This window comes from Lysobacter sp. DMC97, assembly GCF_056313745.1.
The window spans coordinates 1-56,058 of the sequence record NZ_JBQUZR010000004.1 but is presented as its reverse complement, the minus strand read 5'-3'; the positions used below and the strand labels follow the sequence as shown (position 1 = coordinate 56,058).

Here is a 56,058-nt window from a genome sequence, read left to right as displayed (position 1 = left end):
CTGGCCCAGCGCGCCCTTCTGGATCAGCGCGCCCAGCCAGGCCGGGGCGTTGAAGTACTTGTGCCACGGGTCGTCCGGCAGGGTGTCGGCCATGGTCTTGATGACGTGGGCCATGGTGTCCAGGCCGACCACGTCGGAGGTGCGGTAGGTCGCCGACTTCGGACGGCCCACCAGCGGGCCGGTGACGCTGTCGACTTCGTCGAAGCCCAGGCCGAACGCGGCGGTGTGGTGGATCGTCGCCAGGATCGAGAACACGCCGATGCGGTTGCCGATGAAGTTCGGGGTGTCCTTGGCGTAGACCACGCCCTTGCCGAGGGTGGTCACCAGGAAGGTCTCGAGGCCTTCGAGGATGGCGCGGTCGGTGGTCGCGGCCGGGATCAGCTCGGCCAGGTGCATGTAGCGCGGCGGGTTGAAGAAGTGGACGCCGCAGAAGCGATGGCGCAGTTCCTCCGGCAGCACTTCCGACAGCTTGTTGATGCCCAGGCCCGAGGTGTTGCTGGCCAGCACGGTGTGCGCCGGCACGAACGGGGCGATCTTCTTGTACAGGTCCTGCTTCCAGTCCATCCGTTCGGCGATCGCCTCGATGATCAGGTCGCAGCCGCGCAGGTGCTCCAGCCCCGAGTCGTAGTTGGCCGGGGTGATGGCCTCGCCCAGCGACTTCGACGCCAGCGGGGAGGGCGAGAGCTTGCCGAGGTTGGCGAGCGCCTTCAGCACCACGCCGTTGGGGTCGCCTTCCTTCGCGGCCAGGTCGAACAGCACGGTGTCGACGCCGGCGTTGGTGAGATGCGCGGCGATCTGCGCGCCCATGACGCCGGCCCCGAGGACGGCGACGCGACGGATCAGCGGTTTCTGGGACATGTTCTGCATCCTGTTGATTGCGTGGAGTTTTCCGGGTCTGGCTCGGAAATGTCGGGTGGATCGGATCAGTTGACCTGGCCGGCGCGGAAGCCGGCGCTGGCGAAGCGGATGAGTTCCTGCGCCGCACGCTGGCGGTGCTCGACCTCGCTGATGCCGGCCGGGCGCTTGATCATCCCGAAGTCGGCCATGGCATAGGTCAGGGCACCGGCCAGGAAGTCGAGCCGCCAGTACAGCTCCTCCTTGCTCAGGCCGGGCAGGCAGCGGGAGATGGCCCGGGCGAATTCGCGCAGGACGTGGCCGTACTGTTCGGAGAGGAACCGGCGCAGGCCGTCGTTCTTCTCGGCGTAAGCGCGGGCGATGACGCGGATGAAGGCGCCGCCGCCATGGCGGTCCTGGGCCATCGCCAGCGGCGGCTCGACGAAGGCGGCGAGGATGCCTTCCAGGTCGGCGGGGTCGGCGTCGGTCGCGGCCTTGAGCCGGCCGAGGCGCTGGGCACTCATTTCGTCCATGCGGCGGCGGAACACCTCGTTGACGAGGTTCTCCTTGCTGCCGAAGTGGTAGTTGACCGCCGCGATGTTGACGTCCGCCTGGCTGGTGACCTGGCGGAGCGAGGTCCCGCCGAAGCCATATTGGGCGAACAGGTTTTCCGCGGCGTCCAGAATCCTTTCCTTGGTCGAGAACTGGGCTTTGCTCATGGGGCCTCCGGGTTCCGGCAAGGGGCGGGCTGAATCAAACGCTTGTTTGAGCGCGGGCGCAGGATACGCGCTTTCGCCCGGGCCCGCAAAACGTGATCGTCGCCAAGGATGCAGAGAGACCCCGCGCCGGGTTAGAATCCTCTCCAGCCGAATCGGCTAAACCCGCGTCCCCACGCGGGTTTTTCCTGCCCACACATGCTATCGTTCGGCCGCTCGACTGCGGCCGTCTACCCCCGGAGACCCACTGTCATGGCGCTTGAGCGCACCATTTCGATCATCAAGCCCGATGCCGTCGCCAAGAACGTCATCGGCGAAATCTATTCGCGTTTCGAGAAGGCCGGCCTCACGGTCGTCGCCGCGAAGATGAAGCATCTCTCGCGCAAGGAAGCCGAAGGCTTCTACGCCGTGCATCGCGAACGTCCCTTCTTCGGCGCGCTGGTCGAGTTCATGACCTCGGGCCCGGTGATGATCCAGGTGCTGGAAGGCGAGAACGCCGTCGCGAAGAATCGCGAACTGATGGGCGCGACCAACCCGAAGGACGCGGCGCCGGGCACGATCCGCGCCGACTTCGCGCAGTCGATCGACGCCAACGCCGTGCACGGTTCCGACTCGCTGGAGAACGCGGCGATCGAAACCGCGTACTTCTTCAGCGCCACCGAGCTGTGCCCGCGGTAATCCGGCCGAAGAAACGCACGACGTGAACGAGGCCGCGCAAAAACAGAACCTGCTCGACCTCGATCGCGAGGGCCTGGAGCGCTTCTTCGCCGAGACTCTCGGCGAGAAGCGCTTCCGCGCCCACCAGGTGATGAAGTGGATCCACCATCGCCACGTCACCACCTTCGAAGACATGACCGACCTCGGCAAGGCGCTGCGCGCCAAGCTCGAAGCGCACGCCGAAGTGCGCGTGCCGACGGTCCAGTTCGACAAACCGTCCGAAGACGGCACCCACAAGTGGCTGCTGGGCATGGACGGGAAAAACGCCATCGAGACGGTCTACATCCCCGACAAGGGCCGCGGCACGCTGTGCGTGTCCTCGCAGGTCGGGTGCGCGCTGAACTGCACGTTCTGCTCGACCGCCACGCAGGGCTTCAATCGCAACCTGTCCACCGCCGAGATCGTCGGCCAGGTGTGGACCGCGGCGCGCCACCTCGGCAACGTGCCGCACAAGCAGCGCAGGCTCACCAATGTCGTGATGATGGGCATGGGTGAGCCGCTCGCGAACTTCGACAACGTCGTCCGCGCGATGAGCGTGATGCGCGACGACCTTGGCTACGGTCTGGCCAACAAGCGCGTGACGCTGTCGACCGCCGGCATGGTGCCGATGATCGATCGCCTCGCGCAGGAAAGCGACGTCTCGCTCGCGGTGTCGCTGCACGCGCCGAACGACGCGCTGCGCGACCGGCTCGTGCCGCTCAACAAGAAATACCCGATCGCCGAACTCATGGACGCCTGCGTGCGCTACGCGCTGCGCAAGAAGGGCGAGTCGGTGACGTTCGAGTACACGTTGATGAAGGACGTGAACGACCAGCCCGCGCAAGCGCGCGAACTGGTCCGCCTGCTGCGCGCGTTCGATCGCGCGGTGCAGATGAAGGACGCGGCCAAGATCAACCTGATCCCGTTCAACCCGTTTCCCGGCACCCGTTACGAGCGCCCGGACGACGCGGCCATCCGCGCGTTCCAGAAGCTGCTCAACGAGGCCGGCATGATCGCGCCGGTCCGTCGCACCCGCGGCGACGACATCGACGCGGCCTGCGGCCAGCTGAAGGGGCAGGTCGTCGACCGCACCCGCCGGCAGGCCGAATTCCGCAAGACGCTCGCGACGCCCGGGGGGCGCGACGCGGACGACATCACGACGGGGACGGCGGATGCGGCATGAGCCGCCGTCCCTTCCGACCATCGGACCCGGCGCTCCGGCGAGCGCCGCTGCAATGAACGGATGCTTTGCTTTGGGGAGCGCTTCGCGATGACATCCAACGACACCGTCATGCCCGAGACCATCCGCGGCATCGGCGAGAAACTGCGTCAGGCCCGCGTCCGCGCCGGCCTGACCCCGGTCGAGGCCGGACAGAAGCTCAAGACGCCGACCCACGTGGTCGAAGCGCTGGAGCGCGAGGACTGGGCGCGGATCGGCGCACCGGTCTTCGTCCGCGGCCACCTGCGCAGCTACGCGCGACTGCTGGGGCTGCCGGACGAAGCGGTGTCCGCCAGCGTCGCCGTGCCGACGCCGCAGGCCGCGGACCTGGTGCCGCGCACCTACACGCCGTGGGCGCAGCGCGTGTTCGAACAGACCTGGCGCCGGCTCGTCTACGTCGCCGTGACCGCCACGATCGCCGTGCCGATCTGGCTGGCCACGCGCTCGCATCTCGACGGCAAGGTCGACACCGTCTCGCTCGACAGCGCCCCGCTGCCGGTGGCGCCGGCGGGCAAGCCCGCGCCGGCCGGCGGTGCGCCGGCACCGGCCGCCGTGCCGCAGGCGCCGCTGGTGGCGTCGATGACCCCGCCGATGCCGGCCCAGCCCGCCGCCGCCTCGGACCTGACCGTGACCTTCGCTGGCGAAAGCTGGGTGCGCCTGAGCGCGGCCGACGGCAGCGTGATCGAGCAGGCGCTGGTCGCGTCCGGCCAGACCCGCAACTACCGCATCGGCGAACTCGGCAAGGCCGTGCTCGGCAACGCGCAGGCCGTCAGCGTGCGCCTGCACGGCCAGCCCGTGGACCTCACGCCCTACATCCGCGCGAACGTGGTGCGCTTTACGGTATCCTCTGACGGTTCTCTCCAGCCGGTCGATCGCTGAGGGGTCCCGGCAGGTCACGGCGCAGCGCCACGGGCGCACGTCCGACATTCCTCCGGCGACCCGCCCGCGGTCGCCGTGCAGGGGCGGATCCCGGACCCCCGGCCGCCGCCTGCCTCCTTCCCGCCGCCGGCGGTGATCGATTCAGGCGCCGCCTGCTACAACGTCGCGGCGTTCATGCGCCGCGGTCGGCGTCCGGATGCCCACCACGACAGCCGCACTTCCGAGACATCAACCGACCCATGGCGATCGACGACCTTCTCGACGAACACGAACAGAGCGAACGCGTCCGCATCTGGCTGCGCAACAATGCCGCCGGTCTCGTCGGCGGCGTCGCTCTCGGCCTCGCGGCCATCTACGGCTGGTTCTGGTGGCAGGACCAGCAGACCGCCCAGCAGCGCAAGGCCGGCGACCAGTACCAGGCGCTGGTGACCGATCTGAAGGCGGGCAAGCTCAAGGAAGCGCAGACCGCTTCCGCGGGCCTGAAGGACACGCCCTACGCCGTGCTCGCCGCGCTGGACGTGGCGAAGGCGCAGGTCGACGGCGCCAAGCGCGACGACGCCATTGCCACCCTTCGTGCCGTGAAGACCGACGACCCCGCGCTCAAGGCCGTGGTCGCGCAGCGTCTGGCGCGCCTGCTGGTCGATGCCGGCAAGGGCCAGGAAGCGCTGACCGTGCTCGAAGGCATCGACGCGCCGCTCGCCCTCGAGGTCCGTGGCGACGCGCTGTTCGCGCTCGGTCGCAAGGAACAGGCGCAGAAGGCCTACGAACAGGCCCTCACCGGGCTCGACGAGGGGTCGCAGCTGCGCCCGGTCATCGAGCTGAAGCTGTCGCAGGCCGGCGGCACCCCGAAGAAATCCGACTCCGCTTCCTGATCAGACCCGCACGATGACTTCCAATCGGTTGCACCCCGCTTCTTCCGCGCCGCGCGGCGCACTCCTCCGCGTCGCCCTGCTGGCAGCCGTGATGATCGCCTTGCCCGGCTGCAAGACCGTGAAGGGCTGGTTCGAGGTCGGCAAGACCGCCGAGGCCAAGGCGGCGGCGAAGCCGGCCGAGCTGACCGAATTCGTGCCGTCCGCCACCGTCGCGCGGATGTGGTCCGCCGACGCCGGCGGTGGCGAGCCCAAGCTGGGCGTGGTGCAGGGCCCGGCGATCGCCGACGGCCATGTCTATGCCGCGGCGGCCGACGACGCCGTCCGCGCGTTCGACCTCCAGACCGGCGCCCGCATCTGGGAATACCGCAGCAAGAAGCAGTCGCTCACCGGCGGCCCGGGCGCCGGCGACGGTCTCGTGGTGGTCGGCACGCTCGACGGCGGTGTCATCGCGCTGGACGCGGCGACCGGCGCCGAGAAGTGGACCGCCAAGGTCACCAACGAAGTGATCGCCGCGCCGACCATCGGTCAGGGCGCCGTGCTGGTGCGTTCCAACGATGGTCGCGTCACCGCGTTCGACGCCAACACCGGCGAGCGCCGCTGGTTCTGGAACCACGACCTGCCGTCGCTCAGCGTGCGCGGCAACGACGCGCCGGTGCTGGGCCCCGGTTTCGTGTTCGTCGGCAACGACGACGGCACGCTGTCGGCGCTGTCGCTGCTCGACGGCCGGCCGCTGTGGAGCGTGCCGGTGGGCCAGCCCGACGGCCGCACCGAGCTCGACCGCATGGCCGACGTCGACGGCACGCCCGCACTGGACGGCGCCACGCTGTTCGCCACCAGCTACAAGAAGCAGACCGTCGCGGTCGACGGTCCCAGCGGCCGCGCGCTGTGGTCGCAGGAACACGGCGGCCCGGGTCGCATCGGCGTCGCGGCCGACCGCATCGTGGTCTCCGACCCGGCCGGCACGGTCTGGGCGCTCGACAAGTCCGGCGGCACGGCGCTGTGGCAGCAGGCGGGCCTGGCCCGTCGCGGCCTGAGCGGCGCCGCGGTCCAGGGCGAATTCGCCGTGGTCGGCGATGCCGAGGGCTATGTGCACTGGCTGCGCCTGGACAACGGCGACTTCGCCGCCCGTACCCGCGTCGCCCGCGATCCCGTGCGCGCCGCGCCGGTCGTGGCGAACGGCGTGCTGGTGGTCGAGACCGTGGACGGCAAGCTCAGCGCCTGGCGCCTGAACTGAGCCCCCGCTGGTCAACCTTCGCGGCCCCGGGTAGGCTGACTGCCCGGGGTCGCGCGTTTCCGACTCTTTCGTGATCTCCCCGCCATGTTGCCTCTCGTCGCCCTCGTCGGCCGGCCCAACGTCGGCAAATCGACGCTGTTCAACGCCCTGACCCGTACCCGCGACGCGCTCGTCCACGACGAGCCGGGGGTGACCCGCGACCGCAACTACGGCGTCTGCCGCCTCGACGAGGCGCGGTCGTTCGTGATCGTGGACACAGGCGGCATCGCCGGCGAAGAGGAAGGCCTGGCCGGCGCCACCGCGCGCCAGTCGCGGGCCGCGGCGGAAGAGGCCGACCTCGTGCTGTTCATCGTCGATGGCCGCGAAGGCCCGTCGGCGCTGGACGACGAGATCCTGCGCTGGCTGCGCAAGGCCGACCGGCCGACGCTGCTGGTGGTCAACAAGACCGATGGCATCGACAGCCGCGCCGCGATCGCCGAGTTCGCGCGCTACGGCATCGCCGAGTCGATCGCGATTTCCTCCGCGCACCGCACCGGCCTCGACAAGCTGCTCGCCGACGTGTTGTCGCGGCTTCCCGCCGAAGGCGGCACCGAGGTGCTCGACAACGATCCCGAGCGCGTCCGCATCGCCTTCGTCGGCCGCCCCAACGTCGGCAAGTCGACGCTGGTGAACCGCATCCTCGGCGAGGAGCGGATGATCGCCTCCGACGTGCCCGGCACCACGCGCGATTCGATCGCGGTGGACCTGGAGCGCGACGGCCGCAAGTACCGCCTGATCGACACCGCCGGCATCCGCCGCAAGTCGAAGGTGGAGGAAGCGGTCGAGAAGTTCTCGATCGTGAAGACGCTGCAGGCGATCGAGCAGTGCCAGGTCGCAGTGATCATGCTCGACGCCAGCGAAGGCGTGACCGAGCAGGACGCCAGCGTGCTCGGTGCGGTGCTCGACGCCGGCCGCGCGCTGGTGGTGGCGGTCAACAAGTGGGACGGCCTGTCGCAGTACCAGCGCGAGCAGACCGACGGCCTGCTGTCGCGCAAGCTGTCGTTCGTCAACTGGGCCGAAGCCGTGCACATCAGCGCGAAGCACGGCTCGGGCCTGCGCGAACTGTTCGCCGCGGTCCATCGCGCGCATCGTTCGGCCACGCACAAGTTCAGTACCTCAGAAGTGACCCAGGCGATGGAGATCGCCTACGAGACCAATCCGCCGCCGTCGATCCGCGGCCATGTCTCGAAGCTGCGCTTCGCGCATCCGGGCGGCGAGAACCCGCCGACATTCGTGGTGCATGGCACGCGGTTGCGCACGCTGCCGGAAAGCTACCGGCGCTATCTCGAGAACTTCTTCCGCCGCCGTTTCAAGCTGATCGGCACCCCGGTGCGTTTCGTCTTCAAGGAAGGCGACAACCCGTACAAGGACAAGAAGAACGTCCTGACCGAGGGCCAGCTGAAGAAGCGCCAGCGGATGATCCGGCATCACAAGCGGAACAAGTGAACGGAGGCGGGCATGGCCGCCGATAAAGAAACCAGTGAACGCTACGCCGCGAAACTGCTGTTCCAGTTCCGCGTGACGGTCGATGGCGACGACGGGATCATGCGCACCTGCGAGGAGCGGATCGTGGTCCTGCGCGCGACGCATGCGCGCGAGGCGCTCGCCCGGGCCAAACGCTACGGACGCAAGGAGCAGCACCGCTATCGCAACAGCGACGTCAATCCGGTGCGTTTCGAGTTCGTCGACGTCCTCGATCTGCTGCTGCTCGGCCCGGAGTGCGAAGAGAACGAGGTCTGGTACGACATCGTGACCCGCAAGCAGCCGATGGAGCGCGCGGCGGCGATCCTTCCAGACGAAGCCGCGCTCAACGCGATCCGCAACGAATCGGTGCGTCCATGATCGATGTGCCGACCATCGCGCCCGGCGACCTCACCCTCGGCTTGTTCGCCGGCGGTCGCGCATCGCGTCTTGGCGGCATCGACAAGGCGTGGCTGACGCGCGCCGGTGTGCCGCAGGTGCTGCGCTGGGCGCGGCGCTGGCCGGGCGAACACGCGGCGGTGCTGGTGTCGGCGAATCGCGATCCCGATCGCTACCAAACGGAAGGCCTGACCGCCGTCGCCGACCGCACGCCCGGCCTCGGTCCGATCGGCGGACTCGACGCGCTGGCCGCCGCCTGCACGACGCCGTGGCTGCTCACGCTGCCGGTCGATCTCGTCGGCGCCAACGACTGCCTGATCCGCACGCTCGCGTCGAAGCGCGGCGCCGACGGGGCGTTCGCAGTCGACGACGACGGGCCGCAGCCGCTGGTCGCGCTGTGGCGCGTCGAGGCATTGCGCAGCGCCTGCGCGGCCGCCATCGCCGCGGACGTCCTCGCCGTGCACGCGCTGCGGGAACGTCTCGACCTGCCGGCGGTACCGTTCGCCGGCTTCCGCTTCGGCAACCTCAACACGCCCGACGACCTCCGTGCCGCGGGCTTCGATCCGCACCCGACACGCGCCACGCCATGACCTTCCCGACCCGCATCGCCTTCGACGAGGCCCGCGCGATCCTCGCGAGCGTGGCCGCGGACCGACGCCTGCCCGCCGAGCGCATGACGCTGGCGCGCGCGCACGGCCGCGTGCTCGCGCAGGACCTCGCCGCGGTCGTCGACCAGCCCGGCTTCGACAACTCGGCGATGGACGGCTTCGCGCTGCGCCATGCCGATCTTGCCGCGGACGGCGAGACGACGCTGCGCCTCGTCGGCGAGCAGTTCGCCGGACCGGCCGGCGATCGCGTCGTCGGCCCCGGCGAATGCCTGCGCATCACCACCGGCGCGCCGCTCCCGGCGGGTGCGGATACGGTGGTGATGAAGGAGAACGCGCTGGTCGAAAACGATCACGTGACCGTGCGAATCGCACCGAAGGCGGGTCAGCACGTGCGCCGCGCCGGCGAGGACGTGCGCGTCGGCGATGCGCTGCTGTCGGCGGGGCAGGTGCTCACGCCGTCGCGCGTCGCGCTGGCCGCGGGGCAGGGCATGGATCGCCTCGACGTCGCGAAGCGGCCGACCGTGGCGGTGTTCACCACCGGCGACGAACTGGTCGAACCCGGCCTGCCGCTGCGCCCGGGCGAGCTGTACGACAGCAATCGCGAGCTGCTGATGGGCCTGTTGCGCGCCGACGGCTTCGAGCCGGTGGCGTGGCCGCGGCTGCCGGACGATCCGGCGGCCATCGAGAACGCGCTGCGCCATGCCGGCCACGCCTTCGACGTTGTCATCACCTGCGGCGGCGTGTCCGCCGGCGAGAAGGACCACCTCCCCGAACTCTTCCGGCGCGAAGGCGTGATCCACTTCTGGAAGGTGCGGATGAAGCCGGGCATGCCGGTGCTGTTCGCCGGCTCGCATTCGGCGCTGGACAATCCCGGCACGGGCGGCCTCGGCGACGCGCTGTTCCTGGGCCTGCCGGGCAATCCGGTGTCGGTGCTGGCGACCTATCTGACGCTGGGCCGTGCGCTGCTCGACGGCCTGCAGGGTCGCGTCGATGCCCGCCCGCGGCTGCGCGCGCGCCTGCGCACGCCGTGGCGCAAGACCCACGAGCGTCTCGAATTCCTGCGCGGCCGGCTGGCCTGCGACGACGACGGCGCGCTGTGGGTCGAGCCCAACCCCGCCGACGGCTCGCACCGCATGCGCGCCGCCGCCGATTCCGACGTGCTGATCGTGCTGGGCGAGGGCGAATGCGCGCTCGATGCGGGTGCGGTCGTCGACGTGCTGTCCTACTGAGCCGACACGCGACGGCTGCATCAGGACGACTCCCCATTGTCATCCCGAGCGCAGCGAGGGACCTGCTTTCCGCATGGCATGCGTCGATGATGAAGCAGGTCCCTCGCTGCGCTCGGGATGACAAAGAAGCGGTGACGCCGTCGCTGCGATGACCGTGGGAGAATGCCCGCCATGACCGCGATTCCCGAACTGGCTCCGCAGGACGCCCGCGACCGCCAGCGCCGCGGCAGCCTCCTCGTCGACGTGCGCGAACCGCACGAGCACGCCACCGGCATGGCCGAGGGCGCGCTTGCGCTGCCGATGGGCGCGCTGCTCGCGGACCCGGCCGCGCACCTGCCGGATCGCGACGCGGAAATCCTGCTGATCTGCCAGAGCGGCCGGCGGTCGATGATCGCCGCGACCGCGCTGGCGGCGCAGGGCTACGCGGACGTCGCCTCGGTCGCCGGCGGCACCGCGCGCTGGATCGCCGAAGGCCTGCCGACGGTGCTGCCCGACGCCGGCATCGACGCCGACTTCGCCGAGCGCTATTCGCGCCACCTGCGGCTGCCGCAGGTCGGCATCGACGGTCAGAAGCGGCTCGAAGCAGCACGCGTGCTGCTGGTCGGCGCGGGCGGGCTCGGATCGCCGGTGGCGTTCTATCTCGCCGCCGCCGGCGTGGGCCGGCTGCGCATCGCCGACGACGACGTGGTCGATCGCAGCAACCTCCAGCGCCAGATCCTGCACACCGAGGCCGCGATCGGCACGCCGAAGGTCGATTCCGCCGCGACCACGCTGTCGGCGCTGAATCCGCGCACGCAGGTCGAGGCCGTGCGCGAACGCGTGACGTCGGACAACGTCGAGCGCCTGCTCGACGGCGTCGACGTGGTGATCGACGGCGCCGACAATTTCGCAGCGCGCTACCTGCTCAACGACGCCTGCGTGAAGCTGGGCAAGCCGCTCGTCTACGGTGCCGTGCATCGCTTCGAGGGGCAGGCCAGCGTGTTCGATGCCGGCCGCCATCGCGGCGAGGCGCCGTGCTACCGCTGCCTGTTCCCCGAGCCGCCGTCGGCCGAGGACGCGCCCAACTGCGCCGAGGCCGGCGTGCTCGGCGTGCTGCCCGGCGTGATCGGGCTGGTGCAGGCGACCGAGGCGCTGAAGCTTCTGCTCGGCATCGGCACGCCGCTGACCGGCCGGCTGCTTCAGTTCGACGCACTGGCGATGCGCTTCCGCGAACTGCGGCTGTCGCCCGATCCCGCTTGCCCGGTGTGTGCGCCCGGACGCGATTTCCCGGGCTACATCGACTACGCCGCGTTCTGCGCGGGGCAGGGCTGAGGCGCATGCGTGCTGCGTCGCGCTGGCGTGTGGTGCTTGCCTGCTGCGCGCTGGCGCTGTCCGCGCGCGCCGGCGCGACCGTGCTGCCCTGCGAGTTCCCCGACGATGCGGGTGCGCCGGGCGGGCTTCGCCAGCGCATCGCCGAAACCGCCTGCCGCGAGCACGCGGACTGGTATGCGCCCTTCATCAACGCCGAGGGCCGCGTCGGCTGGCAGGACGGCCACATCCCGATGGAGGCCGAAGGCGGCAGCGAGAAGCTCGCCAGCGGCACCGCGCCGTGGCGACGCGTGGCCGAGTACTGGCGATCGACCTCGGCGCTGGACAACCTGCGCGGTGCGAAAGGCGCGAAGGAATGCGCGGCACCGACGGGCGAATGGCTGGACGACGCGGCCTGCCGCGCCTTCATCCTCGATCACCCGTGGTCCGCGGCGTTCGTGTCGCACGTGATGAAGCGCGCCGGCGTCGACGATTTCGCGTTCTCGGCGGAACACATCACCTATCTGCGTGCGGCGCATGCCGCGAAGGCCGAACGGCCGCGCTATCGCCTCGTCGCGCCCGATCGCGAGCGCCCCGAAGTCGGCGACCTGCTGTGCTACTCGCGCGAGGCGCGGGTGGCGACGCACGCCGATCTCGTCGCCTTCCTCGATGCCGGCGGCATCGGCCTGAAGACGCACTGCGACATCGTCGTGGGCGTGGATCTCAACGGCGACCGCAAGCTCTACACGATCGGCGGCAACGTGCTGCAGACGGTGATGCTGCGCAAGCTGCCGCTCAACGCCGCGGGCCGTTTCGTGCCGCCGCGCGCCGCGCCCGACGATGCCACGTGTCGCATCAACCACGAGCGCGCGTGCAGCCTCAACGCGAAGGCGTGGATCGCGCTGCTCAAGCTGCGCGACTGAGCGGGACCGCGTCGGGCGTCATGGCCGGCGCAGGAACGCCGCCAGCGCCGGCCCGAATTCCGGATGTATCGAGATGTCGTTGTGGTCCGCGGTCGGGATGCGTACGACGGTCGGCCGCGCCGGCAGCGACGCGATCAACGCCTGGGTGTTCGCTTCCGGCACCACGTCGTCGCGGCCGCCGTGCACGATCAGCAGCGGCCCGCGGAACCCGTGCAGTGCCGACGCCGAGTCGTAGGTGTCCTGCAGCAGCCAGCGGATCGGGAAGGCCGGGTAGTGCGCCTGCGCGGTCGCGCGCATGCTGTCGAACGGCGTGACCAGCACCAGTCGCGCCAGCGGGCGTCGCGCCGCGAGCTGGCTGGCGATGCCGGTGCCGAGGCTGCGCGCGACGACGTCGATCGGCTGCCCCGGATGCCGCGCCTGCACGTCGTCGAAGAACGCTACCGCATCCGCCACCAGCGCCTCCTGCGACGGCATGCCGTCGCTGGCGCCGTAGCCGCGATACGCGAGGAAATACAGGCTGCGGCCCGGAAACCACCGCGCGAAGTCCTCGCGATTCTGTTCGACGTGTTCAGCGTTGCCGCCGAAGTAGAGGACCGGCGATTCCGCTCCGCCATTCACCACCCAGCCGCGCAGCACCGCGTCGGGACGCCGCAGCGCGTAGTCTGTACTCGCCGCATCGATCGCGGTCGCCCAGCCGTAGTACATCAGCTCGCGCTGCTTCGCGTAGAGGAACGCGCAGGCGCCGACGTAGCCGAGCAGGGCGAGGATCGCGACGATGATCAGGAAGACGCGCATGGCCGGTTACTCGTGCCGTTTCGTCGCCGCCTCGAACGCCGCCAGTTGCTCCGGCGTGGCCTCGCGCTGGTGCTGCGCCTTCCATTCGGCGAACGGCATGCCGTAGACGGTTTCGCGGGCGGCATCCTTGGTCATCGCGATCCCGCGCTCGGCGGCGGCTTCGCGGTACCAGTCGGCGAGGCAGTTGCGGCAGAAGCCGGCGAGGATCATCAGGTCGATGTTCTGCACGTCGGGGCGTGCGTGCATCAGGTGGTCGCGCAGGCGGCGGAAGGCGGCGGCTTCGAGTTCGGTGACGGTCTGCGGGTCCATGGCGGGTTCATCGGAAACGGGCGCCGCAATGGTCGCAGGCTTCGGCGAACGGCGCGAATCCGTCGTCGCCGGCCAGCGGTGCGCGGCAGGCCGGGCAGACGACCTGGCGGCGCGTGATCCACGCGAACAGCAGGTGCAGCGGCAGCGCCGGGACCAGCAGCCAGGCGACGTGCACCCGCGGCATGAGCAGGAACGCCCAGCCCGCCAGCAGCGCCAGGAAGGTCGCCATTTCGAGCGAGGTCAGGACGAAGAACCGGCGCCGGGCGGCGGCGAAGCCGGCGGCGACGTCACGGGCCCGGGGTTGATTCACGGTCTGCCTCCTGCGGTCTTTGCGGTCGGAGCCCGCCACTTCGGCGATAATGGCGGCCCGTTCCTGCAACAACGTGTCCATGACCGCACGCATCCTCGACGGCAAACGCATCGCCGATTCGCTGCTCGACGACCTCCGCGCCCAGGTCGACGCCCGGGTGGCGGCCGGCAAGGCCCGGCCGGGGCTGGCGGTGGTGCTGGTCGGCAGCGATCCCGCCTCGCAGTCGTACGTGCGCAACAAGCGCCGCGCCGCAGAGAAGGTCGGCATCCGCGCGTTCGACTTCGACCTGCCGTCCGGGACCTCCGAGGCCGAGCTGCTGGCGCTGATCGACCGTCTCAACGCCGATCCCGCCGTCCACGGCATCCTCGTGCAGTTGCCGTTGCCGGGCATTCCCGACGCGACCCGGCTGATCCACCGCATCGACCCGCGCAAGGACGTGGACGGCTTCCATCCCGAGAACGTCGGCCACCTGGCGCTGCGCCAGTTCGGCCTGCGGCCCTGCACCCCGCGCGGGATCACGACCCTGCTGGCCTACACCGACCGCCCGGTGCGCGGGCAGAGCGCCACCATCGTCGGCGTGAGCAACCACGTCGGCCGGCCGATGGCGCTGGAACTGCTGATCGCGGGCTGTACGGTCACCAGCTGCCACAAGTTCACCCCGGCGGACGTGCTGCGCCGGCACGTGGGCGAGGCCGACATCCTCGTGGTCGCGGTCGGCAAGCCGGCCTTGATCCCGGGCGAGTGGGTGAAGCCCGGCGCGGTGGTGATCGACGTCGGCATCAACCGCCTGGACGACGGCCGGCTGGTCGGCGACGTCCAGTTCGCCGCGGCCTCGGAGCGCGCCAGCTGGATCACCCCGGTCCCGGGCGGCGTGGGCCCGATGACCGTCGCGACCCTGATGCAGAACACGCTGGAAGCGGCCGAAGCCGCCGACGGTACGGCCGATTCCGCGGCCTGAGCGTGCGGGCAGGGGCGCCGGCGGGTTAGAATGTCGCGCTTCATCCCCTCCGGACCGGCCATGCTCCGCATCCAGGCTGAAGCGCTCACGTACGACGACGTTTCCCTCGTCCCCGCGCATTCCAACGTTCTCCCGAAGGACGTTTCCCTCGCCACCCGGCTCACCCGCGACCTGCGGCTGAATCTGCCGATCGTGTCGGCCGCCATGGATACGGTCACCGAAGCCCGCCTCGCGATCGCGATGGCCCAGCTCGGCGGCATCGGCATCATCCACAAGAACCTCACCTGGCAGCAGCAGGCGGGCGAGGTCGCGAAGGTCAAGAAATTCGAGGCCGGCGTGATCAAGGAGCCCTTCACCGTGGGCCCCGACGCCACCATCGGCGACGTGCTGAAGCTCACCCGGGCGCGCAACATCTCCGGCGTGCCGGTGGTCGACGGCGGCCAGCTGGTCGGCATCATCACCGGCCGCGACATGCGCTTCGAGAAGAAGCTGGACGATCCGGTCAGCCACATCATGACCAAGCAGGACAAGCTGGTCACGGTGCGCGAGGGCGCCAGCGACGAGGAAGTGCTGGAACTGCTGCACAAGCACCGCATCGAGAAGGTGCTGGTGGTCAACGACGGCTTCCACCTGCGCGGCCTGATCACCGTGAAGGACATCCAGAAGAAGCGCGACAACCCCAACGCCGCCTACGACCTCAGCGAGCGCCTGCTGGTCGGCGCCGCGGTCGGCGTCGGCGGCGACACCGAGCAGCGCATCGAGGCGCTGGTGGATGCTGGCGTCGACGTGATCATCGTCGACACCGCGCACGGCCATTCGCAGGGCGTGATCGACCGCGTGGCCTGGGCGAAGAAGCAGTACCCGAACCTGCAGGTCATCGGTGGCAACATCGTCACCGGCGACGCGGCGCTGGCGCTGGAAGGCGCGGGCGCGGACGCGGTGAAGGTCGGCGTGGGCCCGGGGTCGATCTGCACCACGCGGATCGTGGCCGGCGTCGGCGTGCCGCAGGTCACCGCGGTGTCGATGGTCGCCGAGGCATTGCAGGACCGCATCCCGCTGATCGCCGATGGCGGCATCCGCTACTCGGGCGACATCGGCAAGGCGATCGTCGCCGGCGCGTCGTCGATCATGATCGGCGGCCTGTTCGCCGGCACCGAGGAAGCCCCGGGCGACACCGAACTCTTCCAGGGCCGCAGCTACAAGAGCTACCGCGGCATGGGCTCGCTGGGCGCGATGGAGAAGGGGTCGAAGGACCGCTATTTCCAGGACGCCAGCGACGCCGACAAGCTGGTGCCGGAAGGCATCGAAGGCCGCGTGCCGTATCGCGGCCCGCTGGGCAACGTGGTGCATCAGCTCGCCGGCGGCCTGCGCGCGACGATGGGCTACGTCGGCTGCGCCACCATCGACGAGATGCGCAAGAAGCCGTATTTCGTGAAGGTCACCGGCGCCGGCCAGCGCGAAAGCCACGTGCACGACGTGCAGATCACCAAGGAACCGCCGAACTATCGGATGGGGTGAGGCGACGCGCTTGCGAGCCACTGGCTCGCGCGTCGCCGAACGCCCGTCCATGGAGGGACGGGCCGGGCGATCTCCCGTCCGACGCAGTGCCGCCATGGACGGCATCGCGACAAACGTATTTCCGCTGTCATCCCGAGCGCAGCGAGGGACCTGCTTTTCCCCTTTCCGAGCAAACAGAAGCAGGTCCCTCGCTGCGCTCGGGATGACAGTGACGTTCCGATCCCCGGCTTCCCGAGTCACGGCACCATGACCAACCTCCACAGCGACAAGATCCTCATCCTCGACTTCGGCGCGCAGTACACGCAGCTGATCGCGCGGCGCATCCGCGAGATCGGGGTCTACTGCGAGATCTGGGCGTGGGACCACGATCCGGCCGACATCGCGAAATTCAACCCGAAGGGCATCATCCTGTCGGGCGGGCCGGAGTCGACGACCGAAGCCGGCTCGCCGCGCGCCCCGCAGCAGGTCTACGACAGCGGGCTGCCGCTGCTCGGTATCTGCTACGGCATGCAGACGATGGCGATGCAGCTCGGCGGACTGGTCGAGGGCGGGCACCATCGCGAATTCGGTTACGCCGAAGTCGAAGTGCTCGGCAACGACAAGCTCCTCGGTGCGCTGACCGACCATCCGGGCCGCAACGGTCTGGACGTGTGGATGAGCCACGGCGATCGCGTGACGAAGATCCCCGACGGCTTCACCGTCACCGGCCGCACCGACAGCGTGCCGATCATCGCGATGGCCGACGAGGCGCGCCGCTGGTACGGCGTGCAGTTCCATCCGGAAGTCACGCACACCAAGCAGGGCGAGACGCTGCTGCGCCGCTTCGTGCTCGACATCTGCGGCTGCCAGGCGCTGTGGACGGCAGCGAACATCATCGACGACCAGATCGCGCGCGTGCGCGCACAGGTCGGCAGCGACGAGGTGATCCTCGGGCTGTCCGGCGGCGTCGATTCGTCGGTGGTCGCGGCGCTACTGCATCGCGCGATCGGCGAGCAGCTGACCTGCGTGTTCGTCGACACCGGCCTGCTGCGCTGGAAGGAAGGCGACGAGGTGATGGCGATGTTCGCCGAGCATATGGGTGTGAAGGTTGTGCGCGTGAATGCCGCCGACCGTTATTTCAGTGCGCTCGCCGGCGTCACCGACCCGGAAGCCAAGCGCAAGATCATCGGCAACCTCTTCGTCGAGATCTTCGAGGAAGAATCGAACAAGCTCGCGAACGCGCGCTGGCTGGCGCAGGGCACGATCTATCCGGACGTGATCGAATCCGCCGGCAGCAAGACCGGCAAGGCGCACGTCATCAAGAGCCACCACAACGTCGGCGGCTTGCCCGAGCACATGAAGCTCGGCCTCGTCGAGCCGCTGCGCGAACTGTTCAAGGACGAAGTGCGCCGCCTCGGCGTCGAACTCGGCCTGCCGCGCGAGATGGTCTATCGCCATCCGTTCCCGGGCCCGGGCCTGGGCGTGCGCATCCTCGGCGAAGTGAAGCCGGAATACGCCGAACTGCTGGCGCAGGCCGACGCGATTTTCATCGACGAATTGCGCAAGTGGGGCTGGTACGACAAGACCTCGCAGGCGTTCGCGGTGTTCCTGCCGGTGAAATCGGTCGGTGTGGTCGGCGACGCCCGCGCCTACGAATGGGTGATCGCGCTGCGTGCGGTCGAGACCATCGACTTCATGACCGCGCACTGGGCGCACCTGCCGTACGACTTCCTCGACGAAGTCTCGCGCCGGATCATCAACGAACTGCGCGGCATCTCCCGCGTTGTCTACGACATCAGCGGCAAGCCGCCGGCGACGATCGAGTGGGAGTAACCACCTGGCACGCCAGTATTCAAGGTTTCACTTGCTAACTTCAATCACGCAATGAATCTGGAGTGAGTGCGATGGAGAATTTTACTTACACCCGTGGTAGCTGGAGCGATGGCTGCGATATTCCAGAATGGAAGCTTGAAGAAGAGTTCAATGATTATTTAGAAAGGGTTGGGTTTTCTTCTAGAAAATGCACATTTGGCTCTAATCTTGATAATCCAATTGACATTCATGAGTCAAATGATGGGCGCTCTTTTTATGCCTCAATTTCGCCCCTGGGAACTGCTTGCTATGGTGTTTTTCTTCCGGATCTTCCAAGTCTGATGATGTTTTTGAGGGATTTTGGAATGGTGTACTCTTTGATTGATTTGAATGACAAGATGGAAGAGGTTCGAAGGATTTCAGAGAAATTTTTTCGGGTATATCACGGTCATGACCCTTTGAATGCTTGCAGGGAATGTGATCCCCATCGATTTGAGGAAGCATTGAGGGCTCGGCGAGGGCTTTCGCACCAAGTCGATAGCATGGAGAGCACTCCGTCCGAATAGCCGGTGACGAGCAGTTGCCTTCAGTGCAGAGGCAAGGTCGCAGTTGCCTAGGGTATGATCCCCCGGGGCAGGGAGATCGACCACGGGACACCGCATGAGGAACCTGATCGTCAGCGTGGGCGTGCTGGCCGCGGCCGCGGGGGGCATGTTCGCGATCCAGCGCAAGATGAGCCAACTGGACGAGGACATCGTCTACGCGCACTACCAGCAAGAGGTCAACGCGCTGCGCCGGCTCGACGCCAAGGCGCTGTGCGGGATGTTGGCGAAGGATTTCCGGCACGTGGAGATCGATCGTTCGGCCAAGGGCGAGGCGCGCATCGAACTCGATCGCGACGCCACGTGCGCGGCCACGCGCGAGTCGATGCGGGCGCTCTACAAGATCGCCAAGCCGATGAAGATTGCGCCCGACGTGAAGTACACGATCGAATCGGTGACGCTGTCGCCGGATCGCCGGCAGGCCACGGTGAAACTGCGTTCGTCGCTGACGCTCGGCCGCCGCGTGTCGGTCGAATCCGCCGGCACCGAAACGCTGGTCCGCACGCTCGGCGAAGTCCGTTCCATCGCGTCGGAAAGCCGCACGACGATGAAGGTGCGCTAGGCGGGGCCGCGTTTCACTGCGGACGCTGCGGGCGCCCGACCCGGCGGTACAGCGTGCTGCGGTTGACGCCGAGCAGGCGCGCGGCGCGGGCGACGTTGCCGCCGCAGGCGGCGAGGGCATCGCGCATCGCGGTTTCCTCCAGCACGTCGAGCTGGGCGATGCCGCCGGGACGGACCGGCGCCGGTGCGGACGCGACATGCGTCTGCAGTTCGGCGGGCAGGGCGTCCATGCCGACGCATTCGCCCGGATCGCTCAGTGCGACCAGCGTGCGCAGGCAGGCGTCGAGCTGGCGCAAGTTGCCGGGCCAGCGGTGCGCGGCCAAGGCCGCCCGGGCATCGGCGCAGAGCGTGCGTCCGGCCGCGACCCGCCGCCACAGCGCATCGACGATCGCCCCGCGTTCGGTGGAGTCGCGCAGCGGCAGCAGCCGCACGCGGTGGTGGGCGATGCGATAGAACAGGTCGGCGCGGAAGCGGCCGGCCTCGACCGCGGCGTCGAGATCGCAATGCGTCGCGCAGACGAGGTCGAAGTCGAGTTTCACCGGCTTGCCGCCGCCCAGCGGCGAGAGTTCGCGCTCCTGCAGCACGCGCAGCAGGCGTGGCTGCAGCGCCAGCGGCATGTCGCCGATCTCGTCGAGGAAGAGCACGCCGCCCTGTGCTTGGCGCAGCAGGCCCGGGCTGCCCTGGCGGCGCGCGCCGGTGAAGGCGCCTTCCTCGTAGCCGAAGAGTTCGGCCTCGATCAGGCCCTCGGGCAGCGCCGCGCAGTTCACCGCGATGAACGGCTTGCCGGCGCGCGCGCAGCGGGCGTGCAGGGCACGCGCGAAGACTTCCTTGCCGCTGCCGGTCTCGCCCTGCACCAGCACCGGCAGGCCGGCATCGAGGACCCGGCGCGCGCGCTCCAGCGCGGCGGCACAGGCGGCGTCGAAGAACGGGCCATCGTCCACCGGCGGGCGCGGCGGCGTGGTGCGCGGACGCGCCTCGCCCGCGCGCGCGGGCGGCAGCGCGATCTGCACGCGCGGCGGCGCGCCGTCCACGCGGCCGTACAGCGCGCGGCCGCAGCGGTCGCGCAGCGCGCCTTCGCTGCGCAGGCGCGAGAGCGGATCGTCGAACAGCAGGTCGTAGGCGACGCGGCCGAGGTCGTCACGGGTGATCCCCGCGAGCGCCAGCCCGGCCTGGTTCGCCGCGACTAGCGTGCCGTTGCGGAAGGCCAGCAGGCCTTCGCGCGCGGAGCCGAGCAGGGCGGGATCGCGCTGCAGACGCAGCAGTTCGCAGCCGTCGAGACCGCCCTCGAAGAAACGATGTTCGATGTTCGCCACCGCCATGCGCACGAGACCCAGCGCGTGCAGGTGCTGGGCGCGGGCATCGCCGCTGATGTCGAGCACGCCGACGAGCTGGCCGTAGGGATCGTGGATGGGCGTGGCGGTGCAGGTGAGGATGCCGTGCGGGGCGCGGTAGTGCTCGCCGCCGCGCACTTCGACCGCGCGGCGTTCGACGATCGCGGTACCGATCGCGTTCGTCCCGGCCTGCGATTCGTTCCAGCACGCGCCGGGACGCAGCGCCACGCGGCTGGCCTTGTCGAGGAACTGCGGATGGCCGGTGGCATCGAGGATCCAGCCGGTGTCGTCGGTCAGCACGACGATGCTGCCGCTGCCGTCGGCATCGGCCGCGAGCTGTTCCAGCTCCGCGCGCGCCAGCCGGCGCAGGCGTTCGTTGCGCTCGCGCATCTCGTGCAGGCGGCTTTCCGGCACCGGCTCGATCGACGGCGTGTCGCGTTCCGGCAGGCCGAGGCGGCGGCAGCGCTGCCACGACCGCAGGATCGTCTGCGGCAATTCGCCCGCGCCGACGGCGTTGCCGCGCTCGAAGAACGACCGGCGGGCGTGGGCGAGTTCGTCGATCGGGCGGGTGCGGGTCATGGCGGCTCCTGTGTCGCATTCTGCGACAGTCGCGGCGGCGGCTGTTCCGATAAACAACACACGAAACCGCGCCGCGCAAGGGCTGCTTGTTGTGCGTTGCAACATGCGACGACGCAACTGCCCGCGGCATCAGGCATTCGTCGCTGCTGCGTCGCACCATGCGGCACTTGGCACCGGCCTTGCGGTAACGGGGGACACCACCACCTTTCGGAGTTGCTCCATGAACGCGATGGCCAAGCCCCACCTGCACGACCATTCCCGCATCTTCAAGGCCCAGTACGGCAACTACATCGGTGGCCAATGGGTCGCGCCGAAGGGCGGCGAGTATTTCGACGACATCACCCCGATCACCGGCAAGGCCTTCACCCGCATCCCGCGTTCGAGCAAGGACGACATCGAACTTGCGCTCGACGCCGCCCATGCCGCGAAGGACGCCTGGGGCAAGACCTCCGCCGCCGACCGCGCCAACGTGCTCAACAAGGTCGCCGACCGCATCGAGCAGAACCTCGAACTGCTGGCGCACGCCGAGACCTGGGACAACGGCAAGCCGATCCGCGAGACGCTCAACGCCGACATCCCGCTGATGGCCGACCACTTCCGCTACTTCGCCTCGGCGGTGCGCGTGCAGGAAGGCACCGTCGGCGAGATCGACCACGACACCATCGCTTACCACTTCCACGAGCCGCTGGGCGTGGTCGGCCAGATCATCCCGTGGAACTTCCCGCTGCTGATGGCCGCGTGGAAGCTGGCGCCGGCGCTGGCCGCGGGCAACTGCGTGGTGCTCAAGCCCGCCGAGCAGACCCCGGCGAGCATCCTCGTGCTGATGGAGATCATCGGCGACCTGCTGCCGCCGGGCGTGCTGAACGTCGTGAACGGCTTCGGCCTCGAAGCGGGCAAGCCGCTGGCCAGCAGCCCGCGCATCGCGAAGATCGCGTTCACCGGCGAGACCACCACCGGCCGCCTGATCATGCAGTACGCCAGCCAGAACCTGATCCCGGTGACGCTGGAACTCGGCGGCAAGTCGCCGAACATCTTCTTCGCCGACGTGATGGCCGAAGACGACGATTTCCTCGACAAGGCCGTGGAAGGCTTCGTGCTGTTCGCCTTCAACCAGGGCGAGGTCTGCACCTGTCCGTCGCGCGCGCTGATCCAGGAATCGATCTACGAGAAGTTCATGGAGAAGGTGATCGCCCGCGTCGCCGCGATCAAGCAGGGCGACCCGCTCGACCCGAACACCATGATCGGCGCGCAGGCTTCCGGCGAGCAGCTCGAGAAGATCCTCAGCTACATCGACATCGGCAAGCAGGAAGGCGCCGAAGTGCTGATCGGCGGCGAGCGCAACGAACTCGGCGGTGACCTGGCCGGCGGCTATTACGTCAAGCCGACGGTGTTCAAGGGCCACAACAAGATGCGCATCTTCCAGGAAGAGATCTTCGGGCCGGTGGTGTCGGTCACGACGTTCAAGACGGAAGCCGAAGCGCTGGAGATCGCCAACGACACGCTGTACGGCCTCGGCGCCGGCGTGTGGAGCCGCGACGCCAGCCGCCTGTACCGCTTCGGCCGCGCGATCCAGGCCGGCCGCGTGTGGACCAACTGCTACCACGCCTATCCGGCGCACGCCGCGTTCGGTGGCTACAAGCAGTCGGGCATCGGTCGCGAGACCCACAAGATGATGCTGGACCACTACCAGCAGACCAAGAACCTGCTGGTCAGCTACTCGCCGAAGGCGCTCGGCTTCTTCTGATCGCCGGCCCGTCCGGCCCGATCCTCCCGAAGGCCCGCTCCAGCGGGCCGCTCTAGAAGGCCTGTCCTCCCCCACGTCGAGAGGCCTTCCCGTCCGACGCATCGCTCCCGGGCTCCGGCCCGGGCGGGATGCGCTCGGCCCGGGTTCCGCATTCCACTACCACGCACCCAGGACCGACCATGCACCGACCCCGTCTTCCCGTCGCGCGCCTCGCCGCGCCCTTCCTGCTGCTGTCCGGCCTTGCCAGCGCCGCGCACGCCGAATCCGACGTCAACGTCAGCGGCTCGATCGGCGCCGCCACCGACTACGTGTTCCGTGGCGTCAGCCAGACCAACGAGGATCCCTTCGTCTTCGGCACGCTCGACGTGACCGCCGGCGACTTCTACGGCGGCATCGGCGCCGAGAACGTCGACTTCGGCAACGACATCGACCTCGAATACGACGCCTGGGTCGGCTGGAAGCCCAAGGCTGGCGATTTCACCTTCGATCTCGGCGTGGTGCGCTACGGCTACCGCAACCAGCCGGCCGGTGTCGACATCGACACGATCGAATACAAGGCAGCGGTCAGCCATCCGGTGGGCAAGGGCAGCCTCGGCGCCGCCGTGCTGCACACGCCGGATTACTTCGGCAGCGATGGCTCCGGCACGTACTACGAAGTCAACGGCAGCGTCCCGCTCAATGACCAGTGGTCGATCAGTGGCGCCGTGGGTCGCCAGGACACGTCGAAGACGATCGACTATTCGACCTGGAACGTCGGCGTGGGCTACGCTCCGTTCAAGCACGTGAGTTTCGACGTGCGCTACCATGACACCGACCAGCACGATCTCGGCGACCTGTTCGACAGCCGCGTCGTCGGCACCGTGAAGGTCGCGTTCTGACCACAGGGCGCCCGGCCCGAGGGCCGGGCGCCGGAGAATCATCGCCATGCCGACGCTGCCCCTGCAGGTGATCGCCACGCTGCCCGCGCTCGCGCTGATCGACAAGCTGCGCACGCGCCACGGGCCGGTGCTGTTCCACCAGTCCGGCGGCTGCTGCGACGGCTCGTCGCCGATGTGCTTCCCGCAGGACGACTTCATCGTCGGCGACAACGACGTGCAACTGGGTGAGATCGGCGGCGCGCCGTTCTACATCAGCCGGCCGCAGTTCGAGTACTGGAAGCACACGCAGCTGATCATCGACGTGGTCGAAGGCCGCGGCGGCATGTTCTCGCTGGAAAACGGCGAGGGCGTGCGTTTCCTGGTGCGTTCGTGCCTGTTTGGCGACGACGAATACGCGGCGCTGGAAGCCGCGGGTCGCGTCTAGGCGACCGCCTCGGTCAGGCCGCGACGTCCTGCTGCCGTCGCTGCCAGAACGGTGACGTCGGCCAGCGCGTTTCCATCGCATGGAATGCGCGCAGTTGTCCGCGGTAGAGCCGGTGGATGTCGCGAAGATGATGCGCGTAGGCATCGAGTGCCGCGGCATCGCCGCGTTCGCAGGCCAGCAGTGCCTGCGCGGCGCGCAGGCCGGTGTAGAGCGCGCTGGAAATGCCCTTCGACGACAGCGGATCGAAGGCGAGGGCGGCATCGCCGACCGCCAGCCAGCGCTCGCCGGCGGCGCGATCGAGTTCGACGCTCGATGCCTCGGCGCCGTGCGCGCGTCCGTGCGGCGTCCAGCCGTGCGAGGTACACAGCGCATGCAGTTGCGGCGCATTGGCGAGATGGCGCCACAGACCATCATCGTCGAGCAGACGGCGGCGTTCGTCCGCATCCGCGTCGCAGAGAAAGGCGATCAACCGTTCGCCCGACGGCAGCAGCACGCTGTACCACCAGCCGTCCGCGACCGATTCGACCCAGGTGCGGCCGTCGCGATCACTCTCGGCGCCGCCGTGCAGCCGCTGGTGCACCGCGAACAATCGATCGTGCGCGATGCGTTCCGCGCCGAGCGCACGCGCGAACGTCGCCGCGCGGCCACTCGCATCGATCAGCCAGCGTGCTGTGAACGTTTCCTCGGCGCCGTGCGCATCGCGTGCGACGAGCCGATGTGGCGCCTGTGCATCGCCCGCCGCATCGAGCCGCAGCGTCGCGGTGCGCACGTCGGCACCGGTCGCAGTGGCGGCCTCGCGCAGCCTCGCGTCGAAGCGGACGCGATCGAGCTGCCAGCCGTGGCCGTGCACGCCGAACAGCGTGTCCTCGGCGTGCGGCGTGTCACTGCCCCAGAACGCCAGCGTGCCGGGGCTGGGGCGATGGCTGTCGGCGGCCATGCGGTCGAGCACGCCGAGATCGCGCAGCAGCGAACGCGCGGATGGCGGCAGGCCTTCGCCCACGCGGAACGGGCGCGTGGCGTCGTGCTCGCACAGGCGCACGCGCAGCCCCGCGCGGGCGAGCGCGAGGCCGGCGGCGGCGCCCGCGGGGCCGCCGCCGGCGATGGCGACATCGACCGTCGTCATCGCCACGCCGCGCTCAGTCGCGCGGCTTGCCGTGGCGCACCGGCAGCGGCGCGGCGTCGGCGTCCTCGCGGCTGGCGAAGTTCGCGCCGTGCGGCAGGCGGCGCGCCTTGAGGTGCGCGGTGTCGCCGTCGGCCGTGGCCTGCAGGCGCGGCGCTCCCGGGGTCGCATGCGCGACGGTGGCGGCATCGGCCGGCGCCACGCCCGGGCCGTAGGACGCGACCATCATCGTCGCCGGGAACGCGGGATCGCCCTGCACACCGGCGCGCACTTCCACCAGGCCCATCGAACCGAACATCCGCACCATCTGCAGCATCTGCTCGACCGTGGTGCCGTGCAGCGGCTTGTTCCAGCTGGTGCGGTCGGAGAACGCGGCGATCCGGCGCGACATCGGCTGCGACGGGTCGACCACGATCGCGTAGTCGTCCGCGGTCAGCACGTGGTTGGGCACGCGCGCGGGCCAGAACGTCGGCGCGAACGGGTCGTAGTCGGGGTCGTAGCCGGCGCGGCAGTACGCGGTGTCCGCCTGCCACGGCAGGCCCATCCAGCGGTTGATGTCGCCGGGACCCTGCGCGTGCAGCGGGCCGTCCTGCGACAGTGCGGTCGCCTGGTCGAGCGTGCTGCCGTAATCCGGCTCCGGCGTGCCCGGCGGGCGGCGGCGGATGCGGAACGGCGCCGCGTACAGCGACAGGTGCCGCATCGGCCAGGTCATCTCGCAGCCGGGGTGGAAGGCGTCGGCGAGACAGAAGTCGAGCGCGGCGCGATCGAGCATCGCCGGCTGCTTCGCCAGCGGCACGGCGTCGATGTTCGCCGGCGGCACGGATGCGGGATTCCAGTCGGCGACGAACTCGCCGTTCGCCCAGCGCTGCAGCACCGTCCATTGCGTCGTGGTGATCGCGGCGTTCTGGCGCGGGCTTTCACCGGCCGGGACTTCCATCGCGTCGCCGTACAGCCACGGCCACGGCAACTGGTTGCCGTCGGGCGGGTTTGGCGGGCGGAAGCTGTTGAACACCTGCCGGCGGAATTCGGCGTTCGGGTCGTACTCGCCCGGCGGCGGCAGCGCGGAGAGCCGCGCGATCAGCGCCGGCGATTCGAAGTCGTACTGCCCGCCGTGGCCGAACAACGTGGCGAAGCCCTGGTTCACCCACTGCAGGCCGCTGAGGCGCTGCAGGATCGGGTAGACGTCGTCGGTGAACGACACCGTCGCCGGCGCCGGCAGCCACGCCGCCTGCACGTACAGATCGTGCAGCAGGTCGTACAGCGTGCGCTCGGCCTTCACCTGCGGCGCGTAATTCGGCGGCGCGGTGACGACCCACGCCGCTTCGACCGGGATCGCGCGGCCCTCGATGTTGACCGTCGCCTCCACCGTGCCGTCGCAGGTGTCGTCGTACCAGCCGTCGGCGTTGATGAAGGAATTGCCGTCGCTGGGAATGAAGATCGGCGCGCCGGTGGGCGAGGCCGAGATGCCGTGGCCGGGCAGCACCAGCAGGCGGCCGCTGGCGTCGGTCCGCAGCTCGCCCAGCGTCACCGGGACGTCGGTGAACATCCCGGCGCAAGTCACCGGCGCGGTGTCGCGGCCGGCGATGCGCTGCGGGCCGGCATCGATGACGAGGCCATCGCGATCCTTCCCCTTCACCTTCGCGTTGCGCCGCGGCAGCACGGTGGTCGCGGCCTCGGGGATGTCCATCGCGATCTGCCACTGGTACCAGGCCGCCTTGCGGTTGGCGAGGTGCACGGTCCAGGCGATGTCGGCCCAGTCGGAGGTCAGTTCGCGCACCACCTCGCCGGCGGCGTTGTAGCCGTAGATCCGGAACTGCGCGGCCTCGCGCTTCAGTGCGCCGGTGGCGTCGCGGTAGAAGCCGAGCGGCTGCGGCGGCGGGTCGATGACCTGCGGGCCGATGTAGTACGCGTCGAGGCTGTTGCCGACGCGGGCGATGCCGATCGCCGGGTGGATCGCCGCGCGCACGACGCGGGTGTCCTTCGCGGCCGGGTAGGGCACGCCGGGCGCGTATTCGGCCGGGCGCGGCGCCGCGGGTTCGGCCAGCGGCACGCCGTTGACGTTGCGGCGATTGTCGGCGGACGCGCGATACACGACCTTGCGCGCATCGGAAATGCTGCCGACCGGCGCGTGCTCGGGCAGCGCGTGCCACGGGTTCCAGGCGAGGTTCTCGCCGTAGGTCGACTGGCCGCGGGTGTCGAGGTCCTGCAGCGGCAGTTCGAGGATGCCCAGCGCCACCGGCGGGCTGGCCTCGGCGCTCCAGCGCACGGTCGCGGCGTCCAGCGGCATCGTCGCGTCGTCGGTGCGGAACTGGGCGAGGAAGCGGAACCGCGCCGGGCCCTTGCGCAGCCGCGCGTGGAGGTCGGCGCGCAGGTAGAACGGATCGTCGAAGTCCGGCGCGGTGTCGGCCGGCGGGGCTTCCAGTGGCTCCAGCCAGTACTTCACGTAGCGCGATTCGCCGAAGCGGTAGGGCAGCACGCTCCAGTAGGGCGTGGTCAGCACCGAATCGACGACCTTCTCCATCGCGTCCAGCACCTGCTGCGTCACCGGGTGCGCGGCGAGGTAGGCATCGCCCTTGCCGTGTAGCGAGGCACACGTGAACTCGCACATGTCCTTCGCGGTGTCGACGAAGAACACGTCGTGGTTCTGCAGGATGAAGTCCTGCGTGGTCGCCTCGCGGTCAGGCGCCAGCAGCTTCTCGCCGTCCACGCCGAACAGCTTGATGCCGATGCCGCAGGTGCCCTTGAGATCGGGCGCGCCGGGCTGGACGTCGGAGGAGAAGCGCACCCAGGCCGGGTACTCGCTCTTCTGGCCGAACACGCCGATGCGCAGGTCCTGCGGCAGGTCGGGATCGACGAGGAAGCGGCCGTGCGCCGCGCCGTGCAGGCGCAGGAACACCGGCCGCGTCGCGGGATCGCGGCCGGCGGCCATGCCGCGGCCCTGGAAGTAGTCGACGAACAGCTGCTTCAGGCCTTCGATCGGGTCGCCGTCGCAGCAGCAGGGTTCCGGCGGCAGCGTCGGCGGCAGGCGGACGGGCGTGGGCGTGCAGCCGCCGGCGGATGCGGCGGCGGATGGCGTGGTCGGTGCGGTCATGGAACGTCCCCTGTCGTGCGCGCCTGGCGCGGAATCCTTCGAGACGCAGAGCGTAGCCGCTGCCGCGTGCGCCGCGAACCTGCAAGATGACACAGGCCGGGCGAATGCCCATCATTGGCCGATGCAACGTGGAAACCCGCCCGGAGCGGTCCGATGACGGCCGCCGACGACGCCTCGACGCCGGCGTGGACCGACGCCGATCTGCACTGGATGCGCCACGCGCTGGCGCTCGCCGTCCGCGCCGAGCGCGAGCACGACGAGATCCCGGTCGGCGCGGTGCTGGTCGACGCCGACGGGCACGTGGTCGGCGAGGGTTGGAACCGCAACATCGGCGACCATGACCCGAGCGCGCACGCGGAGATCGTCGCCATGCGCGAAGGTGGTCGCACGCTGGGTAACCATCGCCTGACCGGCTGCACGCTGTACGTCACGCTCGAACCCTGCGCGATGTGCGCGATGGCGGCAGTGCATGCACGGGTGGCCCGTGTGGTCTATGCCGCGACCGATCCCAAGACCGGCGCCGCCGGCAGCGTCTTCGACCTGCTGGCCGACCCGCGGCACAACCACCGCGTTGCCGTCGACGGCGGCCTGCTCGCCGCGGAAGCGGGGACGATGCTCACCAACTACTTCCGCCGCAAGCGCGGCAAGCCGCCGATCTGACCCGTCGCCCGCATTCGTCGATACCGGTGTTTTCGGTAGAGCGGCCTTCAGGCCGCTGCCTTTGACGTAGTCTCGAACAGCAGCGGCCTGAAGGCCGCTCTACCGACAGAGCAGCGGCCTGGCGTTCAACAGCCGAATGGCTGGTCAGGCCGCTCTACCGGTGCTTGCCGTGCCGCAAGCCGCGGCAACGCCGCAGCTCACCCACGCCTGCGCGCGAGTTCCTGGTCGAGTTCCTCGTCGAAGCTGCGCACCGACAGGCTGACCTCGCGGCCCATCGTCAGGCTGGCGCCGAGCAGGCAGGCCATGCCGGCCACCGCGAGCACCGTCGGCACCGCGCCCACGAAGGGAAAGCCGAGCAGGGCGTCCGCGGCCAGCGCGAGACTGGTGCCGATGAAGCAGGCCAGCGCCGCGTACAGCAGCCGGCAGGCGCGCAACACCAGCGCCGACCGATGCCGGTGGCGGCGGATCTGGGTGTCGCGTTCGTTGCGGTCGGGGGCGTCGTGCTCCCAGGCCACGATCAGCGAACGCAGCCGGTCGACGACGCGCGCCAGCCGGGCATTGGCCGAGACCAGCAGCGAACCGGTCGCGGCCATCAACAGCGCCGGCGCCAGCATCGCGCCGAGGATGGTCTGGTGGTCGGTGGGGATGTGGAGGGTCATGGCGGGGCCCGGATGCCGCAAACGGGTGGGCTATGATGCGGCTTCCCGACCCATCCTGCGAGCGCATGACGACTTCCTCCGCGACCGAGAGCCTGCCTTCCGAGGGCCGCCTGATCTGGATCGACCTGGAAATGACCGGGCTCGACACCGACCGCGATTCGATCATCGAGATCGCCACCGTCGTCACTGACGCCCAGCTCAACGTCCTCGCCGAGGGGCCGGAATTCGCGATCGCCCACGACCTCGCCACGCTCGAGGCGATGGACGACTGGAACCTCAACCAGCACCGCAAGTCGGGGCTGTGGGACCGCGTGCTGAGGCAGGGCGTGTCGATGGCCGAGGCCGAGCGCGGCACCATCACCTTCCTCCAGTCCTGGATCGGACCGAAGACCTCGCCGATGTGCGGCAACTCGATCTGCCAGGACCGGCGCTTCCTGCATCGCCAGATGCCGGAACTGGAGCGCTATTTCCACTACCGCAACCTCGACGTGAGCACGCTCAAGGAACTGGCCCGGCGCTGGGCGCCGCAGGTGCTGCAGGGCGTGCAGAAGGAGTCCGCGCACACCGCGCTCAGCGACGTGCGCGATTCGATCGCCGAACTGCGCCACTACCGCGCGCGGCTCGCCCAGTTCGTTCCGTCACCGGAGTGATCCCGATATCCCCGTCCACGCTCGCCTCGTCGCTGTGCCTGCCGCTGCTCGCCCTGGCCTTCGCGCATGTTGCACGCGCGGACGAGCCCGCACCTGCACCTGCGCCCGCACCCGCGCAGGCGACGCCTGCCGCGACGCCCGCCTTGCCGCCGGGCATGAAGCAGTACTGGTTCGTGATGCTGAAGAAGGGCCCGAAGCGCGACCAGTCCGCCGAGGACGCCGGGCGGTTGCAGGCCGGGCACATGGCGAACATGCAGGCCTATGCCGACCGCGGGCAATTGCAGATCGCCGGGCCGTTCATGGACGACGGCGACTGGCGCGGGATCTTCATCCTCGACGTGCCCGATCGCGCCGGTGCCGAGGCCATGTGCCACGACGATCCGGCGGTGCAGGCGGGACGTCTCGCCTGCGAGATCCATCCGTGGCTGTCGCAGAAGGGCGCGACGCTGAAGTGAGCCGGCACGCCGGTCGGTGGCAAACACAGGGACGAGACGCATGACCGAGATGATCCCCGCCGCGCTGCCTGCGGCCGACACGGACGACCTGCGCCGCGCCGTCGCGCTGCTGGAATCGCCGTCGATCGCCATGCGCATCGCGAGTTTGATCGGTTCGCCGGTCGAGGGGCTGGTCAAACGCCTGCCGAAACCGGTCGCGTCGCGCGTGCACGGTGCCGTCGAGACGGCGCTGACGAAGGCCGCGGACGCCGCGCTGTGGTCGATGGACAACGCGCCCGGCAAGCCGGCCTCGACGCGCCTGCACAAGCTGGCCGCCGCCGGCACCGGTGCGGTCGGCGGCGCGTTCGGCTTCGCCGCGCTGTTCGTCGAACTGCCGATCACCACCACGATGATGATGCGCTCGGTCGCCGACGTGGCGCGCAGCGAGGGCTTCGACCTGCGCGATCTCGCCACGAAACAGGCCTGCCTCGAAGTGTTCGCCTTCGGCGGCCACTCGACCGCCGACGATGCCGGCGACGTCGGCTATTACGCGGTGCGTGGCTTCACCACCGATGCCATGCGCCACCTGTCGAAGGAACTCGCGCAGGTCGCCGCCCGGCACGGCAGCGGCCACGCGCCCGGCGTGACCTCGAAGCAGGCGGCGAAGTGGCTGGCGACCGCGATCGAGAAGATCGCCGCGCGCTTCGGCGTGGTCGTCAGCGAGAAGTTCGCCGCGCAGGCGGTACCGGTGATCGGTGCGCTCAGCGGCGCGGCGCTGAATGCGCTGTTCGTCGATTACTACCAGGACGTCGCCCGCGGCCATTTCATCGTCAGGCGGCTCGAAGCGAAGCACGGTGCCGATGTCGTCGAAGCGGCGTATCGACGGATCGTCGAGGATTCGCGCAAGCCGGTGCCGGGCCCGGGCTGAGCGGGCACGGCCACCGCAGGCGCGCGGTCAGCGCCAGCGTTCCGCGGGCGCCTTCACGTAGCGGCGCCAGACGTGGCCCCACGGGATCACCAGCGGCACCAGCACCACGCCCAGCATGATCTCGAAGAAGGTCTCGTCGATCGCCGGCGTGGTCGCATGGCCCTGCCACAGCCGCAGCCAGAACGCGCCGACCCACAGCGCCTTCCACGCGAACTCGAACAGCAGCAGCGGCAGCATCTTCAGCGGATGGCGCAGGCCGATGATCGACAGCAGCGAGATCGTGCCGAGGAAACTCCGGATCACACTGTGAGGCAGATCGAGATCCGCGGGCGGATGCACGATGCCCGGCCCGGTGACCACGGCCTGGCCCACGAACATCAGCAGGTAGAGCGCACGCATCAGGTTGAGCCGGAAGGTCGAGACCTCGTCCATGTGCGATGTCCGTGGAGGGCGATGGCGACGAACGTACTGTGCAACGCGTGCGTCCGGCGCCTGTCGTTCGGCACGATGACGTCCGGCATGCACGGAAAAGGGCGCCAGCGGCGCCCTTTTCCGGAGTCGATCAAGCGGGCGTCGCCGCGTGCGATCAGCCCTTCTTCGCCTTCGCGAGCTTCAGCCAGGTATCGACCACGGTGTCCGGATTCAGCGACACCGACTCGATGCCTTCCTCCATCAGCCACTGCGCGAGGTCGGGGTGGTCGCTCGGGCCCTGGCCGCAGATGCCGACGTACTTGCCCTTGCGCTTCGCGGCCTGGATGGCCATCGACAGCATCTTCTTGACCGCCGGGTTCCGCTCGTCGAACAGATCGGCGACGATCGCCGAGTCGCGATCGAGGCCCAGCGTCAGCTGCGTCATGTCGTTGGAGCCGATCGAGAAGCCGTCGAAGATGTCGAGGAACTCGTCCGCCAGCAGCGCGTTCGACGGCACCTCGCACATCATGATGATCTTGAGGCCGTCCTTGCCTTGCTCCAGGCCGTTCTCGCGCAGCACCTCGACGACCTTGCGGCCTTCCTCCAGCGTGCGCACGAACGGGATCATCACCCAGCAGTTGTCGAGGCCCATGGTCTCGCGGACCTTGCGCACCGCGCGGCATTCCAGCGCGAACGCCTCGCGGAACGACGGGTTGATGTAGCGGCTGGCGCCGCGGAACCCGATCATCGGGTTTTCCTCGTGCGGCTCGTAGCGGCTGCCGCCGATGAGGTTGGCGTATTCGTTCGACTTGAAGTCCGACAGGCGCACGATCACCGGGTTCGGCGCGGCCGAGGCGGTGATGGTGGCGATGCCTTCGGCGAGGCGGTCGACGTAGAAATCGACCGGGCTGGCGTAGCCGGCCATGCGGGCATCGATCTTGCGCTTGGTCTCGACGTCCTGGTCGGCGTACTCGAGCAGCGCCTTGGGATGCACGCCGATGTGGCTGGCGATGATCATCTCCAGCCGCGCCAGACCAATACCCGCATTCGGCAGCATCGCGAAGTCGAACGCGCGCTCCGGGTTCGCCACGTTCATCATGATCTTCAGCGGCGCCGGCGGCATGTTGTCGAGGTCGGTGACGATGCGCTCGAAGGGCAGGGCGCCGGCGTAGATGAAGCCGGTGTCGCCCTCGGCGCAGCTCACGGTCACGGTCTGGCCGTCCTCGATGCGGTCCAGCGCGTTGCCGGTGCCGACCACCGCGGGCACGCCCAGTTCGCGGGCGATGATCGCCGCGTGGCAGGTGCGGCCGCCGCGGTTGGTCACGATCGCCGCGGCGCGCTTCATCACCGGCTCCCAGTCGGGATCGGTCATGTCGGCGACCAGCACGTCGCCCGGCTGCACGCGGTTCATGTCGGCCAGCGAGCGCACCACGCGCGCGGTGCCGCTGCCGATCTTGTGGCCGATGGCACGGCCTTCGGCGACGATCTCGCCGCGCTGTTCGAGGCTGTAGCGCTCGATCTGGGTCGCGTGGGCACGGGACTTCACGGTCTCGGGGCGCGCCTGCACGATGAACAGCTTGCCGGTGACGCCGTCCTTCGCCCATTCCACGTCCATCGGCCGGCCGTAGTGCTGTTCGATGACCAGCGCCTGCTTCGACAGTTCCTGCACGTCGGTGTCGGTGATCGAGAACCTGCCGCGCAGGTCGGTGGGGACGTCCTCGGTGCGCACGCGCTCGCCGGGCTTGTCGGAATAGACCATGCGGATGGCCTTGCTGCCCAGCGCGCGGCGCAGGATCGCCGGCTTGCCCTGGCGCAGGGTCGGCTTGTAGACGTAGAACTCGTCGGGGTTGACCGCACCCTGCACGACCATTTCGCCGAGGCCGTAGCTGGCGGTGACGAACACGACGTCGCGAAAGCCGGATTCGGTGTCGAGCGTGAACAGCACGCCGGAAGCGCCGACGTCGGAGCGCACCATCAGCTGCACGCCGGCCGACAGGAACACGTCCTCGTGCTTGAAACCGTGGTGCACCCGGTAGGCAATGGCGCGGTCGTTGTAGAGGCTGGCGAACACTTCCTTGACCTTGCGCACCACGTCGTCGGCGCCGGTCACGTTGAGGAAGGTCTCCTGCTGGCCGGCGAACGAGGCGTCGGGCAGGTCCTCGGCGGTGGCGGAGGAGCGCACGGCGACCGCGATGTCGGCCCCACCATTCTCCGAGGAGAGCTGCGCGTAGGCGGCGCGGATGTCGCGATCGAGGTCCGGCTGCAGCGGGGCGTCGATCACCCAGCCGCGGATCTCGCCGCCGGCGGCGGTGAGGGCGGGGACGTCGTCCACGTCCAGCGTCGCCAGCTTGTCGTAGATCCGCTGGTGCAGGTCGTTGTGGGCGATGAAGGCCTTGAACGCCTCGGCGGTGGTGGCGAAGCCGCCCGGCACCGAGACCCCCAGCCCGGCCAGGTGGCCGATCATTTCGCCGAGGGAGGCGTTCTTGCCGCCCACTCGGGCAAGGTCGGACAGGCGCAGGGCCTGCAGCCAGAGGATGTTCTCGTTCAAGGGGTGCTCCGGGCGCGGCGGGGGGCCGGGGAAAGCGCTATTTTAGCAACACCGGCTTCCGCGCCGCCTTCGACTTCCGTCCCAAGCGCCCCATGACCCTCGTCCGACCGGTCTTCTACGTCTCCGATGGCACCGGCATCACCGCCGAAACCATCGGCCACAGCCTCCTGACCCAGTTCAACGGCACCGAATTCCGGACCGACCGCATCTCCTTCGTCGACACCCCCGAGAAGGCGGCCGAGGCCGCGGCCCGCATCCGCGCCGCCGGCGAGAGCCATGGCCTGCGCCCGATCGTGGTCAATTCCTGCGTCGATGCCCGCCTGACCGCGGCCCTGGCCGAGAGCGGGGCGCTGATGCTGGACGTGTTCGCCCCCTTCATCGAGCCGCTGGAGCGCGAACTGGGCCAGCAGCGGCATCCGCGGGTGGGGCAGGCGCACGGCCTGGTCGATTTCGACACCTACCACCGCCGCATCAACGCGATGAACTTCGCGCTGACCCACGACGACGGCATCGCCACCAACTACGACGAGGCGGACGTGATCCTTGTCGCCGTCTCCCGTGCCGGCAAGACGCCGACCTGCATCTACCTGGCGCTGCACCATGGCGTGCGCGCGGCGAACTATCCGCTGACCGACGAGGACCTGGAGCACGATCGCCTGCCGCCGCGGCTGCGGCCGCACCGGCGCAAGCTGTTCGGGCTGACCATCGACCCCGAGCGGCTGGCGCAGATCCGCCAGGAGCGGCGCCCGAACTCGCGCTACGCCCAGCCGGAGACGTGCCGGCGCGAGGTGGCGGCCGCGGAAGCGATGCTGCGCGCCGAGCGCATCCCCACGCTCAGCACCACGCACACCTCCATCGAGGAGATCGCGAGCAAGGTGATGACGACGTTGGGGATCCAGCGCGGGATGTTCTGAGGCGATCCGTTCCGAAGCGATCGGTACCGGGGATTCGCTCGGATCGCGAGCGCGTGGGGCCTGCCCATCATCGCCGCCGACCATCGACGTCGTCAATGCTGTCGCGGCCGCGGTGCGCTGTGTACGATCCGCGCATGTCGCACGTCGCCTCCCGCCCCATCGAAGCCCAGAAAATCAGCCGTTTTTCCTGGCTGATGGCGCTGTACGCCGAGAACCACCAGCGCCTGCAGCGCCTGTTCGCGCCGGCGCTGCTGACCGAAGGTCGATACGTGTCCTCGATCGGCGACGGCCTCGACCTGCACCTCGAAGTCATGGCGCAGCACGCCTATACCGTCGAATACCGCCTGAGCTACGCGCTGCTCGATCCTGTCACCGGCGAGCCCGACCCGTCCGCCTTCCTGCGCCTGTACCGCGACGCGCAGCTGGTCGAAGCCACCCACTGCTACATCGGCCGACGCTGGCAGGACGCCATCGGCCTGCACCCGCCGCCGGCGGAAGTGCTCGACCACCGCCTGCGCATGAACACTTTCCTCGGCAAGTGGTTGCAATACCTCGCCGAGCGCGGGCATGGCGTGGGGACGCTGGTGCGGCGAGAGCCGGCCGTCCGCGGTGATGCAGGGGCATCCTCCGCGCATCCTGGCCTCCCCGATTCCTGAACATGCGTGCTGCCGCGCATTGATTGGCCTGCGAGCCACAGCAAGGGCGTTATATCTTCAGCACCATCGGCCGCCGCGGCGGCCCCAGTCAAGGAGGACGCCCCCTTGCGAATCCCGATCCTTCCGCACGTCGACGCCCGTGCGTCCGCCCTGATCGTCGCGCTCGCGCTGCCTGCATGCGCCGCCATGCCTTCCCATCCCGAACCGGCCAAGGAGATCGCCGCCATGACCGCTGAACCCGCCAATGCCGCCAACGCACAGGATCTGGCCGATCGTGTGCTCAGACTGATCGAGAACCTCCATGGCGCCGAGGATCTCGCGCCGCAGAACGTGGAAAGGCTCACCGGCCTGAAGATCGACGTCCATTCCGCCGATGGCAACGACTACGGCACCGCGGGCCGCTTGACGGATACCTGGTACTACGGATTGCGCTCGATGACGCCGCAACCCGGTGCCCGGCCCAACCGGCTGCTGTTCCAGTTCAACGACCAGACGCATGCCGATGCCGACATGACGCCGGTCTGCGTGCCGATCGACGATTACGCGCGCGCACTGACCACTGCCGGTTTCGAGTCGAAGAAGCTCCGGAACCGGCTCGACACGCAGGACTACTGGGAGTTCTCGCGCGGCGACATCGGCGTGACCGTGCACGTGCGCGGCCAGCGCGATCCGAAGGATCCGCAGACCTGCATCTCCATGCTGATCATCAACGCCTACGACTGACGGGAGCACAGGGACATGCCGACGCCACAGGAACGCCTTGACGAGATGCTCGGCGACTACCAGCGCCGATTCCGCACCGACCGCACCGATCCCGGCGCCGAACTGAGGACGTTGATCGATACCACGCCGGGGCTCAAGACCACGCTGCTGCAGCAGATCGAACGCGGCAGCCTCGAACGTTTCGACAACCTCGGCGCTCCGGGCGCGCTCGGCACCTACGATGCGTACTCGAAGACGATGGCGGTCTCGATCGACCAGCTCAACCTCGCTGCGCGGGGCGACGTGCAGACCGCGAACTCGCTGCGCTTCACCCTGGCCCACGAGATCGACCATGCGGTCACGCGCGACGCCCGTCTGGCCGAGGACACCAAGCTCATGGGCGACGTTACCGCGATGACCGCGCGGCCGTCGCCCCACGATTACACCGACATCCTGCGGACGTACAACGAGAGCGTGCGTTCGCGCGAGGTCCATGCCGAGATGGCGGGCTTCAATGCGCTGGCGGCGCAGGTCCGCGCCGGCAATCCGCACGCCACGCTGAAGGATCTCTACGACGCCTCGCCGGCGGACATGCAGATGTACGTCAACGTCGACCTGAGCAAGGTGCCCGCGACGTATGCGCCCAAGCCCGGCCTGACGCTGGGGGCCGATCTGTCGATGGCGTCCACGCCCGAGAACGTCGCGGCCATGGGCCGCTACTTCTACGAAGCGAACGGCTATCCCGAGCGCAAGATCGGCGGGGCGCTGAACTACATCGAAGGCCAGGAGCAGAGGGCGCTGGCCGCCGCGCGCGTCGCCGATCCTTCCCATGCCGCGCCCGAAGTGCGCGCGAACCTCACCGGCCTCGGTGTTCCGGGGCTGCCGCATCCACCCGGCATCACCGACAGCAGTCCGCGGCTGGCGCCGCCTGCCCACGGCGTGTCGCACGATGCCGGCGGCGCGTCGTCGTCGAGGGATCCGCGTCGGGTCGAACATCCCGATCACGCGTATTTCCAGGCACTGCGCGAACGGTTGCCCGACAGCGTGCCGGACAACGCCGTGGCGCACGCGATGCTGCTCGCCAAGCGCGAGGGCATGACGGATTTCTCCCGGGTCAATCCGCAGGAGGTCGGCGTTGCCAACGGGGCGGTGTGGATCGGTGGCAACACGCCGGGGTTCCGTGTTGCCGCGGAGGTCGTGCAGGCACCGCCGATGGAACAGGTGGCGCGCGATCTCCAGTCGCAGCAATCCGTTGCTGTTGCGCCGACCGGCCCTGCGCACGCGCAGGGACAGGACTCGCCCGCGCCGGTATCGCGCTGACGCAAAAACGACGAGGCCCGCGCGAGGCGGGCTTCGTCGTTGAAACGTTGGCGTCCCCACGGGGATTCGAACCCCGGTCGCTACCGTGAAAGGGTAATGTCCTAGGCCTCTAGACGATGGGGACGTCGTGGAACTTCTTGCCTTCTCGAACCGGCCTGGTGGTTCGGAAGTTGGTGGAGCCAGCCGGGATCGAACCGGCGACCTCCTGCATGCCATGCAGGCGCTCTCCCAGCTGAGCTATGGCCCCACTTGCTGGAGAACCGACATTTTAGGAAGACCCTTCGGGGTCGTCAAGCGTTGCGCTGCAAAAAAATGAATGCGGCGCCGGCGACCCGTCACCAGAGCGCGTCGCGCAGCTTGTACCAGGCCATCGCGGTGACCAGCATCGGCGTGCGGAACGTGCGGCCGCCGGGGAAATCCAGATGCGGGATCCGGGCGAACACGTCGAGCCGCTCGTTCTGGCCGCGCACGGCCTCGGCGATCACGCGGCCGGCGAGGCCGGCGGCCGCCACGCCGTGGCCGGAGAAGCCCTGCGCGAAATAGACGTTGTCGCGGCCGATGCGGCCCCAGTGCGGCGCGCGGTTGAAGCTGATGTCGATGGTGCCGCCCCAGACGTGCTCGAATGGCTCGCCGGCGAGTTGCGGGAACACCTTGCGCAGGCGCCGCGCCATCACCCACGCCAGGTTCGGCGGCTGGAAGTTGGAATAGCTGGCGCGGCCGCCGAACAGCAGGCGGTGGTCGGCGCTCAGCCGGAAGTAGTCCAGCGCCCAGTTCACGTCGGCCACGGCCATGTCGTTGCGGATCAGCGCACGGGCGCGCGCTTCGCCGAGCGGGCGGGTGGCGGCGATGTAGGTGCCGACCGGCATGATCTTGCGATCCAGCGCGGGCGCCACGCCCTTCACCAGCGCGTTGCCGCCGAGGATCGCGAAGTCGCCGCGCACGCGGCCGTGCGCGGTGCGCAGTTGCGGGTGCGGGCCGTGCGCGATGTCCAGCACCGGGCTCTGTTCGAAGATGCGCACGCCGGCCGCCAGCGCGGCGCGGCCGAGGCCCAGCGCGTACTTCAAGGGATGCAGGTGGCCGGAGCGCATGTCGTACAGGCCACCGAGATAGCGCGGCGAATCGAGCTGCGCGCGCAACTGCTCGCGATCCCACCAGGGCAGGGGATAGCCGTAGTCGTGTTCGAGTTCGCGCTGCCAGGTCTGCAGTTCGGTCACCTGGCGCGGCTTGATCGCCACGTGCATGTGGCCGTCGCGCCAGTCGCAGTCGATGCCGTAGCGGCCGCGGCGCTCGTGGATCAGCTGCACGCCTTCGACCGACCAGTCGAACAGCTTGCGGGCGTCCTCGCGACCGAGCAGCGCCGCCAGCTTGGCCTCGCCGCAGCCGAAGCCGAAGATCACCTGGCCGCCGTTGCGGCCCGAGGCGCCCCAGCCGATGCGCTGCGCTTCCAGCACCACGACCCGGTAGCCGGCCTCGGCCAGTTCCAGCGCCGCCGACAACCCGACGTAGCCCGCGCCGAGGATGCAGACGTCGGCGTCGATGTCGCCCTCCAGCCGCGGCTGCGGCGGCAGGGGCTCGGCGCTGGCGGCGTACCAGCTGGGCGGGTAGGGGGCCGGGATCACGGTCGGGCGTCTCGCGAGGTTCGATGCAATCGAGTGAGGGTCACACCGACCGCAGGTACCACTCGTATTCCAGCGTGGTCACTTCGCGATAGAACGTGTGCAGTTCCTTGAGTTTCTGCTGGCCGTAGATGTGGCGGAAGGTCTCGCCGAAGTGGCGGGCGGCGAAGTCGCTGGCCATGAAGTCGGCGATGGTGTCGCGCCAGTACGGCGTGCGGATCTCGGTCTGGTCGTAGGCGTTGCCGACGATCGGCGGGCCGGGGTCGTGGCCGCGCTCGATGCCTTCGAGCATGCCGGCCAGCACCGCGGCGGTGGCGAGGTATACGTTGGCGTCGGCGCCGGCGATGCGATGCTCGATGCGGGTGTTCTTGCGGTCGCTGTGCGGGATGCGCATGGCGACGGTGCGGTTGTTGAAGCCCCAGACCTCGTTCAGCGGCACGAACGCGTTGAGCACGAAGCGGCGGTAGCTGTTGGCATTGGGCGCGAACAGCAGCAGGCAGTCCCTGGCGCTGCGCTGCAGGCCGCCGATCGCGTGCTTCAGCGCCTCGGCCGGCTGCTCCGGCGCGCAGGCGAAGATGTTGTCGCCGTTGCGGTCGAGCACGCTGACGTGCACATGCAGGCCGCTGCCGGCTTGGTCGGCCAGCGGCTTGGCCATGAAGCTGGCCTGGTAGCCCTGCTGCCGCGCCACGGCCTTGATCGCGCGCTTGAGGTAGATCGCGTCGTCGCAGGCGAGCAGGGCGTCGTCGCGGTGCTTGAGGTTGATCTCGAACTGCCCGGGTGCGTATTCGGCGACCGCGGTGTCGGCGGGCACGCCCTGCGCGCGGCAGGCGGCGGCGACGCCGTCGATGAAGGGCCGGAAATCGTCCAGGTCCTCGATGTAGTAGACCTGCGTGCTGGTGTTGCGCGCGCCGGTGTGGGCGTTGACCGGCGGCTGCGGCCGGCCGTGAGCGTCGGGCAGGCGGTCGAACAGGTAGAACTCCAGTTCCACCGCCACCACCGGGCGCAGGCCGAGCGCGTCGTAGCGTGCCAGCACGCGCTTGAGCACTTCGCGCGGATTGGCCTCGAACATGCCGCCCTGCGCGTCTTCCATGCCCAGCAGGACCTGGGCCATCGGCCGCGGCGCCCACGGCACCGGCCGCAGCGTGCCGGGGATCGGCCGGCAGATCCGGTCCTCGTCGCCGATGTCGTAGCCCAGGCCGGTCTCCTCGACCGTGTTCCCGGTGATGTCGGTGGCGATCAGCGACATCGGCAGGCAGACGCCGTCGGCGTAGACCTTGTCCAGCGCGCTGCGGGCGATGCGCTTGCCGCGCAGCAGGCCGTTCATGTCGGGCAGGAGCAGGTCGACCTGCTCGCAGGCCGGCGACTGCTGCAGGGTCTGCAGATCGTCGGGCGTGAGGGATTCGGGCATGGTGTCGGAGGTGGTCATGAGGCGGGCGACAGTGTGACAGCTGAGGGCTGCGTCGGCGAATTGTCAATAATACTCAACGGGGATCATGCCACCGTTTGGCTGCAAATGCGCATGCAGACGATGTCGCGATGCAGCAATCGCAGCGACCCGGATCGGATTTCCGGCAGGGCTGTTGCAGAAATCGAACGGCCCCGTTACCGTGCGGAAGCCCTCCCGGAAACGCACCACGAGCGTCCCGCATGCCCCGAACCTCTCCCCGGATGCCTCTCGTCGGCCTGCCGACGGACCGGAAGACGATCGGTCCGCATCCGTTCCTGGCGGTGGGGGAAAAGTATGTCCGGGCGGTGGTCGACGGCGCCGAGTGCCTGCCGGTGCTGCTGCCCGGCCTGCAGCCGCCGGTCGGCCTGCGCCAGATGCTGGAAGGGCTGGACGGTCTGCTGCTGACCGGGTCGGTCAGCAACATCGAGCCGCACCACTATTCCGACGAACCGAGCTGGGAGGGCAACCTCCACGACCCGGCCCGCGACGCCAACACCCTCGCGCTGATCCCGATGGCGATCGAACTCGGCCTGCCGATCCTGGCCGTCTGTCGCGGCTTCCAGGAGATCAACGTCGCCTTCGGCGGTCGCCTGCACCAGAAGGTGCACGCGCTCCCCGGCATGCTCGACCATCGCGAGCACACCGACGACCCGCTCGACATGCAGTACGCACCGGCGCACGACATCGCGCTCGCGCCCGGCGGGTTGCTCGCGCGCATCGCCGGCGCGGACACCGCGCGCGTGAATTCGCTGCACGGGCAGGGCATCGCGCGCCTCGGCGACGGACTGACGGTGGAAGCGACGGCGCCCGACGGACTGGTCGAGGCGTTCCGCCGCGACGGCGATGCCTTCCTGCTCGCGGTGCAGTGGCATCCCGAATGGCGCGTCACCGAGAACGCCTTCTACCACGGCATCTTCCGCGCGTTCGGCGACGCCTGCCGAGCGCGTGCCGCCCGACAACAGACCGCGCAGCGGCTACGATGATCGCATGAGCCCGAAAAAGTCTTCCCGCAAACCTGCTGCCCGCCGCGGTGTCCGCGCCGCGCCCTCCGCCACCGCCGGCGAACACGCGCTGGTCCGCTGGCTGAAGGACCGCCGCATCACCGAGGTGGAATGCCTCGTGCCGGACATCACCGGCAACGCCCGCGGCAAGATCATCCCGGCCGCCAAGTTCTCGCACGACTACGGCACGCGCCTGCCCGAAGGCATCTTCGCGACCACCGTCACCGGCGATTACCCCGACGACTACTACGACCTGACCACGCCGTCCGACGCCGACATGCTGCTGCGTCCCGACCCGGACACCGTGCGGCTGGTGCCGTGGGCCACCGATCCCACCGCGCAGGTCATCCACGACTGCTACACGAAGGACGGCGAGCGCCACGAACTGGCGCCGCGCAACGTGCTCAAGCGCGTGCTCGACGCCTACGAGGCCGAGGGCCTGCGCCCGGTGGTCGCGCCGGAGGTCGAGTTCTTCCTCGTGCAGAAGAACACCGACCCGGACTTCCCGCTGCAGCCGCCCGCCGGCCGCTCGGGCCGCCCGGAGACCGCGCGCCAGTCGTACTCGATCGACGCGGTCAACGAGTTCGACCCGATCCTCGACCTGATGTACGACTACAGCGACGCGATGGAGCTGGACGTGGACACGCTGATCCACGAATCCGGCGCCGCGCAGCTGGAAGTCAATTTCCTGCACGCCGACGCGATGTCGCGCGCCGACCAGGTGTTCCTGTTCAAGCGCACCATGCGCGAGGCCGCGCTGCGCCACGGCGTGTACGCGACCTTCCTCGCCAAGCCGATGGAGAACGAGCCGGGCAGCGCGATGCACATCCACCAGAGCGTGCTCGACCGCAAGGGCCGCAACATCTTCGCCGGCCGCAAGTCGGGCGAGCACAGCCGGGCGTTCGAGCACTACCTCGGTGGCCTGCAGCAGTACGTGCCGATGGCGATGGCGTTCTTCGGGCCGAACGTGAATTCCTACCGCCGGCTGGCGCTGGGGCAGGTGGCGCCGATCAACGTGCAGTGGGGCTACGACAACCGCACCTGCGGCCTGCGCGTGCCGATGGACACGCCCGAGAACACCCGCGTCGAGAGCCGCTTCGCCGGTTCCGACGCCAATCCCTACCTCGCGATGGCCGCGACCCTGGCCTGCGGCCTGATGGGCCTCCGCGGGCAACTGGAGCCGACCCAGCCGCTGTCGACCAGCGCGCAGGACGTCGGTTTCGAACTGCCGCGCTCGCTCGGCGAGGCGCTCGACAAGCTGGAGGGCTGCAAGCCCCTGCACGACATGATGGGTGCGCGTTTCGTCCGCGCCTACATCTCGGTCAAGCGCAAGGAATACGAAACCTTCTTCCGCGTCATCAGTTCGTGGGAACGCGAGTTCCTGCTGCTCAACGTCTGACGCCGACTTTCCCGGAGCCCCCATGGACCACGCCGACATCGCCCGCCTGCAGCAGCTCGACGCCGAGCACCACCTGCATCCGTTCAACGACAACGCCGCGCTGGCGAAGAAGGGCACCCGCATCCTCGTGAAGGGCGAGGGCGCCTACGTCTGGGATGCCGAAGGGCACAAGCTGCTCGACGCCTTCGCCGGGCTGTGGTGCGTGAACCTCGGCTACGGCCGCCGCGAACTGGGCGAGGCCGCCCGCAGGCAGATGGACCGGCTGGCCTACTACAACAGCTTCTTCCAGTGCACGGTCGAGCCGACGATCGAACTGTCGGCCAAGCTCGCCGAGCTGACGCCGGCCGACCTCAACCACGCCTTCTTCACCAACTCCGGCTCCGAGGCCAACGACACCATCCTGCGCCTCGTCCGCCATTTCTGGGCGGTGCAGGACAAGCCGCAGAAGAACATCTTCATCGGCCGCCACAACGGCTACCACGGCACCACGATGGCCGGCGCCAGCCTCGGCGGCATGGCCGGCATGCACAAGCAGGGCGGGCTGCCGATCCCCGACATCCACCACATCGACCCGCCGTTCTGGTTCGCCGACGGCGGCGACCTGTCGCCCGAGGAGTACGGCCTGCTCGCCGCGCGCCGGCTGGAGGCGAAGATCCTCGAACTCGGACCGGAGCGCGTCGCCGCCTTCATCGGCGAGCCGATCATGGGCGCGATCGGCGTCTACATCCCGCCGATGACCTACTGGCCGGAGATCGAGCGCATCTGCCGCCAGTACGACGTGCTGCTGATCGCCGACGAGGTGATCTGCGGGTTCGGCCGCACCGGCGAGTGGTTCGGCTCGCAGTATTTCGGCATCACCCCCGACGTGATGACCCTCGCCAAGGGCATCACCTCCGGCTACATCCCGCTGGGCGCGGCGATGTTCAACGACCGCGTCGCCGGCGTGCTCAAGGCGCAGGGCGGCGAACTGGCCCACGGCTGCACCTACTCCGGCCACCCGGTGTGCACGGCGGTGGCGCTGGAGAACATCCGCATCCTGCAGGAGGAGCGCATCGTCGAGCGTGCCCGCGACGAGATCGCCCCGTACCTGGCGCAGCGCTGGGCGGAGCTGGGCGAACACCGGCTGGTGGGCGAGGCCCGCATCGCCGGCATGGTCGGCGCGCTGGAACTGGTGCCGCGCAAGGGCGAACGCCGGTTCTTCGACGAGCGCGGGACGGTCGGGGTGATGTGCCGCGACAACGCCCTGCGCAACGGGCTGATCCTGCGCGCCACCTATGATTCAATGCTGCTGTCGCCGCCGCTGATCCTGGACCGGGCGCAGGTCGACGAGCTGTTCGAGAAGGCATGGAAGTCGCTCGACGAGACCGCGGACGCCATCGGCATCGCCTGAGCGCTTCCGCCGGCCCGCGATCTGTGCCCTAATCGGATGCATCGGACCTTTCACCCATCGAGCCCCCCCGGGGCGGAGGTAAGCGCGTCATGAAACTGCGATTGCTGGGAATGTCCATCGTCGTCGGCATGCTGGCGGCCTGCGGTGGCGGCAAGCCCGAAGGCGGCAACGCCGCGGCCGGCGACGGCAAGGCACCCGCCGGCGGCGAGGAGAAGCTCCTCAACGTCTACAACTGGTCGGACTACATCGCCGAGACCACCATCCCCGGCTTCGAGAAGAAGACCGGCGTGAAGGTGGTCTACGACGTGTTCGACAGCAACGAGATCGTCGAGACCAAGCTGCTCGCGGGCTCGTCGGGCTACGACATCGTGGTGCCGACGCTCAACTTCCTCGGCCGCCAGATCCAGGCCGGCGTGTTCATGCCGCTGGACAAGTCGAAGATCCCGAACCTCGCCAACCTCGATCCGGAGATGATGAAGCGCATCGCGCTGCAGGATCCGGACAACAAGTACGCCGTGCCGTACCTGTGGGGCACCACCGGCATCGGCTACAACGTCGACAAGGTCAAGGCCGCCTTCGGCACCACCGACGTCGCCAACAGCTGGGACCTGGTGTTCAAGCCGGAGAACATCGCCAAGCTCAAGGACTGCGGCGTCACGATCCTGGACACCCCGTCGGAGCTGATCCCGATCGCGCTGAACTACCTCGGCGAGGATCCGAACAGCCACGACCCGGCGGTGATCGACAAGGGCGCGGCACTGCTGAAGTCGATCCGCCCGTACATCACCAATTTCCATTCCTCGCAGTACATCGACTCGATGGCGAAGGGCAGCACCTGCCTCGTCGTCGGCTGGTCGGGCGACATCATCCAGGCCCGCGACCGCGCCGAGGAAGCGAAGAACGGCGTGCACATCGCCTATTCGATCCCGAAGGAAGGCGCGCCGCTGTGGTTCGACATGCTGGCGATCCCGAAGGACGCCAAGCATCCCGAGAACGCGCTCGCCTTCATCAACTACCTGCTGGAACCGCAGGTCGCGGCCGACAACTCCAACTTCGTCAGCTATCCGAACATCAACGTGAAGTCGACGGCGCTGGTGAAGAAGGAGATCACGGGCGACCCGACGATCTATCCGCCGGACGACGTGCGCGCGAAGCTCTTCACCTTCGCGATCGTGCCGCCGGAAGTCGATCGCCAGTACACCCGGATCTGGACGCAGCTCAAGACCGGCCATTGACCGACCGCGGGGCGGGCAGCGATGTCCGCCCCGCCGCATTCCCGAGGAACGCCCATGGCCGCAGTCGCCAACGAACGACCGCAGACCGGCGCCGCGAAACCCGGTGCCGACCACTACGTCCGGATCGTGGACGTGCGCAAGGAGTTCGACGGCTTCGTCGCCGTGGATGACACCAACCTCAGCATCCGCCAGGGCGAGATCTTCGCGCTGCTGGGCGGGTCCGGCTGCGGCAAGTCGACGCTGCTGCGCTGCCTCGCCGGTTTCGAGACGCCGTCCTCCGGCAAGATCTACCTCGACGGCCAGGTGATGAACGGCCTGCCGCCGTACGAGCGGCCGATCAACATGATGTTCCAGTCGTACGCGCTGTTCCCGCACATGACGGTGGAACAGAACATCGCCTTCGGCCTGAAGCAGGACGGCCTGGGCAAGGACGCGATCCGCAAGCGCGTCGACGAGATGCTGGCGATGGTGCAACTGGGCAAGCTCGCGCGGCGCAAGCCACACCAGCTCTCCGGCGGCCAGCAGCAGCGCGTCGCGCTGGCGCGCTCGCTCGCGAAGGGCCCGAAACTCCTCCTGCTCGACGAGCCGATGGGCGCGCTGGACAAGAAGCTGCGCTCGCAGATGCAGCTGGAGCTGGTCGACATCATCGAGAAGTCGGGCGTGACCTGCGTGATGGTCACCCACGACCAGGAAGAGGCCATGACCATGGCCACCCGCATCGCGCTGATGGATGCCGGCCGCATCCGCCAGGTCGGCACGCCCGACGAGATCTACGAATCGCCGACCAGCCGCTTCGCCGCGGAGTTCATCGGCTCGATCAACATGTTCGACGGCCGCATCGACGAGGACCACGCCGACTACATCACCATCGCCTCGCCGTCGCTGTCGGTGCCGATCTACGTCGGCCACGGCGTGTCCGGCTACGAAGGCCAGGAAGTCGGCTACGGCGTGCGGCCCGAGAAGGTCGTGATCAGCAAGGAAGAGCCCGACCAGCCGTACAACAAGGCGCAGGGCCGCATCGAGGACATCGCGTACTTCGGCAGCCATTCGGTGTTCCACGTGCGCCTGCCCAGCGGCTACCGGGTGATGGCGAACTTCGCCAACCAGCAGCGCTGGGCCAGCGAGGGCATGACCTGGGGCGACGAGGTCTGGGTGTCGTGGGGCGACAACGAAGGGGTGGTGCTCCCCTCATGAAACTCACCGCCCTCAAGCGCTTCCTGCCGGGCCCGCGCTGGGCGGTGATCTCGGTGCCGTACGTGTGGCTGCTGCTGTTCTTCGCGGTGCCGTTCCTGATCGTGCTGAAGATCTCGTTCGCCAAGCTGGCGATCGCGCAGCCGCCGTACACGCCGATCCTCGAATTCGTGCAGGACGAGGTCCTGCTCAAGCTCAACCTCACCAACTACAAGGTGCTGTTCTCCGACAGCCAGTACCTGCTGGCCTACGCCAGCTCGCTGAAGATCGCCGCGATCTCGACCTTGCTGACGCTGCTCATCGGCTACCCGATGGCCTACGTCATCTCGCGGATGCCCACGTCCTCGCGCAACATCGCGATGATGCTGGTGGTGCTGCCGTCGTGGACCTCGTTCCTGATCCGCGTCTACGCCTGGATCGGCATCCTCGACAGCAACGGCCTGCTCAACAACCTGCTGACCGGCATCGGCGTGATTTCCGAGCCGCTGCACATCCTCAACACGCCGCTCGCGACCTACATCGGCATCGTCTACTGCTACCTGCCGTTCATGGTGCTGCCGCTGTACACCAACCTGGTGAAGTTCGACCACCGCCTGCTGGAAGCCGCCTACGATCTCGGCGCGCGGCCGTGGAAGGCGTTCCTGAAGATCACGCTGCCGATGTCGCGCGGCGGCATCATCGCCGGCTGCATGCTGGTGATGATCCCGGCGGTCGGCGAGTTCGTGATCCCCGAAATGCTGGGCGGCCCGGACACGCTGATGATCGGCCGCGTGATGTGGAACGAGTTCTTCAACAACCGTGACTGGCCGGTGGCTTCGGCGGTGGCGATCGTGATGCTGATCATGCTGCTGATCCCGATCCTGATCTTCAACCGCGTCCAGCAGCGCGAGCTGGAAGGACGGCTGGCATGAGCGGCGTTTCCGCCCCCGGCGCGCGCGCCCTGCGCTGGGGCATCCTCGGCGCCGGCTTCGCGTTCCTGTACGTGCCGATCCTGGTGCTGATCGTCTACTCGTTCAACGAGTCGCGGCTGGCCTCGGTGTGGTCGGGCTTCTCGTTCAAGTGGTACGGCGAACTGGTGCGCGACCAGGCGATGCTCGACGCCGCCTGGGTCAGCCTGCGGGTCGCGTTCTGGACCGCCACGACCTCGGTGGTGCTCGGCACGATGGCCGCGCTGGCGATGACCCGCATGCGCCAGTTCCCCAGCAAGACCCTGTTCGGCGCGATGATCACCGCGCCGCTGGTGATGCCCGAAGTCATCACCGGCCTGTCGATCCTGCTGATGCTGGTGTCGGTGGCGGGTTCGGTCGGCATCGCGCCCAAGGGCGTGGTCTCGATCTGGATCGCGCACGTCACCTTCACGCTGTCGTTCGTGACCGTGGTGGTGTCCTCGCGCCTGGCCGAACTGGACAAGTCGCTGGAAGAAGCGGCGATGGACCTCGGCGCGAACCGCATCAAGGTCTTCTTCCTGATCACGCTGCCGATCGTCGCGCCGGCGCTGGTGTCCGGCTGGCTGCTCGCGTTCACGCTGTCGCTGGACGACGTGGTGATCGCCAGCTTCGTCGCCGGCCCCAACTCGACCACGCTGCCGATGAAGGTGTTCTCGTCGGTGCGCCTGGGCCTCAGCCCGAAGATCAACGCGCTCGCCACGCTGATGGTGCTCGCGGTGTCGGTGGCTGCGGCCATCGGCTGGTGGCTGATGTATCGCGAGGAAAAGCGCCGCCAGCGCGACATCCAGCTGGCGCTCCAGTCGAACGCGGAGTAGGGCGCCGCACGGAACGCACGCCCCCGGAGACACGCACCATGACCGTCACGCTCACCCATCCCTGGACCGGCCAGGCCGACTACCGTTACGACTACATCGGCGAGGCCGAGGTCGAGGCCATCCTCGCACGCGCCGCCGCGGCCGCGCCCGCCTGGGCCGCGCGTCCGCTCGACGACCGCGGTGCGCTGCTGCGCGCGGTCGCCGCCCGCCTGCGCGACGAGCGCGAGGCGATCGCCGCGATCATGTCCGCCGACATGGGCAAGCTGCGCCGCGAGGCGCTGGCCGAGATCGAGAAATCCGCCGGCGCCTGCGAGTACTACGCCGACCACGCCATCGACTACCTGCGCGACAGCGCCATCGCCACCGAGGCGAAGCGCAGCTACGTCACCTACGAACCGCTGGGCTGCGTGTTCGCGGTGATGCCGTGGAACTTCCCGATCTGGCAGGTGTTCCGCTTCCTCGCGCCGGGGCTGATGGCGGGCAACGTGGCCGTGCTCAAGCACGCCACCAACGTGCCGCGCTGCGCCGACGCCATCGCCCGCGTGCTGCGCGAGGCCGGCGTGCCCGACGGCGTGTTCGGCGTGCTGCACATCGACAACGAGATGGCGGGGAAGGTCATCGCCGACCCGCGGGTGAAGGCCGTGACCCTGACCGGCAGCGATCGCGCCGGTCGCTCGGTCGCGTCCACCGCCGGCCGCAATCTCAAGAAATGCGTGATGGAGCTGGGCGGCAGCGATCCGTTCGTGGTGCTGGACGACGCTGACCTCGACGTCACCATCCCCGCCGCCATCGCCTCGCGCTTCGGCAACGCCGGCCAGACCTGCATCGCCGCCAAGCGCTTCATCGTCACGCCCGGCATCGCCGATGCGTTCGTGCAGCGCTTCGTGGAGGCGGCGTCGAAGCTCGCCATCGGCGATCCGATGGCCGACGCCACCACGCTCGCGCCGATGGCCCGCGCCGACCTGCGCGACGAGATCCACGCGCAGGTGCGGCGCAGTGTCGACGCTGGTGCCGCGCTGCTGCTCGGCGGCACGCCGGGCGAGGGCGCCTGCCACTATCCGGCGACGATCCTCGACCACGTCGTGCCCGGCATGCCGGCCTACGACGAGGAACTGTTCGGCCCGGCCGCGGCGATCCTGCGCGCCCGCGACGACGCCGACGCCGTGCGCCTCGCCAACGACACCGACTTCGGCCTCGGCGCCAGCGTGTGGACCCGCGACCTCGCCCGCGGCGAAGCGGTCGCGCGCAAGCTGCAGGCGGGCGCGACCTTCGTCAACGCGATCGTGCGCAGCGACGTGCGCCTGCCGTTCGGCGGCACCAAGACCTCCGGCTTCGGCCGCGAACTCGCCGAGCACGGCATCCACGAGTTCATGAACATCAAGACGGTGTACGTCGCCTGAGGGCGGCATCGCCGACCATCCTCTGCAAACGGAAAAGGGGGAGTGCGCCATGCAGGAAGAAGAAGCACTGTTCGATTGTTCGTTGGAGCTGAAACTCACGAAGGCCGAGATCGAGGCGGTCACCGCGGCCGTGCATGCGGCCCTGGGGGTCGGCGAGGACCAGGCATCGATCCGGAAGGACCCGCTCGACGACTGTATGGAAGTGACCCGCAAAGTCGGCAAACGCTCGTATTTCGAGCAGGAATTGGTCTATCCCGAACCGACCAACCCGCTGAATCCGATCCACCTCATTCCGGCACCGATCATGGTCCGCTACGAATGCACGATCTACGAAACCAAGAAGATGTGCCCGGGGCATGCGGATGCGAAATGGCGATGGGAAACCTGTGAGCGCAAGCCCGGCGGCTGAACGCGGTCGTCTCGCGTGCGCGACCCGAAACGGCCATGCCCGTTGATCCCCGCCGGGACCGCGCTCGGTCCCGGTTCCGGACGATCCGCCGCCTGCTGGTCTGTAGCCTGCTGGTTTCGAGCCTGCTGATCGTCGCGGCGGTGGCGTGGCGGCCGGATCGCGCGCTGCGCACGGCGACCGGTATGGCCGCGCACGACCTGTGTTCCGAAACCTTCGTCGCCGGCATCGATCCGGCGAAGACCTGGGACGCGAGCATCGTGCCGCGCCCGGGCGTCGACTGGCTGGCGTGGGGGCTGCGCCATCGCGTCGATCGCGACCGTCGTGAAGCCGGTGCGTCCTTCCTCGGCCTCGTGCCGAGCCGCGCGGTGTTCCGCCCGCAGTGGGGCTGCGTGCTGGTCCACGGCGACGAGCGCATCGACGATCCACCCGCCGTGCCAGCGGCGCAGGCCGCTCCCGGCATCGAAGGCGGCGTCGCCATGCCGGCGGGCCTTGTCGCGGCACCGACGCCGGGGCTCGCGGACGCGCTGGATGCCGCGTTCGCCGAAACCGCCGCGCCGCCGCACCGCGGCACGCGCGCGGTGGTGATCCTGCACGACGGGCGCCTCGTCGCCGAACGCTACGTCGCCGGCGAGGGCATCGACACGCCGATGCTCGGGTTCTCGATGACCAAGTCGGTGACCAACGCGCTGGTCGGCGTGCTCGTGCGGCAGGGCCGGCTCGAGGTGAAGGCGCCCGCGCCGATCACCGCATGGCGGCAGGCCGGCGACCCCCGTCGCACGATCACGCTGGAACAGTTGATGCGGATGGACACCGGCCTCGCGCTGGACGAGACCGGCAGCGGCTTCGACCCGTCGAACCAGATGTTCTACGACGAGCCCGACATGGCCGCCTACGCGGCGTCCGCGCGCGCGATCGCGCCGCCCGGCACGCGCTGGGCGTACAGCAGCGCGAGCACGCACCTGGTGTCGCGCATCGTGCGCGATGCCGTCGGTGGCGACGGTGCGGCCGTGCAGGCGTTCGCCGACCGCGAACTGTTCGCGCCGCTGGGCATGCGCCACGTGACCTTCGAGATGGACGCGACCGGCACGCCGATCGGCGCGCATTACCTGTACGCCAGCGCCCGCGACTGGGCGCGACTCGGCCAGTTGTATCTCGACGACGGCGTGGTCGGCGGCCGCCGCCTGCTGCCCGCCGGCTGGGCGCGCTGGTCGTCCGAGCCGACGCTGGGCACGGCCTACGGCGCCGGCTGGTGGACCAACCGCGGCGACGACGAAGCGGCCGTGCATCGCCGTTCCGTCGGCATCCCCGCGGATGCGTTCTTCGCGATGGGCAACCTCGGCCAGCGCATCGCGGTGGTGCCGTTCGAGCATCTGGTCGTGGTCCGGCTGGCGCGCGCGCACCTGCGCTTCGGCGACGCGGCGGGGTTCGAGCGCCTCGTCGTCGACACGATCCGCGCCCTGCATGCGGGACGCTGACGACGGCGCGCGAAAGGAATGCGCGTGCCGCTGTGCAAGCGATGGCGGAACGGGGAAAATGCGACGACCGTCGCGCCGTGCCGCCGCGGCCGCGCCATCGCACGCATCCCCACAGGAGTTTCCATGCGCCTCGCTCCGCTCGCCTTCGCGGCCGCCGCCGCGCTGCTGTTGCCCTTCGCTCCGTCCATCGCGCGCGCCAGCGGCGACTGGGGCTGTGTCCCGGCGGTGGTGGCGGTCAACGACGACTACGGCTACGGCTGTGCCGGCACCGCGGTGCTGACGCCCGCCAACGACACCCGCATCAACCTCGTGCTGCTGATGGCCGATCGCCACGGCGGCCTGCGCACGTATCCGCCGAAGCGCGAGCCGTTGCAGGCGCCGGCGCTGCCGGTGCCGCTGTCGTGGGAGGAGTTCGTCGGCCGGATCGGGCCCGCAGGCACCGCCGGCGACGAGCCATCGGGCTGGGTGCTGCAGGGCCAGGGCACGGTCTGCGTCAGCAACGATGCCGGCACCGAAGCTTTCGTCGCGGCGCTCGCCGCGGACGCCGGCGTCACCGCCGACGAGCGTGAACGCCTGACCGCCGCGCGCCGCCAGGCCAACGCCTGCGCGAACGACGGCGACACGCCGGTCGTGCCGCTCGATCCGGAGCTCGACAACGCCATCCGTTCCGCGTCGGGCAAGGCGTTCCTGGCTTATCTCAAGGCCGCCGCGGCGTTCTATGCCGACGACTACGACACCGCGCCGTTCGCCGCGCTGGCGAAGTCGAAGCAGCCGTGGGTGCGCGAGGCCGCACGCTACATGGTCGGCCGCACCTGGGCGCTCGCGGCGCAGGCCAACGGGTTCGGCGAATACGGCGACCTCGTGTTCGAGAAGATGGACCGGGGCGCGCTGGGCAAGGCCGAGGCCGCGCTCAAGGACTACCTGCACGACTATCCGCGCGGCGCCTACGCCGCGTCGGCGCAGGGCCTGCTGCGCCGCGTCTACTGGCTGGGGCAGGACCACGTGAAGCTCGCTGCCGCCTACCGCGCGCAGATCGAGCAGGCCGACGCCGCGCAGCGCAACCTGCCGGATCTCGACCTCGCGCAGGAAATCGACGCCAAGCTGCCCGCCGAAGCGTATCGCCTGGAATCCGCCGGCCCGGTGCTGCTGGCGATCGACGACCTGCGCCGCATGCGCCGCAACGGCGACACCGGCAAGCGCGACCTCGGCCGCGACGAACTGATGGCCCAGCGCGCGCGCTTCGCCGCGATGCCGGGCATGCACGACTACCTGCTCGCGGCCTACGCGTTCTTCGTCGAGGGTTCGCCGAAGGCCGCGCTGGAACGCCTCCCGGCCGCGGAAGCGGGGAAGGGCGGCGCGCTCGACACGCTGGAATTCAGCCGCCGCGCGCTGCGTGCGCTGGCGCTGGATCGCCTGGATGACCCGAAGGCGCGTGACGCACTGCTCGCACTCTTTCCGCAGGCGACCGCACCGCTGCAGAGCGAAACCCTGCAGGTCGCATTGGCGATGCACGATGCGCGCCACGGCCATCCCGAGCGCGTGTTCGCGGCCGGCTCGCCGGTCACCGATCCGGAACTGCGCGAGCTCTTGCTGGTGAACGTCGCCGGCCCGGACCTGCTGCGCGCGCGCGTGGCCGACACGACCGCGACCGCGCGCGAACGCGGCGTTGCCCGCTACGTGCTGCTCTACAAGTCGCTGACCCGCGGCCGCTACGCCAATTTCCTCGCCGCGGCGAAGGGTGCGCTGCCACCGCCGACCGCCGAGCCCGACCGCTACTTCAAGCTCGAACAGGCGCCGCCGCTCGGCGATTTCGCATGGACCGGCACGAAGGAAGGCTATCGCTGTCCGTCGCTGGTCGAGGTGGCGACAACGCTGGCGAAGACGCCGAACGACGTCCACGCCTCGCTGTGCCTCGGCGAGTTCGCGCGGCTCAACGGCTACGACGCGTTCGTGCTCGACCGCCAGCCGGCGGCCACGGAACTCGGCGGCACGCCGACGCAGTTCCCCGGCAAGCCGTTCGCGCGGCAGGCGATCTACCAGCGTGTGATGGCCGACGCCACGGCGTCGCCGCAGGATCGCGCCTACGCGCTGTATCGCGCCGTGCACTGCTACGCGCCGTCGGGCTCGAACGACTGCGGCGGCGAAGACGTGCCGCTGGCGACACGCAAGGCGTGGTTCAAGCGTCTGAAGAGCGAGTTCCCGACGTCGTCATGGGCGCAATCGCTGCAGTACTTCTGGTGATGCCGCGCGGCGCCGTGCGCGGCTGTGCGGCGCTGCTGCTGGCCGGGCTGCTGTCGTCGGCATCGGCGCTCGCGGCGCCCGGCGACGCCACGGCGCACGTCGACGCCGCGCACTACGACGCGTTCTGGTTGTGGGCCGGCGTCAAACCGCAGCCGGCGCTGGCGCGCGCGAAGACGCTTTACCTGCTGGACGGCGAAGTGCAGGCGATGCCGTCGGTGCGGCTCGCCGCGCAGCGCGCCGCGCTGCCGCGCGTGCGCCATGCCGATGTGTGGATGGTGTACCGCGTGCAGACGCTGCGCTGGACGCCCGCTGTTCACGCGCAGGTGCTGGCGCGGCTGCAGCGCTGGCGCGCCGCGGGCAATCGCGTGGTCGGCGTGCAGATCGATTTCGACGCGCGCACGCGCCACCTCGACGAATACGCGAACTTCCTGCGCGACCTGCGCGGCCGACTGCCGGCCGATTGCCGGCTCGGCATCACCGGCCTGCTTGACTGGAGCGCGAATGGCGATCCCGCGGGCCTCGACGCACTGGCCGGCGTCGTCGACGAGATCGTGCTGCAGATCTACCAGGGCCGGCACGTCATCCCCGGCTATGCGGCGTATCTCGCGCGCCTCGATCGACTGCGCGTGCCGTTCCGCATCGGCCTGCTGCAGGGCGGCGAGTGGACGCCACCACCGGCGCTGGCCCGGCATCCGCAGTTCCGCGGCTACGTCGTGTTCCTGCTGAATCCGCGGCCGGGGCAGCCCCATCGCGCCGGCACGGACGTTGTCGATCCGACCGATCCCCGATCCGCCCGAGGCCGCCCGCCATGACCCGCATCCTGTGGTTGTTGCTGCTCCTGTCGTGCGGCCTGCCGGGCGTGGTGTCCGCGCGGCTGATCGCGACGCCCACGTACCAGGACCTGTACGACCGTGCCGATGTGGTCGTCATCGCAACGCCGCAGGCCACGGCCGACACCGACGAACACATCGCATTGCCCGGGATCCGTCCCGACGTGCCCGCGATCGGCGTGAACACGCCGCTACGCGTGCAGGCCTGGCTGAAGGGCGCACCGAGCGCCGCGCCGGTGCTGCATCACTACCGGTTGGCGAATCCCGGACAGCCGCTGGTCAACGGCCCGCTGCTGCTCTGACCTGCGTACGGATTTTGTAGCCACTCAGGCGGTGAGTCCTGTGGTGATGGTATCGGGTTCGGACCAGTTCC

At 69.2% G+C, this 56,058-nt stretch carries 53 protein-coding genes and 2 tRNA genes (1 of these 55 only partly in view); 40 read left to right on the top strand and 15 right to left on the bottom strand.

Annotated features, from left to right (window positions below; all coding sequences use genetic code 11):
* Positions 1 to 858: the start of a 3-hydroxyacyl-CoA dehydrogenase/enoyl-CoA hydratase family protein gene (locus ACT53Q_RS09460; protein WP_476186406.1), read on the bottom strand. 1,515 nt of this gene lie to the left of the window's left edge; only the first 858 of its 2,373 coding nucleotides appear in the window; the start codon lies at positions 856 to 858; its stop codon lies beyond the left edge, outside the window.
* 65 nt (positions 859 to 923) lie between these two features.
* Positions 924 to 1,553: a TetR/AcrR family transcriptional regulator gene (locus ACT53Q_RS09455; protein ID WP_476186405.1), complete on the bottom strand. Its 630-nt coding sequence runs from the start codon at positions 1,551 to 1,553 to the stop codon at positions 924 to 926.
* A 249-nt stretch (positions 1,554 to 1,802) separates the two neighbouring features.
* On the opposite strand from ACT53Q_RS09455, the gene ndk reads away from it, so the two are divergent.
* From ndk to ACT53Q_RS09400, 11 genes are all read left to right on the top strand, one after another.
* Positions 1,803 to 2,228 (top strand): nucleoside-diphosphate kinase, encoded by a 426-nt coding sequence (ndk, locus tag ACT53Q_RS09450; RefSeq protein ID WP_476186404.1) that lies wholly within the window; start codon positions 1,803 to 1,805, stop codon positions 2,226 to 2,228.
* Between the two features lie 22 nt (positions 2,229 to 2,250).
* Positions 2,251 to 3,429 (top strand): dual-specificity RNA methyltransferase RlmN, encoded by a 1,179-nt coding sequence (gene rlmN / locus ACT53Q_RS09445; protein ID WP_476186403.1) that lies wholly within the window; start codon positions 2,251 to 2,253, stop codon positions 3,427 to 3,429.
* A gap of 87 nt (positions 3,430 to 3,516) precedes the next feature.
* The gene (locus ACT53Q_RS09440; RefSeq protein ID WP_476186402.1) at positions 3,517 to 4,344 is read left to right on the top strand and encodes a helix-turn-helix domain-containing protein; all 828 of its coding nucleotides are present in this window, start codon (positions 3,517 to 3,519) and stop codon (positions 4,342 to 4,344) included.
* Positions 4,345 to 4,583: 239 nt separating this feature from the next.
* Positions 4,584 to 5,216 (top strand): YfgM family protein, encoded by a 633-nt coding sequence (locus tag ACT53Q_RS09435; protein WP_476186401.1) that lies wholly within the window; start codon positions 4,584 to 4,586, stop codon positions 5,214 to 5,216.
* A 13-nt stretch (positions 5,217 to 5,229) separates the two neighbouring features.
* Positions 5,230 to 6,450 (top strand): outer membrane protein assembly factor BamB, encoded by a 1,221-nt coding sequence (gene bamB, locus ACT53Q_RS09430; RefSeq protein WP_476186400.1) that lies wholly within the window; start codon positions 5,230 to 5,232, stop codon positions 6,448 to 6,450.
* An 84-nt stretch (positions 6,451 to 6,534) separates the two neighbouring features.
* Positions 6,535 to 7,935: a ribosome biogenesis GTPase Der gene (der, locus tag ACT53Q_RS09425; protein WP_476173063.1), complete on the top strand. Its 1,401-nt coding sequence runs from the start codon at positions 6,535 to 6,537 to the stop codon at positions 7,933 to 7,935.
* 12 nt (positions 7,936 to 7,947) lie between these two features.
* Complete coding sequence (locus ACT53Q_RS09420; protein ID WP_476186399.1) at positions 7,948 to 8,331, top strand: DUF4288 domain-containing protein; 384 nt, start codon at positions 7,948 to 7,950, stop codon at positions 8,329 to 8,331.
* Positions 8,328 to 8,939, top strand: a complete 612-nt coding sequence (mobA, locus tag ACT53Q_RS09415) for a molybdenum cofactor guanylyltransferase (RefSeq protein ID WP_476186398.1) — start codon at positions 8,328 to 8,330, stop codon at positions 8,937 to 8,939. Before ACT53Q_RS09420 ends, mobA begins: the two co-directional genes overlap by 4 nt.
* Entirely contained in the window at positions 8,936 to 10,186 is a 1,251-nt protein-coding gene (locus ACT53Q_RS09410) for a molybdopterin molybdotransferase MoeA (protein WP_476186397.1), read from the top strand. Before mobA ends, ACT53Q_RS09410 begins: the two co-directional genes overlap by 4 nt.
* Positions 10,187 to 10,348: 162 nt before the next feature.
* Entirely contained in the window at positions 10,349 to 11,497 is a 1,149-nt protein-coding gene (gene moeB / locus ACT53Q_RS09405) for a molybdopterin-synthase adenylyltransferase MoeB (protein ID WP_476186396.1), read from the top strand.
* 5 nt (positions 11,498 to 11,502) lie between these two features.
* The gene (locus tag ACT53Q_RS09400; RefSeq protein ID WP_476186395.1) at positions 11,503 to 12,396 is read left to right on the top strand and encodes a DUF2272 domain-containing protein; all 894 of its coding nucleotides are present in this window, start codon (positions 11,503 to 11,505) and stop codon (positions 12,394 to 12,396) included.
* Positions 12,397 to 12,414: 18 nt separating this feature from the next.
* Here ACT53Q_RS09400 and ACT53Q_RS09395 read toward each other — a convergent pair whose 3' ends face one another.
* The 3 genes from ACT53Q_RS09395 to ACT53Q_RS09385 are packed head-to-tail and all read right to left on the bottom strand — an operon-like array spanning position 12,415 to position 13,891.
* A complete protein-coding gene (locus ACT53Q_RS09395) occupies positions 12,415 to 13,191 on the bottom strand; it encodes an alpha/beta hydrolase (RefSeq protein ID WP_476186394.1) in 777 nt (258 codons plus the stop codon).
* 6 nt (positions 13,192 to 13,197) lie between these two features.
* On the bottom strand, positions 13,198 to 13,500 hold the full coding sequence (locus tag ACT53Q_RS09390; RefSeq protein ID WP_476186393.1) for a DUF1244 domain-containing protein: 303 nt from the start codon (positions 13,498 to 13,500) through the stop codon (positions 13,198 to 13,200).
* A 7-nt stretch (positions 13,501 to 13,507) separates the two neighbouring features.
* Positions 13,508 to 13,891, bottom strand: a complete 384-nt coding sequence (locus tag ACT53Q_RS09385; RefSeq protein WP_476186392.1) for a hypothetical protein — start codon at positions 13,889 to 13,891, stop codon at positions 13,508 to 13,510.
* Between ACT53Q_RS09385 and folD the strand changes: the two genes are divergently transcribed.
* From folD to ACT53Q_RS09360, 5 genes are all read left to right on the top strand, one after another.
* Entirely contained in the window at positions 13,890 to 14,768 is an 879-nt protein-coding gene (gene folD, locus ACT53Q_RS09380) for a bifunctional methylenetetrahydrofolate dehydrogenase/methenyltetrahydrofolate cyclohydrolase FolD (protein ID WP_476186391.1), read from the top strand. The two genes, ACT53Q_RS09385 and folD, sit on opposite strands and share 2 nt — an antisense overlap.
* A gap of 60 nt (positions 14,769 to 14,828) precedes the next feature.
* A complete protein-coding gene (guaB, locus tag ACT53Q_RS09375) occupies positions 14,829 to 16,286 on the top strand; it encodes an IMP dehydrogenase (RefSeq protein WP_476186390.1) in 1,458 nt (485 codons plus the stop codon).
* A gap of 246 nt (positions 16,287 to 16,532) precedes the next feature.
* Entirely contained in the window at positions 16,533 to 18,098 is a 1,566-nt protein-coding gene (gene guaA, locus ACT53Q_RS09370) for a glutamine-hydrolyzing GMP synthase (protein WP_476186389.1), read from the top strand.
* A gap of 71 nt (positions 18,099 to 18,169) precedes the next feature.
* The gene (locus ACT53Q_RS09365; RefSeq protein ID WP_476186388.1) at positions 18,170 to 18,643 is read left to right on the top strand and encodes a hypothetical protein; all 474 of its coding nucleotides are present in this window, start codon (positions 18,170 to 18,172) and stop codon (positions 18,641 to 18,643) included.
* Positions 18,644 to 18,737: 94 nt separating this feature from the next.
* Positions 18,738 to 19,241, top strand: a complete 504-nt coding sequence (locus tag ACT53Q_RS09360; protein WP_476186387.1) for a hypothetical protein — start codon at positions 18,738 to 18,740, stop codon at positions 19,239 to 19,241.
* 13 nt (positions 19,242 to 19,254) lie between these two features.
* Here the strand turns inward: ACT53Q_RS09360 and ACT53Q_RS09355 are convergent, their stop codons facing one another.
* Complete coding sequence (locus tag ACT53Q_RS09355; protein ID WP_476186386.1) at positions 19,255 to 21,150, bottom strand: sigma-54-dependent Fis family transcriptional regulator; 1,896 nt, start codon at positions 21,148 to 21,150, stop codon at positions 19,255 to 19,257.
* A gap of 220 nt (positions 21,151 to 21,370) precedes the next feature.
* Here ACT53Q_RS09355 and adh point away from each other — a divergent pair, with 220 nt between their 5' ends.
* From adh to ACT53Q_RS09340, 3 genes are all read left to right on the top strand, one after another.
* A complete protein-coding gene (gene adh, locus ACT53Q_RS09350; protein WP_476186385.1) occupies positions 21,371 to 22,894 on the top strand; it encodes an aldehyde dehydrogenase in 1,524 nt (507 codons plus the stop codon).
* Positions 22,895 to 23,073: 179 nt separating this feature from the next.
* Positions 23,074 to 23,772, top strand: coding sequence for a TorF family putative porin (locus ACT53Q_RS09345; RefSeq protein ID WP_476186384.1), 699 nt, complete (start codon positions 23,074 to 23,076; stop codon positions 23,770 to 23,772).
* Between the two features lie 46 nt (positions 23,773 to 23,818).
* Positions 23,819 to 24,196, top strand: coding sequence for a DUF779 domain-containing protein (locus ACT53Q_RS09340; RefSeq protein ID WP_476186383.1), 378 nt, complete (start codon positions 23,819 to 23,821; stop codon positions 24,194 to 24,196).
* A gap of 13 nt (positions 24,197 to 24,209) precedes the next feature.
* On the opposite strand, the gene ACT53Q_RS09335 is transcribed toward ACT53Q_RS09340, so the two are convergent.
* Together ACT53Q_RS09335 and ACT53Q_RS09330 are read right to left on the bottom strand one after the other, a co-directional pair.
* Complete coding sequence (locus ACT53Q_RS09335) at positions 24,210 to 25,319, bottom strand: FAD-dependent monooxygenase (RefSeq protein WP_476186382.1); 1,110 nt, start codon at positions 25,317 to 25,319, stop codon at positions 24,210 to 24,212.
* Between the two features lie 13 nt (positions 25,320 to 25,332).
* Complete coding sequence (locus ACT53Q_RS09330) at positions 25,333 to 28,407, bottom strand: LodA/GoxA family CTQ-dependent oxidase (RefSeq protein WP_476186381.1); 3,075 nt, start codon at positions 28,405 to 28,407, stop codon at positions 25,333 to 25,335.
* Positions 28,408 to 28,560: 153 nt separating this feature from the next.
* On the opposite strand from ACT53Q_RS09330, the gene tadA reads away from it, so the two are divergent.
* Complete coding sequence (gene tadA, locus ACT53Q_RS09325; protein ID WP_476186380.1) at positions 28,561 to 29,067, top strand: tRNA adenosine(34) deaminase TadA; 507 nt, start codon at positions 28,561 to 28,563, stop codon at positions 29,065 to 29,067.
* Positions 29,068 to 29,264: 197 nt separating this feature from the next.
* Here tadA and ACT53Q_RS09320 read toward each other — a convergent pair whose 3' ends face one another.
* Positions 29,265 to 29,726, bottom strand: coding sequence for a DUF2721 domain-containing protein (locus ACT53Q_RS09320; protein ID WP_476186379.1), 462 nt, complete (start codon positions 29,724 to 29,726; stop codon positions 29,265 to 29,267).
* Positions 29,727 to 29,791: 65 nt separating this feature from the next.
* Here ACT53Q_RS09320 and orn point away from each other — a divergent pair, with 65 nt between their 5' ends.
* Genes orn through ACT53Q_RS09305 form a run of 3 tightly spaced genes read left to right on the top strand, consistent with a single transcriptional unit; the run spans position 29,792 to position 31,738 of the window.
* Positions 29,792 to 30,376 carry an oligoribonuclease gene (gene orn, locus ACT53Q_RS09315; RefSeq protein WP_476186378.1) on the top strand — a complete coding sequence of 195 codons (585 nt, stop codon included), beginning with the start codon at positions 29,792 to 29,794 and terminating at the stop codon, positions 30,374 to 30,376.
* Positions 30,373 to 30,831 (top strand): YciI family protein, encoded by a 459-nt coding sequence (locus ACT53Q_RS09310; RefSeq protein ID WP_476186377.1) that lies wholly within the window; start codon positions 30,373 to 30,375, stop codon positions 30,829 to 30,831. Before orn ends, ACT53Q_RS09310 begins: the two co-directional genes overlap by 4 nt.
* 40 nt (positions 30,832 to 30,871) lie before the next feature.
* Complete coding sequence (locus tag ACT53Q_RS09305; RefSeq protein WP_476186376.1) at positions 30,872 to 31,738, top strand: EcsC family protein; 867 nt, start codon at positions 30,872 to 30,874, stop codon at positions 31,736 to 31,738.
* 27 nt (positions 31,739 to 31,765) lie between these two features.
* Here ACT53Q_RS09305 and ACT53Q_RS09300 read toward each other — a convergent pair whose 3' ends face one another.
* Both ACT53Q_RS09300 and ppsA read right to left on the bottom strand, forming a co-directional pair.
* A complete protein-coding gene (locus ACT53Q_RS09300; RefSeq protein WP_476186375.1) occupies positions 31,766 to 32,170 on the bottom strand; it encodes a hypothetical protein in 405 nt (134 codons plus the stop codon).
* A gap of 154 nt (positions 32,171 to 32,324) precedes the next feature.
* Positions 32,325 to 34,697 carry a phosphoenolpyruvate synthase gene (gene ppsA / locus ACT53Q_RS09295; protein WP_476186374.1) on the bottom strand — a complete coding sequence of 791 codons (2,373 nt, stop codon included), beginning with the start codon at positions 34,695 to 34,697 and terminating at the stop codon, positions 32,325 to 32,327.
* 92 nt (positions 34,698 to 34,789) lie between these two features.
* Here ppsA and ppsR point away from each other — a divergent pair, with 92 nt between their 5' ends.
* From ppsR to ACT53Q_RS09275, 4 genes are all read left to right on the top strand, one after another.
* Positions 34,790 to 35,611 carry a posphoenolpyruvate synthetase regulatory kinase/phosphorylase PpsR gene (gene ppsR, locus ACT53Q_RS09290; protein WP_476186373.1) on the top strand — a complete coding sequence of 274 codons (822 nt, stop codon included), beginning with the start codon at positions 34,790 to 34,792 and terminating at the stop codon, positions 35,609 to 35,611.
* 134 nt (positions 35,612 to 35,745) lie between these two features.
* Positions 35,746 to 36,267: a DUF1249 domain-containing protein gene (locus tag ACT53Q_RS09285; RefSeq protein ID WP_476186372.1), complete on the top strand. Its 522-nt coding sequence runs from the start codon at positions 35,746 to 35,748 to the stop codon at positions 36,265 to 36,267.
* Between the two features lie 6 nt (positions 36,268 to 36,273).
* A complete protein-coding gene (locus ACT53Q_RS09280; protein ID WP_476186371.1) occupies positions 36,274 to 36,990 on the top strand; it encodes a hypothetical protein in 717 nt (238 codons plus the stop codon).
* Positions 36,991 to 37,005: 15 nt separating this feature from the next.
* Complete coding sequence (locus tag ACT53Q_RS09275) at positions 37,006 to 38,289, top strand: hypothetical protein (protein ID WP_476186370.1); 1,284 nt, start codon at positions 37,006 to 37,008, stop codon at positions 38,287 to 38,289.
* Positions 38,290 to 38,337: 48 nt separating this feature from the next.
* Here ACT53Q_RS09275 and ACT53Q_RS09270 read toward each other — a convergent pair.
* The 4 genes from ACT53Q_RS09270 to ACT53Q_RS09255 all read right to left on the bottom strand — a co-directional run bounded on the left by ACT53Q_RS09270 (position 38,338) and on the right by ACT53Q_RS09255 (position 41,331).
* Positions 38,338 to 38,413, bottom strand: a tRNA-Glu gene (locus tag ACT53Q_RS09270).
* A gap of 47 nt (positions 38,414 to 38,460) precedes the next feature.
* Positions 38,461 to 38,536 (bottom strand) — tRNA-Ala (locus tag ACT53Q_RS09265).
* A gap of 88 nt (positions 38,537 to 38,624) precedes the next feature.
* Entirely contained in the window at positions 38,625 to 39,938 is a 1,314-nt protein-coding gene (locus ACT53Q_RS09260; RefSeq protein ID WP_476186825.1) for an NAD(P)/FAD-dependent oxidoreductase, read from the bottom strand.
* Positions 39,939 to 39,948: 10 nt separating this feature from the next.
* On the bottom strand, positions 39,949 to 41,331 hold the full coding sequence (locus tag ACT53Q_RS09255) for a glutamine synthetase family protein (RefSeq protein ID WP_476186369.1): 1,383 nt from the start codon (positions 41,329 to 41,331) through the stop codon (positions 39,949 to 39,951).
* A gap of 221 nt (positions 41,332 to 41,552) precedes the next feature.
* Between ACT53Q_RS09255 and ACT53Q_RS09250 the strand changes: the two genes are divergently transcribed.
* The 13 genes from ACT53Q_RS09250 to ACT53Q_RS09190 all read left to right on the top strand — a co-directional run bounded on the left by ACT53Q_RS09250 (position 41,553) and on the right by ACT53Q_RS09190 (position 55,987).
* Complete coding sequence (locus ACT53Q_RS09250; RefSeq protein ID WP_476186368.1) at positions 41,553 to 42,335, top strand: gamma-glutamyl-gamma-aminobutyrate hydrolase family protein; 783 nt, start codon at positions 41,553 to 41,555, stop codon at positions 42,333 to 42,335.
* A gap of 4 nt (positions 42,336 to 42,339) precedes the next feature.
* Entirely contained in the window at positions 42,340 to 43,752 is a 1,413-nt protein-coding gene (locus ACT53Q_RS09245; protein ID WP_476186367.1) for a glutamine synthetase family protein, read from the top strand.
* Between the two features lie 22 nt (positions 43,753 to 43,774).
* Complete coding sequence (locus ACT53Q_RS09240) at positions 43,775 to 45,142, top strand: aspartate aminotransferase family protein (protein WP_476186366.1); 1,368 nt, start codon at positions 43,775 to 43,777, stop codon at positions 45,140 to 45,142.
* 89 nt (positions 45,143 to 45,231) lie between these two features.
* On the top strand, positions 45,232 to 46,377 hold the full coding sequence (locus tag ACT53Q_RS09235) for a polyamine ABC transporter substrate-binding protein (RefSeq protein WP_476186365.1): 1,146 nt from the start codon (positions 45,232 to 45,234) through the stop codon (positions 46,375 to 46,377).
* Between the two features lie 54 nt (positions 46,378 to 46,431).
* Positions 46,432 to 47,571 carry an ABC transporter ATP-binding protein gene (locus ACT53Q_RS09230; protein WP_476186364.1) on the top strand — a complete coding sequence of 380 codons (1,140 nt, stop codon included), beginning with the start codon at positions 46,432 to 46,434 and terminating at the stop codon, positions 47,569 to 47,571.
* Positions 47,568 to 48,479, top strand: coding sequence for an ABC transporter permease subunit (locus ACT53Q_RS09225; protein WP_476186363.1), 912 nt, complete (start codon positions 47,568 to 47,570; stop codon positions 48,477 to 48,479). The genes ACT53Q_RS09230 and ACT53Q_RS09225 overlap by 4 nt, the downstream gene beginning before the upstream one ends.
* A complete protein-coding gene (locus tag ACT53Q_RS09220) occupies positions 48,476 to 49,330 on the top strand; it encodes an ABC transporter permease subunit (protein WP_476186362.1) in 855 nt (284 codons plus the stop codon). Before ACT53Q_RS09225 ends, ACT53Q_RS09220 begins: the two co-directional genes overlap by 4 nt.
* 38 nt (positions 49,331 to 49,368) lie before the next feature.
* A complete protein-coding gene (locus tag ACT53Q_RS09215; protein ID WP_476186361.1) occupies positions 49,369 to 50,730 on the top strand; it encodes an NAD-dependent succinate-semialdehyde dehydrogenase in 1,362 nt (453 codons plus the stop codon).
* 49 nt (positions 50,731 to 50,779) lie between these two features.
* Positions 50,780 to 51,139, top strand: coding sequence for a hypothetical protein (locus tag ACT53Q_RS09210; RefSeq protein WP_476186360.1), 360 nt, complete (start codon positions 50,780 to 50,782; stop codon positions 51,137 to 51,139).
* 35 nt (positions 51,140 to 51,174) lie between these two features.
* On the top strand, positions 51,175 to 52,614 hold the full coding sequence (locus ACT53Q_RS09205; RefSeq protein WP_476186359.1) for a serine hydrolase domain-containing protein: 1,440 nt from the start codon (positions 51,175 to 51,177) through the stop codon (positions 52,612 to 52,614).
* Positions 52,615 to 52,737: 123 nt separating this feature from the next.
* Positions 52,738 to 54,855, top strand: a complete 2,118-nt coding sequence (locus ACT53Q_RS09200; protein ID WP_476186358.1) for a PA5441 family protein — start codon at positions 52,738 to 52,740, stop codon at positions 54,853 to 54,855.
* The gene (locus ACT53Q_RS09195; protein WP_476186357.1) at positions 54,825 to 55,667 is read left to right on the top strand and encodes a DUF3142 domain-containing protein; all 843 of its coding nucleotides are present in this window, start codon (positions 54,825 to 54,827) and stop codon (positions 55,665 to 55,667) included. Before ACT53Q_RS09200 ends, ACT53Q_RS09195 begins: the two co-directional genes overlap by 31 nt.
* Positions 55,664 to 55,987: a hypothetical protein gene (locus tag ACT53Q_RS09190; protein WP_476186356.1), complete on the top strand. Its 324-nt coding sequence runs from the start codon at positions 55,664 to 55,666 to the stop codon at positions 55,985 to 55,987. Before ACT53Q_RS09195 ends, ACT53Q_RS09190 begins: the two co-directional genes overlap by 4 nt.
* Positions 55,988 to 56,058: the final 71 nt, after the last annotated feature.

Bases quoted from the DNA above. Each gene is read 5' to 3' on its own strand.
- ACT53Q_RS09455 (WP_476186405.1), bottom strand. From the start codon at position 1,553: ATGAGCAAAGCCCAGTTCTCGACCAAGGAAAGGATTCTGGACGCCGCG.
- ndk (WP_476186404.1), top strand. From the start codon at position 1,803: ATGGCGCTTGAGCGCACCATTTCGATCATCAAGCCCGATGCCGTCGCC.
- ACT53Q_RS09440 (WP_476186402.1), top strand. From the start codon at position 3,517: ATGACATCCAACGACACCGTCATGCCCGAGACCATCCGCGGCATCGGC.
- ACT53Q_RS09435 (WP_476186401.1), top strand. From the start codon at position 4,584: ATGGCGATCGACGACCTTCTCGACGAACACGAACAGAGCGAACGCGTC.
- bamB (WP_476186400.1), top strand. From the start codon at position 5,230: ATGACTTCCAATCGGTTGCACCCCGCTTCTTCCGCGCCGCGCGGCGCA.
- der (WP_476173063.1), top strand. From the start codon at position 6,535: ATGTTGCCTCTCGTCGCCCTCGTCGGCCGGCCCAACGTCGGCAAATCG.
- ACT53Q_RS09420 (WP_476186399.1), top strand. From the start codon at position 7,948: ATGGCCGCCGATAAAGAAACCAGTGAACGCTACGCCGCGAAACTGCTG.
- mobA (WP_476186398.1), top strand. From the start codon at position 8,328: ATGATCGATGTGCCGACCATCGCGCCCGGCGACCTCACCCTCGGCTTG.
- ACT53Q_RS09410 (WP_476186397.1), top strand. From the start codon at position 8,936: ATGACCTTCCCGACCCGCATCGCCTTCGACGAGGCCCGCGCGATCCTC.
- moeB (WP_476186396.1), top strand. From the start codon at position 10,349: ATGCCCGCCATGACCGCGATTCCCGAACTGGCTCCGCAGGACGCCCGC.
- ACT53Q_RS09400 (WP_476186395.1), top strand. From the start codon at position 11,503: ATGCGTGCTGCGTCGCGCTGGCGTGTGGTGCTTGCCTGCTGCGCGCTG.
- ACT53Q_RS09395 (WP_476186394.1), bottom strand. From the start codon at position 13,191: ATGCGCGTCTTCCTGATCATCGTCGCGATCCTCGCCCTGCTCGGCTAC.
- ACT53Q_RS09390 (WP_476186393.1), bottom strand. From the start codon at position 13,500: ATGGACCCGCAGACCGTCACCGAACTCGAAGCCGCCGCCTTCCGCCGC.
- folD (WP_476186391.1), top strand. From the start codon at position 13,890: ATGACCGCACGCATCCTCGACGGCAAACGCATCGCCGATTCGCTGCTC.
- ACT53Q_RS09385 (WP_476186392.1), bottom strand. From the start codon at position 13,891: ATGGACACGTTGTTGCAGGAACGGGCCGCCATTATCGCCGAAGTGGCG.
- guaB (WP_476186390.1), top strand. From the start codon at position 14,829: ATGCTCCGCATCCAGGCTGAAGCGCTCACGTACGACGACGTTTCCCTC.
- guaA (WP_476186389.1), top strand. From the start codon at position 16,533: ATGACCAACCTCCACAGCGACAAGATCCTCATCCTCGACTTCGGCGCG.
- ACT53Q_RS09365 (WP_476186388.1), top strand. From the start codon at position 18,170: ATGGAGAATTTTACTTACACCCGTGGTAGCTGGAGCGATGGCTGCGAT.
- ACT53Q_RS09360 (WP_476186387.1), top strand. From the start codon at position 18,738: ATGAGGAACCTGATCGTCAGCGTGGGCGTGCTGGCCGCGGCCGCGGGG.
- ACT53Q_RS09355 (WP_476186386.1), bottom strand. From the start codon at position 21,150: ATGACCCGCACCCGCCCGATCGACGAACTCGCCCACGCCCGCCGGTCG.
- adh (WP_476186385.1), top strand. From the start codon at position 21,371: ATGAACGCGATGGCCAAGCCCCACCTGCACGACCATTCCCGCATCTTC.
- ACT53Q_RS09345 (WP_476186384.1), top strand. From the start codon at position 23,074: ATGCACCGACCCCGTCTTCCCGTCGCGCGCCTCGCCGCGCCCTTCCTG.
- ACT53Q_RS09340 (WP_476186383.1), top strand. From the start codon at position 23,819: ATGCCGACGCTGCCCCTGCAGGTGATCGCCACGCTGCCCGCGCTCGCG.
- ACT53Q_RS09335 (WP_476186382.1), bottom strand. From the start codon at position 25,319: ATGACGACGGTCGATGTCGCCATCGCCGGCGGCGGCCCCGCGGGCGCC.
- ACT53Q_RS09330 (WP_476186381.1), bottom strand. From the start codon at position 28,407: ATGACCGCACCGACCACGCCATCCGCCGCCGCATCCGCCGGCGGCTGC.
- tadA (WP_476186380.1), top strand. From the start codon at position 28,561: ATGACGGCCGCCGACGACGCCTCGACGCCGGCGTGGACCGACGCCGAT.
- ACT53Q_RS09320 (WP_476186379.1), bottom strand. From the start codon at position 29,726: ATGACCCTCCACATCCCCACCGACCACCAGACCATCCTCGGCGCGATG.
- orn (WP_476186378.1), top strand. From the start codon at position 29,792: ATGACGACTTCCTCCGCGACCGAGAGCCTGCCTTCCGAGGGCCGCCTG.
- ACT53Q_RS09305 (WP_476186376.1), top strand. From the start codon at position 30,872: ATGACCGAGATGATCCCCGCCGCGCTGCCTGCGGCCGACACGGACGAC.
- ACT53Q_RS09300 (WP_476186375.1), bottom strand. From the start codon at position 32,170: ATGGACGAGGTCTCGACCTTCCGGCTCAACCTGATGCGTGCGCTCTAC.
- ppsR (WP_476186373.1), top strand. From the start codon at position 34,790: ATGACCCTCGTCCGACCGGTCTTCTACGTCTCCGATGGCACCGGCATC.
- ACT53Q_RS09285 (WP_476186372.1), top strand. From the start codon at position 35,746: ATGTCGCACGTCGCCTCCCGCCCCATCGAAGCCCAGAAAATCAGCCGT.
- ACT53Q_RS09275 (WP_476186370.1), top strand. From the start codon at position 37,006: ATGCCGACGCCACAGGAACGCCTTGACGAGATGCTCGGCGACTACCAG.
- ACT53Q_RS09255 (WP_476186369.1), bottom strand. From the start codon at position 41,331: ATGACCACCTCCGACACCATGCCCGAATCCCTCACGCCCGACGATCTG.
- ACT53Q_RS09250 (WP_476186368.1), top strand. From the start codon at position 41,553: ATGCCCCGAACCTCTCCCCGGATGCCTCTCGTCGGCCTGCCGACGGAC.
- ACT53Q_RS09245 (WP_476186367.1), top strand. From the start codon at position 42,340: ATGAGCCCGAAAAAGTCTTCCCGCAAACCTGCTGCCCGCCGCGGTGTC.
- ACT53Q_RS09240 (WP_476186366.1), top strand. From the start codon at position 43,775: ATGGACCACGCCGACATCGCCCGCCTGCAGCAGCTCGACGCCGAGCAC.
- ACT53Q_RS09235 (WP_476186365.1), top strand. From the start codon at position 45,232: ATGAAACTGCGATTGCTGGGAATGTCCATCGTCGTCGGCATGCTGGCG.
- ACT53Q_RS09230 (WP_476186364.1), top strand. From the start codon at position 46,432: ATGGCCGCAGTCGCCAACGAACGACCGCAGACCGGCGCCGCGAAACCC.
- ACT53Q_RS09225 (WP_476186363.1), top strand. From the start codon at position 47,568: ATGAAACTCACCGCCCTCAAGCGCTTCCTGCCGGGCCCGCGCTGGGCG.
- ACT53Q_RS09220 (WP_476186362.1), top strand. From the start codon at position 48,476: ATGAGCGGCGTTTCCGCCCCCGGCGCGCGCGCCCTGCGCTGGGGCATC.
- ACT53Q_RS09215 (WP_476186361.1), top strand. From the start codon at position 49,369: ATGACCGTCACGCTCACCCATCCCTGGACCGGCCAGGCCGACTACCGT.
- ACT53Q_RS09210 (WP_476186360.1), top strand. From the start codon at position 50,780: ATGCAGGAAGAAGAAGCACTGTTCGATTGTTCGTTGGAGCTGAAACTC.
- ACT53Q_RS09205 (WP_476186359.1), top strand. From the start codon at position 51,175: ATGCCCGTTGATCCCCGCCGGGACCGCGCTCGGTCCCGGTTCCGGACG.
- ACT53Q_RS09200 (WP_476186358.1), top strand. From the start codon at position 52,738: ATGCGCCTCGCTCCGCTCGCCTTCGCGGCCGCCGCCGCGCTGCTGTTG.
- ACT53Q_RS09195 (WP_476186357.1), top strand. From the start codon at position 54,825: ATGGGCGCAATCGCTGCAGTACTTCTGGTGATGCCGCGCGGCGCCGTG.
- ACT53Q_RS09190 (WP_476186356.1), top strand. From the start codon at position 55,664: ATGACCCGCATCCTGTGGTTGTTGCTGCTCCTGTCGTGCGGCCTGCCG.